Origin of the sequence: Thalassovita gelatinovora, from assembly GCF_001458355.1 — a bacterium.
Taxonomy (GTDB): Bacteria; Pseudomonadota; Alphaproteobacteria; order Rhodobacterales; family Rhodobacteraceae; genus Thalassobius; species Thalassobius gelatinovorus.
The window spans coordinates 1-54540 of sequence record NZ_CYSA01000001.1; the positions used below are offsets into that span (position 1 = coordinate 1).

Consider the following 54540-nt stretch of genomic DNA (forward strand, 5'->3'; position numbering starts at 1 on the left):
GACTTCGCGGGTGACCACGGCGGCGTCGCCATCGATGTCCAGCTCGGACGCGAAGGTTGCCTGCGACCAGCCCATGAGCGCCGACAGCATCTGGCCGGTGGCGTTCATGTCATTGTCGATCGCCTGTTTGCCGGCGATGACCAGACCGGGGGCTTCTGCGTCGATCACCCCTTTGAGGATCTTGGCAACCGCCAGCGGTTCGATGTCTTGATGCACGTCATCGGCGGCGACGACCAGAATGGCGCGGTCCGCCCCCATCGCCAGCGCCGTGCGCAGGGTTTCCTGCGCCTGTTTGACACCGATCGAAACGACGATGACTTCTTCCGCCTTGCCGGCCTCTTTCAGGCGGATCGCTTCTTCGACGGCAATTTCGTCGAACGGGTTCATCGACATTTTGACATTGGCAAGATCGACACCGCTGCCATCCGCTTTGACACGGACTTTCACGTTATAGTCGATCACACGTTTGACAGGCACGAGTACCTTCATTGCGTTGGTTTCCTTGGTTGGGGGCGGGGTCAGGACGTCAGGATCCGGGCAGCCCGGCCGAGCACCGGTTTATCGATCATCTGGCCTTCGAAGCGAAACGCGCCGTTCTGGCCCACGGCCGCGTCCAGCACCCGCCGCGCCCAATCGGTTTGGGCCGGGTCGGGGGAAAAGGCCGCATTCACGACCTCGGTTTGTTTGGGGTGGATGCACATCATCCCGGTCATGCCGCAGGCCTTTGCGTGCGCGGCGCAGGCGGCAAGCCCGGTGTCATCCCCAAGATCGGTGAAAACCCCGTCGACCGGCAGCGCCAGCCCGGCAGCAACAGAGCCGTTCACCAGCTGGTAGCGCGCCATGTCCAGCATCGTCCGGCCGCCCGGATGCGCCGCGTCCAATCCGAGATCCAACGCCAGATCGATGGTGCCCAGAAGCAGGCGGGCAACCCCCGGTATCCGGGCCAGACCGGGCATGTCTTGGATACCCTGCGCGGTTTCGACCAAGGGCCAGAGCGGGGTATCGGTATCGCCCGCAGCCCGGGTCAGGGAGGCAAGATCGGATTTGGGCAACACCACGCCGACAACGCCACGATAAGCGGCAAGCGCCCTATCGCCATCATACCACGGGCTGTCCACGGCATTGATGCGCAACAGGATGCGGGCCGATGGGGTGGCGGCAAGAAAGCCGCCCACGGCGCGGCGGGCGCGGTCCTTGGCTTCGGGGGCAACCGCGTCTTCGAGATCGACGATAACGGCACCGGCCGCGCTGGCCAGCGCCTTGGGGATGCGTTCGGCCCGATCGCCGGGGACGAAAAGAAGGCTTTGGGCCGTCGTGAATGGCATGGTCACAGCACGCCTCCTTGTTTCATGCAGGCGATTTCATCCGCGCCAAAGCCAAGCCCGTCCAGCACGGAATCGTTATGTTCCCCGAGATCCGGAACCGGGTCCATGCGCGGCGTATAGCCGTCGAAACCGCCGGGGGGCAGCAGCGCCGGGATCGGGCCGGAGGGGCTGCCGACGTCTCGCCAGCGATCGCGGGCTTGCAGTTGGGGATGGTCCCACAACCCGGCCATGTCGTTCATCCGGGCATTGGCGATGCCCGCCGCGTTCAGCCGGGCGATGACCGCTTCCCCGGTCAGACCGGCAAAAGCGGCGACGATCAGGGCGCTCAGCGCGTCCTTGTTTTCGGCCCGTCCTGCATTGCTGTCAAAGCGGGGATCGTACAGCAGTTCGGGATTGTGCAGCACCTTTTCGCAAAAGGTCTTCCATTCGCGTTCGTTCTGAAGCCCGAGGATCACCACAGTGCCGTCACCCGCCGGGAACGGTCCGTAAGGAAAAATCGTGGCGTGGCTGGCCCCGGCGCGGGCCGGAGGCGGCGCCCCGTCATAGGCGTAATACATCGGGTAGCTCATCCATTCTGCCAGCGCTTCGAGCATCGAGATGTCGATGGTGCCGCCCTGCCCGGTCTGGCCGCGCCGGATCAGCGCCGCGAGGATGTTGGTATAGGCATACATGCCCGCCGCGATATCGGCGATGGAAATACCCGATTTGCAGACTTCGTCCTGGGTGCCAGTGACCGAGAGGAACCCGGCTTCGGCCTGTACCAGCAGATCATAGGCCTTGCGGTCGCGGTCGGGCCCGTCCGGGCCGTAGCCCGAGATATTGCACACGATCAGGCCGGGATTCATTTCCGACAACGCGTCATAGGTCAGCCCCAGTCGCGCCGCTGCGCCGGGGGCAAGATTTTGCACCAGCACGTCGGCGGTGGCCAGCAACCGGCGCAGCACCTCGTCGGCATCGGGGTGTTTGAGGTTCAGCGTCAGGCTTTCCTTGGACCGGTTGGCCCAGACGAAATGCGACGCAAGCCCGTCGACGCGGCCATCATAATTACGGGCGAAATCGCCGGTGCCGGGGCGTTCGACCTTGATCACCCGCGCGCCCAGATCGGCCAGTTGCCGGGTTGCGAACGGCCCGGCCACGGCATGTTCCAGCGTGACCACCGTCACTCCCTCCAGCGGTCCCATCAGAACGACCTCGGCAGGCCAAGCACGTGCTCAGCGACATAGGACAGGATCAGGTTGGTCGAAATCGGTGCGACCTGGTAGAGCCGGGTTTCGCGGAATTTGCGTTCAACGTCGTATTCATTGGCAAAGCCGAAGCCGCCATGGAATTGCAGGCAGGCATTGGCCGCTTCCCAGCTGGCCTTGGCGGCGAGGTATTTGGCCATGTTGGCCTGTGCGCCGCAGGGCTGTTTGGCATCGAACAGGCGGCAGGCTTCGAACCGCATCAGGTTGGCGGCTTCGACTTCGATATGGGCTTCGGCGATGGGGAATTGAACGCCCTGGTTCTGACCGATGGGGCGGCCGAAAACGGTGCGTTCCTTCACATAGTCCGACACTTTGTCGATGAACCAATAGCCGTCGCCAATGCATTCGGCGGCGATCAGCGTGCGTTCGGCGTTGAGCCCGTCGAGGATGTATTTGAACCCCATTCCTTCTTCGCCGATCAGGTTTTCTTCGGGGATTTCCAGATTGTCGAAGAACAGTTCGTTGGTTTCATGATTGACCATGTTGGGGATCGGTTTGACGTCCATGCCGTTGCCGATCGCATCTTTCAGATCGACGATGAAGATCGACATGCCATGCGATTTCTTCTTGACCTCGGTCAGCGGCGTGGTGCGGGCCAGCAGGATCATCAGGTCGGAATGTTGCACCCGGCTGATCCAGACCTTCTGGCCGTTGACGACATAGCGGTCGCCCTTTTTCACCGCGGTGGTCTTGATCTTGGTGGTGTCGGTGCCGGTGGTGGGTTCGGTCACGCCCATCGATTGCAGCCGCAGTTCGCCGCTGGCGATCTTTGGCAGGTATTTCAGTTTTTGTGCCTCGGATCCGTGCCGCAGCAGGGTGCCCATGTTGTACATCTGCCCGTGGCAGGCACCGGAATTGCCGCCGGCCCGGTTGATTTCTTCCATGATCACAGAGGCTTCGGTCAGGCCCAGCCCGGAACCGCCGAATTCTTCGGGGATCAGCGCGGCGAGCCAGCCCGCTTCGGTCAGGGCGTCGACGAAGGCTTCCGGGTAGGCGCGGTCTTCGTCCACCTTGCGGTGATATTCGGGTGGAAAGGTGGCGCAGAGCGCGCGCACGGCGTCGCGGATTTCTTCATAGCTGTCGGTCATGTCCGTGATCCTTTGGCTAGCGTTGCAATTGCGTTCATGGCCAAGGCGCCATCATGGCGCCGCACCCACAGGCGGAAGGTCTGGTCTGCCTTGTCGGGTGCGCCGTGAAGCGTGAAGGGATGGGTGTCGAAGACCGGGGCGACGGCGCGGAACGAGAAGTCCGCGACCGGCACCTGCGGATATTGCCGCCGCAACAGGTCAAGCAGCAGCGTGGCCAGCAACGGACCATGCACGACGAGGCCGGGATAGCCTTCTTCGTGTTTGCAAAAGTCGCGGTCATAGTGAATGCGGTGGCCGTTGAAGGTCAGCGCCGAATAGCGCTGCAACAGCACCGGATCGGGATCGATCAGGCGCGAATACGCAGACCCTTCGGGGGCGGGTTTCGGCGTCGGTGCCGGGGCATCACGGTCCGGGGCCTGACGATAGACGATATCCTGTTCTTCTTCGACGCATGCGGTGTCACCATCAAGGATGCGGTGCTGCACGGTGACGAAAACCAAGTCCCCGCTGCGGCCGGATTTATGGGTCACGTCCTTGATCGTCGACACCCGGCGCAGCGGCATGCCGATATGCATCGGCGCCAAGGATTGCAGCCGACTGCCTGCCCACATCCGGCGCGGCAGCGGAATCGGGGGGATGAAACCGCCGCGCGCCGGATGGCCATCGGGGCCGAGTTGGCCCTGCGGACAGGGATCTTGAAAGTGCAGCCAATGCCAAAGCAGAGGCAGAACATCGCCTTCGGCATAAGGCGGGTCATCCCGATCCAGTGTCGCGGCCAGCGCGATCGAAAGAAACGGGCTGACCTGTTCTGCCACCTGTTCCGTGCTGCCGATCCATGTCTGAAGATGTGCGATATCCACGGGGTGCCTCCTGCGGCGGTGATTTGCAATGTGATGCCATGCGGTTTGCGTTTTCCAAATTCGCAATTTATCAAGGTCGCATTCGGATTTGCCGAACGCGGAGGCGATGGAATGCATATTCAGCTTCAGGATCTTCAGCTTTTCGTTCAGATCGCCGAGGCCGGTAATCTGACCCGTGGGGCGCAACGGGCGTTCCTGTCAGCCCCCGCCGCCAGTGCCCGCATGCGGGCGCTGGAGGATCAGTTGGGAGCGCAAATTCTGTATCGCAGCAACAAGGGGATCAGCCTGACCAAGGCGGGTGAAACCCTACTGCACCATGCCCGGTTGATCCTGCGGCAGGTCGATTTCCTGAAGGACGATTTCGCCGGGGACGATTTCGGCGGCCATGTCCGCATTTTCGCCAACACCACGGCTGTAACCGAATTTCTGCCCGAATTGCTTGCTGATTTCATGGCGGAGCGACCACAGCTTACGGTCGATCTACAGGAACGGCTGACCCATGACATCTTGCGCGGCATTCAGGACGGCACGGCGGATCTGGGGATCTTTTCGGGCGAGGTGGATGCCGGGGAGCTTGAAGTCATCCGGTTTTCAACCGACCGTCTGTTGCTGGCGACGCCGCGCGGCCACACGCTGACCGCGAGGCCAGAGGTGCGGCTTGCTGAAACGCTGGACTATGAACATATCGGGCTGCACGAAGGCAGCACGCTGCTGGCCTTCCTGCGCGGTCTGATGGAAAAGAACGGCTATGAACGCGCATTGCGCATTCAGGTACGCAGTTTCGAAGCCATGTGCCGGCTGGTCGAAGCCGGTGTGGGCATCGGTGTCGTTCCCGAATCTGCTGCCCGGCGGCACGCCCGCACGATGCAGCTTGAGCTTGTTCGGCTGTCGGACGACTGGGCGCTGCGCGATCGTTGTGTCGCCCTGCGCAGCCGTTCCGCCCTGCCACGCAGTGCCCGGGCGCTAGTCGAAGCGTTGATTCAGTCCGGCGTCGGCGGCGACACCGGCACCTGAAACACCCGCGCCAAATCCCCTCCTATCGCAAGTTGCTATAACCGGTTGCACCCTTTGGAATTGGAAAGGGCTCCCCCGCGCTGACATCCTGACAGCGGCATCGGCTTACGGATGCTGTGCGCCCCGTGCTGAGCAGGGGCGCTTCGGAAACCTGACGTTTCAGTCACTACGAGTTAGGAAAAAGAATGGACGATTATGCGTCATCGCCTGCGGCGCTTGCGGGCGCGATCCAGGCCAATCCACGCATTCCCTACAGCTTGGCAAACCGGCAACCGCCATTGGCCGGGCCGGACGGCAAGCGGTTGATCGTCAATATGGTGGTGAATATCGAATATTGGCCGTTTGACCGGGAAATGCCGCGCAAGCTGCTGACGGCACCGCACGGGCGCGAACAGGTGCCAGATGTTCCAAATTTCTGCTGGGCCGATTATGGCATGCGGGTGGGTATGGCGCGGCTATTGTCGTTGTTCACAGCGCGCGACTTGCCGGTGTCGGCCAGCATCAACGCGACCGTGATCGACGCCTATCCAGAATGCGCCGAAGCGATCCGCGACGCAGGCTGGGAATTTGTCGGCCACGGCATGCATCAGACCAGCCTGAGCACCGAAACCAGCGAAGCCGACGTGATCCGCGAAACGCTGAAGAAACTGCGCGCCTTTACCGGCAAACCGGTGCGCGGCTGGTTGAGTCCGGGGTTGCGCGAAACCGCGGCGACGCCGGATATCCTTGCCGCCGAGGGGATCGAGTATCTGTGCGACTGGAACGTCGATGACGTGCCGCACTGGATGCGGGCCACGCCGCGCGACCTGATCGCGATGCCTTACACATTGGAATTGAACGATTCGGTCGTTCATGCGGTCGAAAAGCACAGCTCTGCCGAAATGCTGCGGCGGCTGGAAACCACGCTGACCTGTTTTGACTGCGGCAACGAAACGGCGGGGGCCAAGGTGTTGGGCATCGGGCTGCATCCGCATCTGATCGGGGTGCCGCACCGGTTGCCCTATCTGGCCGAAATGCTGGACCTGCTTCAGGCCCGCGACGACGTGGTTTTCATGACCGGGGCGCAAATCGCTGACTGGTTCAGCAAGGAGGCGGTGGCATGACGACCAAAGAACCGCATATCCTGAGCGATTTTTCCGAACGGTTCGCGCCGGCACACACCGCGCTGCTGATCATCGACATGCAGAATGATTTCTGCCTGGACGGATTTGCCACCAGCCGCGCCGGACGACCATTGGACGCCGCCCAGGCGATCATCCCGACCCTGGAAACGCTGCTGCGCGCGGCGCGGCAGGCGGGTGTTCTGGTCTGTCATGTGGGGTTCTGGACCTTGGACCATCACCTGAGCGACACCGCGCCGTGGTTGGCGCAGCGGCGGCGCGCGACCTATGCGTCGGACCGGATCGCGATGGCAGGCAGCGAAGGGGCCGATTTCATCGAACCGTTGTCGCCGCAACCGGACGAACCGGTGATCCGCAAACACCGGTACAGCGCCTTCAAGGGCACCGATCTGGACATGGTGTTGCGGGCGCGTGGCATCAAGTCGGTGGTGCCGACCGGCGTATCGACCAATGTCTGTGTCGAAAGCACCCTGCGCGACGCGTTTGAAACCGGTCATTACACCGCCCTGCCCCGCGATGCCTGTGCGTCCTGGGACTTGGCCCTGCACGACGCCACCCTGAAAACCGCAAATGCCCGCTTCGGGCTGGTCTGCGACAGCGCCGACCTGATCCAAGTGTGGACTGGAGAGACACAATGAAAGACGCAAACGTTTCGACCCGCACCCTGACTGAGAACGCCGCCGGCTTCGCCGCGTCGTTGAGTTATGACGACATTCCCGAACACACCCGCCATATCGCCAAGCGCTGCATCATCGATGGGCTTGGCGTCATGCTGGCGGGGACCGAACAAGAGGCGCTGACGGTCGCTGAACGCTATCTTGGGGCGACCGGCGCAACCCCGGTTGCGCGGCCGGTGGGCAACAAGGCGATGAAAGTATCGCCACAGCAGGCCGCCTTCTGGAACGGGTTGGCGGGTCACGCGATGGATTGGGACGACACCCAGGTCGCCGAAGGGCCGGATCGCCCCTATGGGTTGCTGACCCATCCCACCGTGCCACCGCTGTCGGCGGTGCTGGCCCTGACCGAAGCCGAACAAGGCGTCAGCGGCAAGGATTTCCTGACCGGGTTCGTCGCCGGGGTCGAGGTTGAAAGCAAGATCGCCGAGGCGATCAACCCCGATCACTATAACCTTGGGTTCCATACCAGCGGCACTATCGGCACGTTCGGATCGGCGGCAGCAGCGGCCCGGATCCTGCAACTGGACGCGGCGCAGATGGCGCAGGCATTGGGCGGCGCGGCGTCGATGGCGGCGGGTATTCGCGCCAATTTCGGCACCATGGGCAAACCGATGCATGTCGCCCGGTCGTCCGAAAACGGCGTGACCAGCGCCCTTTTGGTACGCGAAGGCTTCACCTTCAACGATGCCGCGCTGGACGGGCAATGGGGATACCTGTCGGTGGCGGGGCGCGGGGGAGAACCCGATCTGGTGCTGGGCCGGTTCGGCAATCCGTTTTCGCTGTCCGAACCCGGGGTCAGCATCAAGCCCTATCCCTGCGGTGTGCTGACTCATCCGTCGATGGACACGATGAAGGCGTTGATGGAAGAACACGGCCTGACGCCCGGCGATATTGAAAAGGTGACGCTGTTCGCGTCCAACAACATCCTGCACCCGATCCGGTTCCGCACTGCCAACACCGAACTGGAGGGCAAGTTCTGCATGGCCTTCCTGTTGTCGGCGATCATTCTGACCGGCCGGGCGGGCAAGGCCGAATTCACCGATGCCTTCGTGCAAAGCCCCGACTGCCAGGCGATGCAACAACGGGTCGAGACCCAGTTCGATCCCGATATCGCCGCGATGGGGCACGACAAGATCCTGTCGAGGATCGAAGTGGTGACCAAGTCCGGCAAACTGTTGCAGAAGTTTTCGGACGACCGTTATCGCGGCGGGCCGGCAAATCCGCTGTCCGATGCTGAGGTCGAGGCCAAGTTCATGGACTGCGTGTCCGGCATCCTGAGCGACGCGAGCGCGCGCGCGGTTCTCGACATGATCTGGTCGATCGAGGATCAGCCCGAGGCTCGACGCCTGCTTGACCAAGTGAACGGCTGATCCCAGTCCGGCGGTTTCTTTTCACAGGCGTTGATCTGTTCTATTGTGACCCGTGTAAACGGATCAACGCCAACCGCCGGAATTCGCCCCATGGAAATGCGCCAGCTCCATTATTTCGTCGCGCTTGCTGAAGAATCGAGCGTGTCACGCGCGGCGGTCAAATTGTCGGTGGCACAACCCGCGATCAGCCGACAGATCAGGATGCTGGAAGAAGAACTGGGCGTTACCTTGTTCCACCGCACCGGGCGCGGCATGACACTGACCAGCGCGGGCAGTTTTTTCGAAGGCCGGGTGCGCCAGATTCTGAACGACCTGAGCGAATTGGAACATGATGTTCGCGGTTTGAAAGGCGTGATCGAAGGCAAGGTGACGCTGGGCCTGCCACCGACCGAAAGCCACATTCTGGTGCCGCCCCTGCTCAAGACCTTGCGCGAACACCATCCGGGCGTCGATCTGCGCATCGTCGAGGCGTTCAGCGGTGATGTCAGCGAACTTCTGACCACCGGGCATATCGATGTGGCGCTGTTTTACAAAGCCCCGCGCACGAAACATTACGTCGCCGATGAATTGCTGCATGAAAGCCTGTATCTGCTGCAATCGGGCGCTTGCCCCACGCCCGGCGGCGCCACGCTGAATGTTGCCGATCTTGCCCGCTGGCCGATGGTTCTACCCAGCCGCCGGCATGGGTTGCGCGCACTGCTGGAACAGATGTGCAACGATATGGGGGTCGATCTGAACGTGGAATACGAAGTCGATTCCCTGATGCCGCTGATCCGCATGGTCGAGGATGGTTCGGTCGCAACCGTTTTGCCCTATAACGCGGTGCAGCGGGAAATCGAACAAGGGCGCATCGTCGCGTCCCAGATCGATCCGGCGCAGTTGCGGCGGGTTCTGGTTCTGGCCACCACCACCCACCATCCCGTGCGCACCGCCATGCGTATCGTTGCCCAGCTTTGCGCCAATATCGTGCGCGACCTGTCGGCAAACGGGCAATGGCAGGGCATCATTGCCAAAGGCTGACACGCCGCGACGGGTTCAACCGGCCAGCGGGCAGGCAAGATCCATCAAGGCACGGACATCGTGCAAGGTTTCAAGGGTGTCGATCCGTCCGGCAAGGGTCGTGGCCTGATCTTGTGACAACGGCAGCGCCGCGGCCTGACAATTCGCCCGAAACTTGGCCATCCGCTGATCCGCCGTCACCGGGTTTTCGGGGTGGCCAAGCGCCTGTCCGACGGTTTCAGAGGCACTGGTGCCGTCGGCATAGTCGAGCGTGACACGGCAGGGGCCGAAAGCACTGGGTTCGGCCATGTCGAAGGTCTGGACCTCGATCCTTTCCGCCAGCATCAGCGGGTCCAGTTCGGCCAGCGCGGCCGGGGTGAAATGCCCGACGCCAACCGTGCCGTCCAGCAGGCAGCGGGCGACGCAATAGGACAGACACAGTCGGGCATAATTGGCCGGCATCCCGATCCGGGCGGGCCGACCGACCAGAGTATAGGCAACCGGCGACACCGTCACCGTGAGGTCGTGCAGCATCGCGGGATCGCTGGCGCGGCGGGCCTGAAGCCGCATCACCGCTTCGATCGCGCCATGGGTCGCGCGGCCGGTCGGGAAGGGTTTTTCCACCACCTGTTCGACCCGTCGCACCCGGGGCAGATCGGCCAGAACCGGGGCCAGATCGACGGTGTCCTCGAACAGGTTGAAATATCCGAACCGGCCGTCGAATGTGTGTTGTGTCGCCTTCAGACCTGCCCGGGCCAGATCGACCGCTTCGACCGCCGCACGGGCATTGAAACCGATTTGCAGCGCCAGCAGCATCGTGCCTTCTTCATGCGCCTGCATCGATCCGCCCGATTGGGCATATTGCGCCCCGAAGGCAGTAATCATCTGGTCCCGGTCAAGCCCGGCAATCTTGGCCGCGGCGGCAACCGCCCCGAAGCCGCCGACGACCGCGGGACGGAAAAACTTCATCGCGCTGGTCCCGGCAAGGCCGATCGCGGCGGCGATATCGACCCCTGCCACCACCGCTTCGATCAAGGTCTGGCCGGATACGCCGCCCTGGTGTTCGGCCACGGCCAGAGCGGCGGGCAGGATCGCGGTGAGCGCGTGAACGACAGCATCTTCGTGCAGGCAATCGAATTCGGAATTGTGGATGTTGTAGGCATTGTGGAAGGCCGCCAGACCGGGCGGAAACCGCCCGTTGCGGCCCAACACCCGGCAATGCGCCCCCTGCCCCCATCCGACAGCGGCACCGGACAGTTCTGCCGCCCATTGGCCCGCACTGCCCGAAAGTCCCACCCCGACGCTGTCGAGGATCAGCCGCGCGGCGGCCGACCGGGTTGTTTCGGAAAGATCCGCAAAGCGGGTCGCGATGACGTGGTCGGCAAAATGCCCGGCAGCATCCATGATCGGTCTCCTGTCTTCTACCGCGTCACCGGGACAGCCCCGGCAACCAAAGCGCGATGGCGGGAAAGGCGATGACTAGGCCGATCATCACCAGCAGCATCCCGACAAAGGGCATGGCCCCCACCATCACGTCATTCATCGATCCGCGCCCCGGGCGGATGCTTTGCACCACGAACAGGTTCAGCCCGATCGGCGGCGTCACCAGCGCGGTTTCCAGCAACAGCATCAGCACGATGCCGAACCAGACCGGATCGAAGCCCAGCGACACCACGATCGGGGTGACGATCGGCACGGTGGCGATCATCATCGACAAGGTTTCCATGAAACAGCCCAGCACGATGTAGAACAGGGCGATAACGAGGATCGTCTGATACGGGCCAAGCCCCAGCGTGGTGACGAAATGTTCCATCGCGTCGGCGAGGCCGATAGCGGCGAACACGAGGTTGAGGAAATAGGCGGCGATGATGATCAGGATGATCATCGCGGTGGTGCGCATGGTGCCTTCGAAGGCGGTCAGCAACACGCCGATGTTCAGCGCGCGAAAAGCGGCGGCGAGGATCAGCGCCGCGATCACGCCCAGCGCGGCGGCTTCGGTCGGGGTGGCAAAACCGGCATAGATCGACCCGACAACGACGGCGAAGATGGCCGCCGGTGGCAGCAGGTGCGGCAGGCTGGTCAAGCGGGCGCGCCAACTGGTGCTGAGCCGCTGCCCACCCCATTTGGGATTGAGCAGGCAGGCCACCGCGATCAGCACCATGAAAAGCCCCGCCAGCAGCAGCCCCGGCAGGATCCCGGCCAGATACAGCCGGGGCAGCGAGGTATTGGTCATCACTGCGTAGATGATCATGTTGATCGACGGCGGGATCAGGATGCCGAGCGTACCGCCAGCGGCCAGAGTACCGAGAAACAGCCGTTCGTTATAGCCATGGACCGGCACTTCGGGCAGCGCCACGGTGCCGACGGTGGCGGCGGTGGCGACCGACGACCCCGAGGTCGCCGCGAACAGCGCCGAGGTGCCGATATTGGAATGCATCAAACCGCCGGGCAACCAGCCCAGCCAATGCGACAGGGCCATGTACATCCGCGACGACACGCCGGTGCGCAACAGGATTTCGCCCAACAGCACGAACATCGGGATGGCGACCAGAAGGTTGTTGGTGCTGGTCGACCAGGCGATATCGCCCAAGGTGCGCACCAATGGCATCGGTGAATAGAGTTCGGCCAGGATCAGACCAAGCACGCCCATGACCGCGGCCACCGGCAAGCTGAGAAGGATCAGAACGATCAATGTGGTAAGGGCAGTGGCCAGCATGGTGGTTATCCTTGTGTGACGTGGTCCAGACGGGAGGGGGCGGCCTGTTCTTCGACCTCCTCCTCGACCGCCTTGATGCCGACGATCCGGGTGATTGCGGCGGCGTCGCCGCGCAGCAGATAGCCGAAAGTGCGCAGGCACAGCAGCACCAGGGTCAGAGAAAAGAAGACAAGCCCGCCCACCCACAGCGATTGCGGCAGCCAGAGCGGCACTTGCAGGGCGCTGTTCGAAGTGGACCCGAATTGCAGCGTGCTTGTCAGCAACTGGCCCGCCCAATAGGTCAGCAGCAGCATGAAGCCCGTCATCGAAACGAGGCTGATCAGGTCGAGCGCGGCGCGGGTGCGCCGGTTTGCCAGGTTATACAGCACATCGATGCGGATATGGGCCTGTTCGAGCAGGGCGAAGGCCAGTGTCCAGGTCACTGCAACCGCCAGAACATAGCCGGTGATTTCATCCATACCGCCCAGCGTCACGCCGACAAATTTGCGCAACAACACCTCGACCATGACCAAAGCGCAAACCGTGATCAGGGCAAACCCGGAAACCCATGTGGCGCCCCGGCCCAGTTTGCGGCAAAACTGCAAACCCCGGTCCAGAGGCGAGAACGCCCCCGGACCTTTATCTGTGTTGATCTCAGGGAGAGACATATCAGTTAATTTCCGTCTTGATGCCAATGACCGGGCCGATGGTTTGATTGAATTCGGCCACACAATCGGCACCGCAGCGTGCCGCCCATTTGGGCAGGATGACATCGGAGGTGATCTTGTCCAGAAGATCGCGGTCAGCTTCGGACACCGGAACAAGGGTCATATCGGCCTTGACGCCGACCGTGCAGGGATCGGCCCCCACGTTGCAGTTGATCCCGTCTTGGGTTTCTTGCCCGGCCCCGACCCAGATTTCGTCTTCCAGTGCTTTCAGTTCGGTTTGCAGGAAGGTCTGGGTTTCCGGGTTCAGCCGGTTCCAGAATTTCAGGTTGGCCGCGGTGACCATCGTGCTCCAGCCGACGGGCAGCGCATAAAGATGGGTCGAGACTTCGAACCACTTGGCGGAATTGCCCGACAGCGTGCCGGTGATCGCACAATCCACGACACCTGTTTGCAGCGCCGGAATGACATCGGCAAAGGCCATGGTGACGCCGGTGCCGCCCAGTGCCGAAACGAATTCGGAAAGCGTGCGATTCCCGGTCCGGACCTTTTTACCGGCGATGTCGGACAGATCCTTGATTTCGGTGTTGCAATAGAAAACCTGTGCCGGATAGGGCCAGGTGGCGAGGACCTTGACGCCGTATTTTTCGGTGAAATAGGAATCGAGAACCGGTTCATAGGCTTCGGCGATGGCGTGGGCCGCCTCGACGGTCGGGGCCAGCCCGGCCAGATCCGCCGCTTCGTTACGCGGATCATCCGAGGCGGTGTATCCCAGAACCGTCGTGCTGATATCGACAACGCCCTGACCGGTCAGGCGCAGAACCTCGCCGCCTTTCAGGCCCATTTGGTCGAAGCCACGCACCACGGCCTTGATCCGGCCATTCGATGCGGCGGGCAGGCGATCATTCCAGAACGCTTGTTCGTAATTTTCGTAGGAGGAAAGGAAGGACACCGAACCAAGGACGTTCAGATCCACACTTTGAATTTCGGCCGGGGCCGACGTCGCGGCGGTTGACGCAATGGCAATCGCGGCTCCGACCCTGGACATTTTGGCTTTGTTCAACATTTCGTCGTGCTCTCTGTTGGCTATCCGGCTGCTTGCGCGCCGACCAAACAGGCCTTGGCGCGGCTGCCGATTGTTTCATTTGTGATCTTGTCTGCCATTTTCAGGCGACGATCACAGCTTATAGCCAATCTCTTTTTGCCGGTAAAAAAACCAGATATGCCGATCCGCTATAGCTTGGGATCGTTGACTAAGACATTGATTTAATAATATTTATAGGCGCAGAAGGGCCTACCTTAGCGATATGTGGGCATGGCGTTTTACAACCCGCACATCCGTTTACCGCGTCCCCAGTTGCCAACAGAACGATTTGAGCCTCCACCAGCGCGGCGGACGGCACCGCGCCGGGATTCGCGCCGGGTCAGACGGCGAGAAGACCCAAAGCCAAATGCGCGGCAAATGGCCGGGGCAAGCCCTGCGTCAGCCGTAAGTGTTGGACCAGCTCGATTGCAGATCGTTTGCGGCGGCGCGGGCGTGGAACACCGCGCGGGCAATGGCGCGGGCCATGCAGGTGGCGGCGGCATGGCCAAGATAGAGCGTATCGGACGCGACATGTCCCAACGATTTTTGCCCCGTCGCGGCGGCAAAGATCAGATCCCCATCCATCGGCGTATGGGCCGGGAACAGTGCGCGGGCAAAACCATCATGGGCGGCGGTCGCCATCCGGGTGCATTGCGCCTGAGACAGCATCGCATCGGTGGCGACGATGCCGATCGTGGTATTGGCATGGGCGGCCAGCTTTGTCGGTGGCAAATGCGGTTCGGGATAGGCCGATGCAACCCCAAGCCCGCCGAATTCGTCGCCTTGTTCGAACGGGGCGGCCCAGAAATGCGGCCCCTCGCCCACCACGGCAGAGCCAAGCGCATTGACCGCGACCAAGGCCCCGACCGTATGTCCCGAAGGCAGCACCACCGAAGCTGACCCCAGACCGCCTTTGAAACTGGCCGTGGTTGCGCCGGTGCCCGCCCCAACGCTGCCCAGGCTGAAATCTGCGGTCGCGTTCGCCAGCGCCTCGGTGCCCAAGCGTTTATAGGGGTTTTCGGCCCAATTCTTGTCGCCGCCATTGATCAGGTCGAACAGGATCGCACCCGGAACGATCGGAACCAACTGATCGCCCACCGCGAAGCCGCGCCCTTGTGCCCGCAAGGCATCGGCCACGCCCGAAGCGGCATCAAGCCCGAACGCCGATCCGCCCGACAGCACCAGCGCATCGACCTGTTCCACGGTTTTATCCGGGGCCAGCAGATCGGTTTCCCGCGTTCCCGGCGCGCCACCCATTACATGAACACCCGCCGTGAACGGCGCATCCGCGATCAGGACCGTGGTGCCGGTCTTGATGGTGTCATTGCCGGCGTTGCCGACACGAAAACCGCCCACATCTGTGATCAGGTTTCGGGCACCGGGGCGGATTTGGCTGGTCATGGTCTGAAAATCCCTTTGAAATGTCGCAAATCATCTTGCCAGATCGTGCGCGATGGGCAAGGACAAGACAGGGGCAAGGCGATGGCGTCGCCACATGACGCGGAGTCATGCGCCCCGATACCGTCCTGAACGCCGGGACCTTTCTTTCTCAAGGAGGGTCGAAATGACATCCCGTCCAGAATTTTACCGTTTTCATAATGGCGACAAGGCCAAGTTGCCTTTCGCTGCGACCGAATACGCGGCGCGCCTTGCCGGGCTGCGCCGGATCATGGCCGCGGCAGGGGTCGATGCCGTGGTGCTGAGTTCGATGCATAACATCGCCTATTACAGCGGGTTTTTGTATTGTTCGTTCGGGCGGCCCTATGGGTTGGTCGTGACCGCCAGCGACGACGTGACGATCAGCGCCGGGATCGATGCCGGCCAACCTTGGCGGCGCTGTCATGGCGACAACATCACCTATACCGATTGGCAGCGCGACAATTACTGGCGCGCGATCCTGTCCGTCACCGGCGCGGGTGGCGTGATCGGGTTTGAGGCCGATCATCTGACCTTGGTGCAAAAGGACAAGCTGGAGTCGTTCCTGACCCCATCGCGGTTGGTGGATCTGTCAGCCCAGACCATGCGCCAGCGTATGCACAAAAGCCCGGCCGAAATCGCGCTGATCCGCCACGGTGCGCAGGTGGCCGATGTGGGCGGCTATGCGATCCGCGACGCGGTGCGCGAAGGTGCGCGTGAAATCGATGTGGCGATGGCCGGGCGCGACGCGATGGAAGCCGAGATTGCCAAGCGGTTTCCCGATGCGGAATACCGCGACACCTGGGTTTGGTTCCAGTCGGGGCTGAACACCGACGGGGCGCATAATCCGGTCACGGCGCGGGCATTGCAGCGCGGCGATATCCTGAGCCTGAACACTTTTCCGATGATCAGCGGCTATTACACCGCGTTGGAACGGACCCTGTTCGTGGGCGAGGTGGACGATGCCAGCCTCGCAATCTGGCAGGCCAATGTCGCCGCGCATGAATACGGGATGAGCCTGCTGAAACCGGGGGCAAGCTGCGCCGAGGTGACGCAGAAGATCAACGATTTCTTCGCCGGACGTGACCTGCTGCAATACCGGACCTTTGGCTATGGCCACAGCTTCGGCGTCTTGTCGCATTACTATGGCCGCGAAGCGGGGCTGGAGCTGCGCGAAGATGTCGATACGGTGCTGGAGCCGGGCATGGTGATTTCAATGGAACCGATGCTGACCATCGGTGCCGATCAGCCCGGCGCGGGTGGCTACCGCGAACACGACATTCTGGTGATTACCGAGGATGGCAACGAGAATATCACCGGCTATCCTTACGGGCCGGATTTCAACGTGGTGGGTTGATCCACCGTGGGAAGGGGCGTCCCTGCCCCTTCCTGTCCTCTGCGATGCCGAAATCGCGCGGTTACAGGCGGATCACGTAATCCTTGGTGGTGGTTTCGATCACTTCCCAAGTGCCGCTGAAGCCGGGCCGGATCACATGCGCATCGCCCGCTTGCAGCCGGGTTTCCTGCCCTTCGGCATTGGTCAGCACCGACACGCCGCCGAGAATGCGGAAATATTCCCATTCGTCATAGCTGATGCGCCATTTTCCGGGTGTCGATTTCCAGATCCCGCAATAGAGCCCGTCGCGGTCTTCCAGGTTCCATGTGGTGAATTCCGGATCACCCGAAATCAGCTTCCCGGCATCGGGACGTTCGGTTTCGCCGGGGCCTTCGGCCGTGACTGGAAAGTTGAGCATGACGGGTCACCCTGAATTTGATCATATTATTCAGAAGCATTTAGCGCGAAGACCCGAAGCCCGGCAAGAACGTCTTGTCACTTTCTTTTTGCGGGCGAGTTTGGCACAGTTTTCCAGAACCCGGCCATAAGGGGGTAGCATTTGTGCTTGCCCGTCCCATATAGGCGATAAGTTATTGAAAAGAAGGGAATACGATGGCGAATTTTGATGCTCAGGTAATGGAATCCCAAAAACAGGTCGCCGAGGCGCAAGCCAAGATCGCCGAATTGACTTCGCGGATCGAAACCGCACGGGATCAGATCGCATCGGGCGATGCGACGATGATCGACATCGAAAACGCCACGCTGGAAGACGTCCATGCCCATACCGATGTGATGAACGCCAATATTGCCGAACTGATCATGGGGCTGGATGACGTCACCGCCGCCTTTTCCAAGGATTTCGACGAGATGCGCACCAAGACGGGCTGGGAAAGCTTCGTCGGTGTGTTTTCCAAGGGGAAATCGGAATCGCTGCGCCAAGAACGGATGCGCACCGCCAATATCGATGACAAGTTGCAAGACCTGATCGCCAAATCCGACGTGATCACCCAATTACTGGAAACCCAGCTGGCGACGCTGAACGAACAGAAGACGAAGGTTGAAACCAACCTGTCCGAAACTTTGGACGACCGCGAATTCACCGTCAGCGAATTGGAAGACACCCGCGCGCAGATCATGGCGATGGACCCCAGGATCATCGAATTGGAAAACAAGATCAGCGTCACGCAGGACGCGGCCGAACGGACCAAGCTGGAAACCGAACTGGCCGATCTGAACAAGGCCTATAACGAATTGGTGCAGGCCGAACAGGTCAAGCTGGCCAAATCGCAGACCTTGGAACGCTATATCGAGAAGGGCAAAACTTGGGTTGATAGCCTGCAAAATCAGGCCGCAACCCAGATGGTTCTGATCAACAAGCTGCAAACGGATACCAAGCAGCGGGTGGTTTTGTATGATGCGTTATCGAAATCGCTGAAGACGGCGCAGCAACAGGACGTGGCGCATAGGATCAACGAAATCGGCGTGCAAACCGATAAGGAAGCACAGGCCGCCATGGCCGCGATCGGCACCGCCACCAATCAGCGGATGGCCGACATGATGGAAAAGCACGAGGAACACATGGTGTTCGCCCGCGAAGTGCTGGAAGCCAAGGCCAAGGCGGATGAGCGTTTCGCCCGCCGATTCCAGACGATTGTCGAAAAGCATGACAAGAACCTGTATGGGGCATGACCTGTTGGGTTGACCCTGCTTTGCCCGGCCCAAGGTCGGGCACCACGCGGCCCCACAGCAGCGGACCATCCGGCGTGGGCGCGCCGAGGTGCACGCCATGACTGCAAATCCACAACATGCCTTTGCAGGATCGGGGGCCACGCGGCAGGGATGCGATTACGATGACTGACGATAGACCTTTTCCAACGTCCGGCAGTTCACATATGACATCTGAAAAGGTGGACATCACGCGGGACCATGCGGCATTGCGCGACACTTTCGCCAGCCGCCGCTATTTTCGCAAATTCGAACGGATTACCGACCATCTGGGCAGCGTTGCGGCCCAGATGCAGGTCGAAGGCGAACTGAGCGCGCAGGAGGTAAAAATCCTGATGCGCTATCTGGTCCAGATCGGTTTCACCTTCAAGGCACTGAGCATGAAATATCTGCTGACCGGGCGCGATACCGGGCAGTTTTTCGGATCGTTGGCGATCGACACGGTCGAAAGCGGGTTCCCGGTGTTCAACGAACTTCTGGTGATGGCCAATGACGTGATGCAGGCCGAACAGCATCTGGAAAACATGCCAAGTGCAGAGGCCATCAAGCAGCAGATGGTGGCAAAGATCGTGGGCGATCATGCGATCCCGACCAAGCTGCAATTCGCACTGTCGCAGCGGCTGTATTACGAAGAACTGATCAAGGGACAGATGTTCTGGGCCCGCAACGATCCGCGCGCGGTGTGGCTGGGCGGCGACGAACGGCGACGCTACCTGCTGCATTGGGCGGTCTATGACAGCGAAGTGAACCTGCCGGTTCTGTACATGATGGAACTGGAAGATTCCGGGCGCAACGGCTTGCCCAAGGACGAACGGCGCTGGCCCGAGGTGCAGGCGCATCTGATGGGGCAATCGCTGGGCGGGTTGAAATTAGTCACCATCGCCAAGGGGTTCGACGAACAATTCAACGATCTGCACCCGAAACGGTTCCGCCGCATCCATCTGGGGCCGATGTACAGCCACGCCTATACCCGGCAATCGGGCCCGTTGCGCGAAGTTCTGGCCGAAGCGGAAAGCCCCGAAGGGCAGGATTGGGCATTGGCCTGGACGGTGGAGGAGCTGCAAAGCGAACGGGTGAGCGAAGAAAAGGTCGGGTGGTTTTCCACCGCCGAGCGCGAGGTTTTCGCGCTTGATCCGTTCGGCGGGCGCGGGGTGGAAACCGGGGCGACGCGGGTCGAGCGCAGCATCATCCTGCCCGAGCGGCCCTATCAGGTGCTGGTGGAAAAGGCGCCGCCGGGATTTGCCAATATTCGGAAATTCGTGGTCAGCCCGACAGGCCGGGTTTTGAGCTACCGCTAGGAAATGAAGGTGAGATCATGAGCCAGACAAGCGATCAGATGGAGCTGCGCGAGGAAGATATCCGGGCCCATTATGATGCTGCCGTGGCGATGCTGAACGGCATCGATCATACCCCGCGCATTGCCAAGGGCAAGGATGCGGCGGGTGCGCCGGGGCGGTCTTCGGGGGTTGTCGGGCATCGCCGGTTCCGGTCGACCACGCCGGGGATGGTGACGCGGTCCACCGCGCGGCCCGAAGGGGTGAAACTGTTGCAGCGGATCGAAACATCGGACGGGGCGGATGCGCTGATTTCTCCGTTGCAGGCGGGTGTGATGAACGGCTTGCGCCGGGCTTTGGCGATTGCTTTGGCGATGGGGGCGGCCTATGCGGCGCAAACCGGGTTGGCCGGGTTGAAACGGGCCAATCTGGACGGGGCGTTGCCGCCGGATCGCAAGAATGATTTTTCCGAACTTCTGGCCGGTGAGGCGCTAGTCAGTCTGCATGTCTTTGCCAACGCGACCGCGTTTTTACTGGCCCCGCATGCCAGCGAAGCCCCGGTCGAAGTGGGACAGGTCGAAGAAATCCTGACCGACAATGCGCAACTGGCCTTGCATGGGGCGCTGTGGGAATTGGATCAGGAACTGGCGCGGTTTGCCAAGGATGACGCGACCTTGGTGGCGACGGTGACGGCCTTTGCCGAACAATTGATGGAACAGGTTGCCTTGCGGGCGCAGAGCATGGGGCGGTTGCAGGCCTTTGGCCGGACCAGCTGGAAGGTCGAGGCGGATGATTTCGCCATTCAGGGCTTTACCCCGGCGCGCAAGGCGCGGGGCAGCACCTTGACCATGCAATTCAAGAAACCGCATCAGGTGGTGGGCAATCACATCGCCAAATATCAGGCTTTGCGGTTGTCTAAGATGCTGATGGCCTATGATTTCGACCGCCGGCTTAATCCGTTCGCGGAACTGGGCGGGTTCATTTTCACCTTCATGGGCGATGGCAAGCCGGGGACCGGCAAGACCACGCTGATTCAGATGATGGCCGGGTTGATCCATGACTATTGTCAGGCGGTGGATTATCCGTTCCGGTTTCAGAACCTGAGCACCGAAAACATCGACAGCTATCAGGGCAAATCGGGGCAGAACGCCAAGGCCTTCATCAACAACATCATCGACCCGCATGTGATCGGCTTTGGCACCATTGACGATATCGATCAATTGGCGGGCAAGCGTGGCGACCGGCAATCCAGCGCCGGGCAGTTGGAAATCACCGCCGTGCTGATGGAAAGCTTTGCCGGGGCCAACACGGTGGTGCGCGGCAATTGCACCTTCGGGATGTTTTCCAATTACCCCGAAAACGTCGACGATGCTTTGCGGCAACGGGCCGGGGCGCGGTTCCTGGTCGATGGGCCGCAAACGCGGGAGGATTACATCGACATCCTGCATCTGTTGATGGGTAAGAATCATGATATCCCATTGGGCGATCACGACCTTTATGCGGCGCAGGAAATCAGGACCGCCGTCGCGCGGTCGTTCGAAGCGCATTCCAAACCGCACGAGGCGGGGTTGTTGAACGTGTTCGACCGGGTACATGACCGGATCGGCGAATTGGACACGATCGCCAAGATGGGCAGCTATCTGAAAGCCATTCAGGAAGCGGATGAGCGGTTCACCGGCCGCGCGATCAAGAACATCACCGACGCGGTGAAGGTCCGCGCGATGGATTTCGAACTGCCGGATGAATGGATGGAAAAACCCGATCTGTTCCTGTTCCAAAGCTACGAGCGCAAAAAGGACATGATCGCGGCGCTGCGGGTGCCGATCACCCCCGACATGGTGTTGCAGGAAATCAACCGTTATGCGGATTCCGAGTTCCGCTATGCCGACAAGTCGGACGAGGTGGCCATCGAGACGATGGTGCGGGAGTTCGAGCGACAAGAGGAAGCGAAGAAAAGGTATTTGGAGGGGAAGGAATAATTATGCCCAATGCTCGGATTGATTTCCCAAGGAAAACTGATTTAGAAAGTCTGTTTAAGTTTTCAATTGAGCTTGACTACTACACGCAGCATGATCGAATTATTATTGATATGCCTGAGAAATCGTTCTGCGGTCCATTTGCCATGCTTTTAATAGCGACAAAAATATCACACCTAATTAGCCGGCACCCAAATACAAAAGTTGTTTTCAATAATTGGGAGTCGCATGGATATCTTTCCCATATGGGTTTCTTTTCTATGTGCGGATTTGATCACGGGAAGCAGGTCGGAGAGGCTTGGGGGAGCAGAAATTACGTTCCCATTAGCCAATTGACCAGGGGAAGTCTAATAGAGAGAGATGTTGATAAGTATGAGGAAATGCAGGACCTTCTGCAGCGACGTGTTGATAGAGTCGCAGAAATAATAGCGCATGACACAGAGAAGAACCGCGTCCTGCTCGATGTGCTGTCGTACTCATTGAGGGAAGTGTTTAGAAATGTTTTTGAGCATGGAGAGACGGACAGCCTGTATTACTGTGCGCAGTATTGGCCAAAGAGTGGGAAAGTCGAGTTTTCTGTCTCTGACTTTGGGGTTGGGGTGTGTAGGGGGTTAGGGACAAATCCAAATTTTCGGTTCAAGTCTGACAAAGAGGCAATTGAATACGCTTTGCTGCCTGGCGTTTCCGGCCGAACGCATCAACGGCGGGTCTCCAGCAATTGGTTCAATTCTGGGTATGGCCTGTATATGACTAGCCGCCTAGCTCGAAATGGCGGAAACTTCACCATTGCCAGCGGGCAAGACGCAATACAGCTTACCCCAAAGACAAAGACAAACTTTATCGCATCGTTTCCAGGAACGATTCTTCGGGTGAATTTGGATACCAGCAAGATTGGTGATGTCCAAAGTAGATTGTCTGAGTTTCGTGAAGAAGGGAAGAAGATAGCGCAGGAAATTAAAGGCTCTGGAAATCGCCCTCCTTCCGCTATGTCCTTGTTGCTTCGGCGTGATTACGAAAGCGAAGTTAAAAGAAAATGAAACGCCTCATCACCCGTGGCCTGATGTTCGGCAACCTGATCCATGTCAGCAGCCCCGCCTTGGTGGAGCGCTATAACCGCGCGCTGATCCATCTGACCGGCAAGCGTACGGAGCTTGCCGATTTTCATATCGACATTTCCGGATATTCCCCGGAAGTGGGCGATGAGTTGGACGACCCCCTTTACCTCAACCCCAACGGGGTCAACCGGCAGTTCATTTTGCTTTCCACGGCGCAGAAAACCGCGCCACTGCTGAATGTCAAATTTTCGATGTCGCGCAGCATCCTGCGCCAGTTCATCGAAGAAAACGAAGCGCAGCTTTTCGCGCTGACCGCCAAGGACGCGGTGGCGGGGGAATTGCTTAATTCCGTGTATGCGGTCAGCGATCCACGGGCATTGTTCAATATCCGCAAGATCAAGATCGAGGCCGACACCACCGCCGGCACCGTCCGCGATGCCGAACAGCTGGGCCAGAAGATCGACCGGTTCATGGCCGAAGATGACGCCTGGTTCGACGATGTGTTGATCGCGGACATGGTGACGCTGGCCAAGAGGACCGGCGATGTGACCCGCAACCCGGTGCGGTTGAAACAGATGGAATTCGGTCAGGACAATTTCTGGACCGCGCATTTCGGTGGGCTTTATATTTTCCGTGGTCTGGATCATCCGGCGGCGATTTCTGCCGGGGATAAAGCGCAGTTCGGCAAGCTGCCGATCAAGTACACATTCGATTTCAACGACCGCAACCAGATCGCCAAATTCTTCGAATATAACGATCTGGTCGAACCGATCGTCAAGGCGCGCGGCATCGATGCCGGGGCGATCCTGCGCCAGAAACTGGATTTCATCATCGTAGATGCGGCACAGGAAACCGGCATCGACCTGACCGGCGCCAACCGCCGCGATATCCGTGCGCTGGCCCGCGCCCATGCCGCGGATTTGCCCGAGGAATTCCACGGGCTTCAGGCGCTGTTGCGATGGGCCGAGGACGAAGGGCCGTGGCCGCGGATCACTTCGGATCACCCGGCCTATTTCTATACGTTACGCGCCGCCGACCATCCCGACCGCGATCTGGTCAACATGTTGCTGGCGGAACTTGCCCCCAAGGATGTGCGGCAATTGTTCATTTGCCACAAGGAAGCGTTCTATCGGGCCTATCAAGGCTGGAGCGAGGCCAAGAAATCCTATGTGGCGGATTTCCTTGATCGGGAATATCAGGTCGACAAGGCTGGGGCGCGGGCGGCGTTGTTCGGGCATGATGATGCGATGGCGGAACCGGTGCGGCAACCGGATCTGATAGACCGGGTGGGGCCATGGGGCGCAATTCGGCGCAAACGGGGGGGTGTCAAAGGCCCCTGGGGCGGATAGGAGACGAAAATGTTTGGACTTGCGCGGTTTCTGATTATTGGATTTGTCATTCTGACCCTTATCTATACAGGGGTGTCGCTTTGGTCCCGATCGGTCCGCAAGGCCAAGTTGAAAAAGGAATGGGAAGAAGAGATCCGCAAAGGCGACAAGGAAGACTTTGTCGACGAGGGTCTGGAAGATTATTCGCATTCCTTCCGGCGCAAACTGATATTGCTGGTCTATGTCGTGCCGGTTCTGCTGGTTCTGTTGATCATCTATCTTGTAAATATGAATTAAGGAGGCCGCTGCAATGGTCTATTTCAAATGGGCATTCTGGGGCACGATCTGGCTGATCGTGGCGGCTTTTTTCCATTACACCCTGCCACAGCACGATATCGTGCGGATCGTGAACACCTATGAAGAACGTCAGGATCTGAGCGACTGGACCCGGCGGTTCTGGTCAACACCGGACGATCAGTCACAAACACTGGAAAATCGCGATGTGCAGTTCATCCAGGCGGTCACGCCCGAAGGCAAGGCCCGGGTGTATCGCAACGAAGATACCGGTTGGCACTGGCCACCCTATTTCAAGTTCGACACCGCCAATCTTTATACCGAAGCGAATGATGCCAAATCCACCAAGGCACAACCGGAATGGTATTCGATCACCCATTACGGGTGGCGCAATGAATATCTGTCAATCTTCCCCAACGCGGTGGCGTTGAAGCCGGTTGCGGGACCGGATGCGACCATCATTCCGTGGCTGAACATCGTCATCCTGACGCTGTTCTTTGCGCTGGTCTGGGCGCTCTGGGTGCGTTGGCGGCGGTTCCGGCGCAACCGGATCGATCCGATGCTGGAAGGGTTCGAAGACAGCTATGATGCGGCGTCCGACGCCGTTGCGGATCGGCGCGGCCGGATCGGTCGTTGGCTGGGCAGTTGGAAATCGAAAAAGTAAGGCAGAAACTGCGGTGGCCGGTCAGCGCAACGCTTCGGCAATGCGTCTGATCCCTTCGGGAATCCGGTCAGCCGGGATCGAAGAATAGGCCAACCGGAAGAAGTTCTTCGGGGCGTCGGGACCGTTGAAAAACCGTTCCCCCGCTTCGAACAAAACCCCCGTTTGCATCAGCTCTTTGGCGACCCGTCCCATATCGGTGCCTTCCGGCGCACGCATCCACAAGGACGACCCGCCAAAGGACCGCGCCCCAGCGATGTCCAGCCCGTAATCGCGCACCGCCTGTTCCATCACCGCCCGGCGTTCGGCCAGAACCTTGCTCATCCGCCGGATCTGCGCATCGTAATGGCCAAGGCTGAGGAAATAGGCGGCGGTGCGTTGGATATGCCCCGGAGGATGGCGCAGCACGCTGGCGCGCAATGCCCGAGCTTCGCGGATAAAGGGTTCGGACCCGACCAGATACCCCAGCCGCAGCCCCGGAAACAGCGATTTGGAAAAACTGCCGACATAGATCACCCGGCCATCCGCATCGAGCGATTTCAAGGCGGGCGACGCGGGCGACAGAAACGACATTTCGAATTCGTAATCATCTTCGACGATCAACGCCCCCATGTCGCGGGCGCGTTGCAGCAACCGGCGCCGGCGCGCCACCGGCATGGTGGCCGAGGTTGGGCATTGATGCGACGGGGTGGTAAAGATCACGTCGCTGTCATCGGGGATCGCATCCGGCAGCAATCCGTCCTGATCCACATCGACCGGGGCCAGACGGCAATGCGATTGGGTCAGGATATCGCGCAACGCCGGATAGCACGGGTTTTCAATCGCGGCCAAACGCTGCGGGGTCAGCAGAACCTGCACCGTCAGCCATAGTGCATTCTGCGCCCCAAGTGTCAGCAGCACCTCGGACGGGCGCGCGTGGATGCCCCGGCGCGGCAGGCTGTGGCGCAAGATGAATTCGATCAGCTGCGGATCATCCTGATCGTAATAATCCGCCGTCATCGCGCCGAAATCTTTCTGTCCCAGCGCCCGCAAGGCACAAAGCCGCCAATGGGCATGATCGAACAGGGTTGGATCGGTTTGCCCATAGATGAAGGGATAGCGGTATTTCGACCAATCCAGCGGCCGTTCGATCGCGAAATTGCTGATGAAACGCTGACCGATCGCATGCGACCAGTCGACCGGATCGCCGTCGGGCATTTCTGGCCGGTCGGGCATCGGTTCGGGGGCGGTTTCAGATACGAAATAGCCCGACCGCCCGCGCGAACTGAGATAATCATTGGCCACCAGTTCGGTATAGGCCAGCGTGACGGTGATCCGGCTGACGCCCAGATGCTGCGCCAGCTTGCGGGTCGAGGGCAGCTTTTCCCCACGCCGGAATCGACCCGACAGGATGCCCGCCGCGATCATCTGCTGGATCTGCGCCTGCAACGTGCCCTGCGCCTTTGGATCAAGGAAAAAGGTTTCAACCGGGATCGACATTTGCCCTTCATATCTGGTCTTATTGAGCGGGTAAATTGGTCTTATCGGAACGCCAGACTGCAGCGCGACCTGTCAGCACGGTTGTCTGCGCGGATAGAAAAGGAATGGTCATGAAAATCGCAGTGATGGGGGCCGGGGCGGTCGGATGCTATTATGGGGCCATGCTGGCGCGGGCCGGGCATCAGGTCACGCTGATCGGGCGACCCGCTTTGGTTCAAGCGGTGCAGGCCGATGGGTTGGTCTTGGAAATGCAGGGCGACCGGCATGTTATCGCTGCAGAGGCAACCGACGACCCCGCCGCAGTGGCCGGGGCAAACATGGTGCTTTTCTGCGTCAAATCCAGCGACACCGAGGTGGCAGGCGAGCAGATTTCGCCGCATCTGCGTGCCGATACCCTGCTTTTGAGCCTGCAAAACGGGGTCAGTAATGCTGACCGGTTGGCGCAGGTGACCGGACATCCGGTGATCCCGGCCGTGGTCTATGTCGCCGCGGCAATGGCGGGCGCGGGGATCGTGCGCCACGAAGGGCGCGGCGACCTGGCAATCGGCGGCCCCGGCAGCGAAACCGCCGCTGAGATTTTGAATGCCGCCGGGGTGGAAACCCGGTTATCGCCCGATATTGCAGCGGCGATGTGGACCAAGTTGGTGGTAAACTGCGCCTATAACGCGCTTTCGGCGGTGTCCGACCTGCCCTATGGCGCGCTGGTGGCCCAACAAGGCGTGCCCGGATTGCTGGAAGATATCGTCGCCGAATGCCGCGCTGTTGCTGCGGCCTGCGGCGTTGATCTGGGCGATGACCTGATTGACAACATGCACGCGATTGGCCGCGCGATGCCGGGGCAGTATTCTTCGACCGCGCAGGATTTGCGGCGCGGACGGCGCAGCGAAATCGATTTCCTGAACGGCGAAATCGTTCGGTCAGGTGACGCAACAGGCATTGCCACCCCGATCAACAAGACGCTGACATTGTTGGTGAAGCTGGCTGAATCGAAGTTGCAATCGGCCTGATTCGAGTGGCGCAATCAGGTTCCGGGTTGTACCTGGAAACAACTGAGCTGCGATCTGCAAATACCTTGGGCGGTCCCCGCCGATCCACCTCTGGATCAGCTGAAGGCGATCATCAGCCCGGCCAGGGCGGTGCCGCCGCCCAGGATGCGCAGTGCCATTTGCTGGCCCTTCAGCAACACCCCGACCGCCGCGCCAACCCCGTGCAGCGTCGCTGTCGCGACGGCAAAGCCCAGCCCGAAAGTCGCCGCTTCGGCATGGCCCAGTTCGGCCCCATGGGCATGGCCGTGGAACAGCGCGAACAGGCCCACAAGCGCCACCGCGATCCGCGGATCAGGCCGCACCGCCATGGTAACCAGCAGCCCAAGCGCCACCGAAGAGGCCAGGATCATCGGTTCCACCAACGGCAATGGCAGGCCGATCAGCGACAGAGCGAAGCCGAACAGCATCGCCGAAACGAAGCTTGCCGGAACCGCCCAAATGGCGCGACCGCCGATCTGCGCCGCCCACAGGCCGACGACGATCATGGCCAGGATATGGTCCAGCCCAAACAACGGATGCGACAGACCAGCAGCCACCGATCCATGTTCAGATGGGTCGAGATGCGCCAGCGCAGGCGTCGCAATCAGGATGGCAGGAACAAAGAACAAGCGTTTCATGGAGGTCCTCATGTGGTCAACCGGCATCCCTGAATGGGTCATGCCCGCGCAGATCCAACCATGGGGCGCGATCCGCTACAAACAAAAAGCCTGCAAATTTAAAGCTTTTCTGTGGAACCGAACAAAGCAAGGGCGGACCACCAGACACCGGCCCGCCCTTCTTCTGTTTCAAAATATCCCGGGGTGAATACGTTGAAAATCCGCAGGGTTTTCAACGGAGAGGGGCAGCGCCCCTCCCTTTCTTCAGCCGAATACCTTGGTCAGCGCCTTGTCCACCGCGTCGGTGATCGCGTCCACTTCTTGCGCCGTCACGATCAGCGCCGGCGAGAAGCACAGCACGTTGTTGCGTTCCGGGATCGACCGGTTCGAAGCCCCGATAATCACGCCCAGGTTGCCGCATTCGGCAACAACCGCCCCGACATCCGCTTCGGTGACCGGTTCCTTGGTGGAGCGGTCCTTGACCAGTTCGGCCCCGAGGAACAGCCCCTTGCCACGCACGTCGCCGATGACATCATGCTTGTCCATCAGCGCCTGCAGGTTGGCCATGAACCGTTCGCCCATCTTGGCGCAGTTTTCCAACAGGCCCTCATCCTCGACGATGCGCATGTTTTCCAGCGCTGCCGCCGGACCGGCGGTGCAGCCGCCGAAGGTGGAAATATCGCGGAAATGATCCATCTTGTCGGAGGGGTCGGATTTGAACAGGTCGAACACCGCTTCGGAGGTCACGCAGCAGGCGATCGCGGCGTAACCCGATGCCACGCCCTTGGCCATGGTCACGAAGTCGGGTTTGATCCCGTAATGCTGATAGCCGAACCATTCGGTTCCGGTGCGGCCGATGCCGCAGACGACTTCGTCGATATGCAGCAAGATATCGTATTTGCGGCAAATTTCCTGCACCCGGTCCCAGTAGCCTTCTGGCGGGGTAATCACGCCGCCGCCCGCTGTCACCGGTTCCAGACACAACCCGCCGACGGTTTCGGGGCCTTCGCGCAGGATGACGTCCTCGATCAGGTTGGCGGCTGCAATGCCGAAGTCGCGTCCCGACAGGTGGCCAAGACCCAGTTCTTCCTTGCGGTATTCCATGCAATGGGGAACGCGCACGAAACCCGGCGCGAAGGGGCCGTATTGCATGTTGCGTTCGTCCTGCCCGCCCGCCGACATCGCCGCCAGCGTGCCGCCGTGATAATCACGGTCGCGGTAGAGGATCTTGTGCTTTTCGCCACCGTATTTCTTATGCGCGATCTGACGGATCATCTTGAAGGCTTTCTCGTTCGCTTCAGATCCCGAATTGCAGTAGTAGACCCGCGACATGCCCGGCATCTTTTCGATCAGCTTTTCGGAAAACAGCGCCCCAGGAACGGAGCCAGCAGAGCCCGCGAAGTAGTTCATCTTGACCAGCTGGTCGCGCACCGCATCGGCGATGCTTTCGCGGCCATAGCCGACATTCACCGTCCAGACCGCGCCGGACACGGCATCGAGGTATTCTTTGCCCTTCTGGTCCCAGACCTTCATGCCCTTGCCTTCGACGATGACCCGGGGTTCGCCGGTTTCGAAAGGTTTGTGCTGAATCAGGTGATGCCAGACATGGGCGCGGTCGGCATCCACGACCGCCTGAATGTCATTGTCGAATTTACCGTCCATCATCGGGAAAGCTCCATTTGCCAGGGGTGAAGCGCAAGCGAATATGCTGTGTCGCGTTGGCCCTATTTCGCACGTGAAGGGGGGGGATTGGATAGGTCCAGTTGCCCCTCTCCTTTAAGTCCAAACTTCGACACGTTTGCAATTCTGTGCTCCGGCGGGCGTATTTTGCGAACGAAGAAAACCTTGGGCTTCTATTTCATCTTGGCCCAAACACTCAACTCCCCCGTTGCCGCCGCAGCTTGGCGAAGTAATCGAGGCGCTTTTTCAATTCCCGCTCGAAGCCACGCTCGACCGGCAGGTAGAAGTTTTCCCGTTGCATCGTTTCGGGGAAATAGTTCTGCCCGGAAAACCCGTCTTCGGCGTCATGGTCATAGGCATAACCGGCCCCAAAGCCCTGGTCCTTCATCATCTTCGTCGGGGCGTTCAGGATATGTTTGGGCGGTGGTTCGCTGCCGGATTTGCGGGCGCTGGCGCGGGCGGCCTTGTAGGCGACATAGACCGCGTTGCTTTTCGGGGCCAGCGCCAGATAGGCGACCGCCTGTGCCAGCGCCAATTCGCCTTCGGGGCTGCCCAGCCGTTCATAGGTTTCCCAGGCTTGCAGACAAAGACTCTGCGCTTGTGGGTCGGCCAGGCCAATATCTTCGACCGCCATCCGGGTGATCCGCCGGGCCAGAAAGCGCGGGTCTTCGCCGCCTTCCAGCATCCGCGCGAACCAGTAAAGTGCCGCATCCGGGTCCGAACCGCGCACCGATTTGTGCAGCGCCGAAATCAGGTTGTAATGTTCTTCACCCGATTTGTCGTATTTCGCCGCCCGCTTCATCAGCCGCTGCGACAGTGCTTCGACCGTCAGCTTGCCCTCGACGCGCCAAGCCGCCACCTGTTCGATCAGGTTCAACAACGCGCGCCCGTCGCCATCGGCCATTTCCAGCAAGGCTTCGCGCGCCGGTCCGTCCAGCGGCAAGGCCCGGTCCAGATCTTTTTCGGCCCGCTGTGCCAGCCGTTCCAGATCGGCCAGCGCCAGCCGTTCCAGCACCAGAACCTGAGACCGGCTGAGTAAAGCGGCGTTCAGTTCGAAACTGGGGTTTTCCGTGGTGGCGCCCACCAGAAGGATGGTGCCGTCTTCCATATGGGGCAGGAAACTGTCCTGCTGTGCCTTGTTGAAACGGTGAATTTCATCGACGAACAGCAGCGTCCCCTGCCCGGTTTGACGCCGGAGCCTGGCCGCCTCGAACACTTTTTTCAGATCCGGCACACCGGTGAAAATCGCGCTGATCTGCACGAAATGCAGATCGGTTTCATCCGCCAGAAGCCGCGCGATAGTGGTTTTACCAACGCCGGGTGGCCCCCAGAAGATCAACGATGACAGGCTGCCCGATCCCAGCATCACGCCCAGCGGTGCCTCTGGCCCCAGCACCTGATCCTGACCGATCACCTGCGCCAGCGATTGCGGCCGCAGCCGGTCGGCCAGCGGCCGATGTGCGCTGCTGTGGGGGTCCGGATTACCGGAGGCGGGTTCGAACAGGTCGGCCATGGATCACAACCTGAACCGGATCACCAGCCGCTGCAAGCCGCGCTGCACATCAAAGGCCAGCCGCTGCACCCGGCCTGACAGGGCCTGTTCAACATCCTTGGTGGTTTCGACCGTCTTACCGTTGATCACATGCAGGATATCGCCGGGTTTCAACCCGACCTGCGCGCCGTAAGGGCCGGGAGTTTCCACCATCACGCCGCTGCTGCCCAAGGGAAGCCCGTATTCGGCCAGAATGGCGGGATTGATATTGGACACGGTCAGCCCCGGCAGCGCCGTCTTCTTGCCCAGTTCACGAGTGTCGCGCTTCGGGCTGTCAGGGGCCGCGATAAGTTTGACGCGCAGATCACTGCTTGCGCCATCCCGGAATCGGGTGACCGGCACTTCTTGACCGAGCCCGACCACCGACATGCGGAAAATCATTTCAGCAGGCGTATTCACCGGCTGGTCGTCCACCGCAAGGATGACATCGCCGGGGGCAAATCCCGCCGACAGGAACGGGCTGACTTCGTGCAGCCCCGAAATCAGGATGCCGCCGGGACGATCCAGCCCGAGGCTGGCTGCGATATCGGCATCCACCTGTTGACCGTTCATCCCCGCCCAAGGGCGCAAAAACCGGTCATGGCCCTGCCGGGCCTGCGCCACGAATTGCGCGACAAGGTTGGATGGAATCGCAAAACCGATCCCGTTTGATCCGCCCGAGCGGGTCAGGATCGAAGTATTGACCCCGATCAGATGGCCATTCACGTCGATCAGCGCCCCGCCGGAATTGCCCGGATTGATCGGCGCATCGGTTTGCAGGAAATAGCCACGCCCGCTTCCGGTCGCGGTGCCCGACCGCGCCAGCCCCGACACGATGCCGCTGCTGACGGTCTGGCCGACCCCGAACGGGTTGCCGATGGCCAGCACCAATTCACCGACTTCGACCCCGTCGCTGTCGCGCAGATCCAGAAACGGCATGTCGCGGGCGCCTTCCAAAGCCAGGATCGCCAGATCGCTGTCTTCGTCAGCCAGAACCACCTTTGCATCGAATTCGCGCCGGTCATTCAACACCACGCGGATTTCCGCCGCATCGCCCACCACGTGGTAATTCGACACCACGTAGCCGTCTTCGGACAGGATCACACCCGATCCCAGTGAATTTTGCACCTGCGGCCTGACTTCGCCGAAATCGCGGAACAGGCCGCGAAAGAACGGGTCGTTCTGAAACGGGCTTTGCCGCGCCTGCACGATCCGTTTGGCATAGATATTCACCACGGCCGGGGCTGCTTGTTGGACCAGCGGCGCAAAGCCCAGCTGAATTTCCATCTGGTTTTGCGGCACCTTGGTTTGCGCCGCCAGTGGCGCGGCAAGGATCAGCAGAATGGGGATGATGATACGCAGCATTTCGGCCCGCCTTTCATTGACTTGCCCCTGATATGCGAAGCGACGGGCCGGATTGCAAGCACCGAAGCCCCCGCCGCATGGCGGGGGCCGGCCCAGTCGGTCTAGCCCGCCAGACGTGCCGGTTGCGACCGGCGTTTTTCCACCGCCTGCGCCAGCTGTTTCAACGCAATCACCGTGTCGTCCCAACCAAGGCAACCGTCGGTGATCGATTGGCCGTAGACAAGCGGCGCAGCGCCCAGATCCTGCCGCCCGGCCACAAGGTTGCTTTCCACCATTACTCCGGTGATGCGCCCGTCACCTGCCGCGATTTGCGCGGCGATATCGGCCAGAACCAACGGCTGTTTTTCCGGGGCCTTACCGCTATTGGCGTGACTGGCATCTATCATCACCTGCGGGCGCAGACCGTCCTGTTGGGCCTTGCGGCAGGTGGTTTCAACCGAGGTCGCGTCGTAATTGGTTCCGCCGCCACCGCGCAGAATGACATGGCAATCGGGATTACCACGGGTGGCGGCGATGGCGGCACGACCGTTTTTCCCCAATGCCATGAAGTGATGCGGCCGCGCGGCCGAGCGCACCGCGTCGATCGCGATCTGCACATTGCCGCGAGTGCCGTTCTTGAACCCGACCGGGCAGGACAGGCCCGAGGCCATTTCGCGGTGAATCTGGCTTTCGGTGGTGCGCGCACCGATCGCGGCCCAGGCCATCAGGTCAGAAATATATTGCGGTACCGCAGTGTCGAGGAATTCGGTCCCCACCGGCAGGCCCAGCCCGTTGATATCCAGCAGCAACCGGCGCGCCATGTCCAACCCTTCGTTGATCCGGAACGATCCATCCAGACCAGGATCATTGATCAGCCCTTTCCAGCCGCTGATGGTGCGGGGTTTTTCGAAATAGACCCGCATGACGATTTCCAGCGTATCGGAAAGATCATCGCGCAGCGTCTTCAATCGCCGGGCGTAATCCATCGCGGCAACGGGATCGTGGATCGAACAGGGGCCGACGACAGCGATCAAACGATCATCCGCCCCCCTGAGCACGTTTTGAATGGCCGCACGCCCGTCCAGCACGGTCTGGGCGGTACCGGCGGCAACGGGCAGCCGCGCGGCCAGGTCTTCGGGCGAAACCAGCTCTTGCATGCTGGCGATACGCAGATTTTCGGTTTCCATTTTTGGGCTTCCTTATCGGGGCCCCGGGCGGACATAAAAAAACCGCCCAGCGGGGCGGTTGGTGTGATGTCTGCTGTCTGATCCTAGTTCAGAATGCGTTGACCCCTCCGACCGCCATTTGGCGCGGATAAAAATAAAACCAAACTGCGGCGAAGGTATGGGTCATGCGCCGGACGCTAGCGGGGATTCGCGGCCTTGTCATCCCGAAAAATGATCAAGCTGGCGCTGCCGGACAAAAGGCGGGCAAAGAAAAACCCCCGCCATTGGCGGGGGTTCGACCGGTCCGAAACCGGAAATCTTATTCTGCGTCGGCAGCTTCTTGAGCTTCCAGGCGGGCTTTGTCGCCGGCACCTTTGGCCGCAGGATCGCGGTCGACGAATTCGATGATCGCCATCGGTGCCATGTCGCCATAACGGAAACCGGCCTTCAGGACGCGGATGTAGCCACCCTGACGGTCCTTGTAGCGCGGGCCAAGAATGTCGAACAGTTTCGCAACATACTGATCCTGCTTGAGCTGCGATGCGGCCTGACGGCGGGCGTGCAGATCACCACGTTTGGCCAGCGTGATCAGTTTTTCAACGATCGGACGCAGTTCCTTGGCTTTCGGCAGGGTGGTTTTGATCTGTTCATGTTCGATCAGCGAACCGGCCATGTTGGCCCACAGGGCCTTACGGTGTTCATGGGTTCGGTTCAGGCGGCGGTAACCACGAGCGTGACGCATTTTCTATCTCCTAAATTCGCGTTTTGCTTTGTCTGACCGGCGATGCGTGTCACCGGCTCTCCTTGGGGCATCGGCCCTGATAGTCCCCGGCAGTCCGGGCATTTTGGGGCATGCCGGGCTGAAGCCCGGCCTACACCGATTTCTTGGGCCGGGCGTCGCCCGGCATTGCGATCAGAACGCGTCTTCGAATTTCTTGGCCAGATCTTCGATATTGTCCGGCGGCCAATCTTCGACATCCATACCCAGATGCAGCCCCATGCCCGAGAGCACTTCTTTGATCTCGTTCAGCGACTTGCGGCCGAAGTTCGGGGTGCGCAGCATCTCGGCTTCGGTTTTCTGGATCAGATCGCCAATATACACGATATTGTCGTTCTTCAGGCAGTTTGCAGACCGAACCGACAATTCCAACTCGTCTACTTTCTTCAGCAGCAGCGGGTTGAATTCCAGACCATCGTCTTCGTCCTGACGACCGGCCGCTTCGGGCTCGTCGAAATTCACGAAAATGGTCAGCTGGTCTTGCAGAATGCGCGCCGCATAAGCGATGGCATCTTCCGGCGTGACCGACCCGTCGGTTTCGATCTTCATGGTCAGCTTGTCATAGTCCAGAACCTGACCTTCACGGGTCGGCTGCACGTCATAGCTGACTTTCTTGACCGGCGAATAGATCGCGTCAATCGGCATCAGGCCGATCGGTGCGTCATCCGGTTTGTTGCGGTCGGACGGTACATAGCCCTTGCCGGTATTCACGGTCAGTTCCATGTACAGATCGGCCCCATCATCGAGATGGCAGATCACGTGTTCCTTGTTCAGGATTTCGATCCCTGCGCTGTCGCTGATGTCGCCTGCGGTCACGACGGACGGACCTTTGGCATTGATCGACAGGCGCTTGGGCCCTTCGACTTCCATCCGCAGCGAAACGCCCTTGAGGTTCAAAACGATGTCGGTGACGTCTTCACGCACACCGGCGACGCTGGAAAACTCGTGCAGAACGTTATCGATCTGCACGCTGGTGATGGCGGCCCCCTGAAGCGAGCTCATCAGCACGCGACGCAGCGCGTTGCCCAAGGTCAGACCAAAGCCGCGCTCCAGCGGTTCAGCAACCAATGTGGCCTGACGAGTCGGGTCATTGCCCGGCTTCACGTCAAGCTGTGTCGGCTTGATCAATTCTGCCCAATTTTTGTGGATCATGCGTCCCTCCATTCCTGTCCTGTCCTCATGTCCGAAGGCCAAGACGCCCGAGGTTTCAAAATGACGTACTGGGGCCATGCGGATGCATGACCCCAGTTGATAAAGATGCTCTTAGACCCGGCGACGTTTCGGCGGGCGGCAGCCGTTATGCGCAATCGGGGTCACATCACGGATCGAGGTGATGTTGAAACCGACAGCTGCCAGCGCACGCAGCGCCGATTCACGGCCCGAACCGGGGCCCTGAACTTCGACTTCCAGAGTTTTAACACCGTGTTCCTGGGCTTTCTTGCCAGCGTCTTCCGCAGCCATCTGAGCGGCATAGGGGGTCGACTTGCGCGAGCCTTTGAAACCCATGGTACCGGCAGACGACCACGAGATGGCGTTGCCCTGCACGTCAGAGATCAGGATCTTGGTGTTGTTGAAGCTGGAGTTCACATGTGCGACGCCAGTTGCGATGTTCTTGGAGACCTTTTTCTTGGCCCCACGACGGGTATCACGTGCCATTGGTAGCTACCTCCCTTACTTCTTCTTACCGGCAATGGCCTTTGCGGGGCCTTTGCGAGTACGAGCGTTGGTGTGGGTACGCTGACCGCGCACGGGAAGGTTGCGACGATGGCGCAGACCGCGATAGCAGCCCAAGTCCATCAAACGCTTGATGTTCATCTGAGTTTCACGACGCAGGTCACCTTCAACGGTGTAGTTGGCGTCGATATGTTCACGGATGGCCAGAACTTCGGCATCAGACAATTCGTTGACCCGACGGGCCGCATCGATGCTGACAGCCTCGCAGATGGCTTTCGCCGAGGAGGGGCCGATTCCGGTGATATATGTGAGGGCGATGGGAACCCGTTTGGCGGTCGGGATGTTTACGCCGGCGATACGTGCCACGTGTCACTTTCCTTTTCGTTGCGGTTCCGTAGCTCCAGAACCTTTTTTCACAACGTAAGCCCGACGTTGTTCATCGCCGGGCCGCAGCTGATCAGGTGATCTGCAAGACGGGCGTATCCCGCGATGCAAAAATGATTCTCTTTTCAGAGATGTCGGTAGGTATGAGGATTTTTTGGCAAGGTCAAGGGCGGATATCAGCCCCGTTTCGCGGCGGCCAGAATCCGACGGCAAGGAAAACAACAAGACGGCCTTCTGCTATGATAGCCTATACTTGCGCCGGGGTCGACACTGGGCCGAATTTTTTCAAAGCTATTTGCTGCACAACAAGGAGGCCAGCGATGACAATACGCCTGCTCTATACGAGCCGCGCCCCCCATCCGATGGGCGGGCAGACCGACCTGGATATTCTGACTCAGTCGCTGGAAAACAATTCGAAACTACATATTACGGGGTATCTGGTGCGGGTGCCAAAAGCCTTTTTTCAGGTGCTGGAAGGCCCCGAAGACAAAGTTCTGGATCTGTTTGAAAAAATCAAAACGGATCACCGGCACTCTGACGTGACGATATTGTCGTGCGAGCCAATAGAAACGACACTGTTTGATCAATGGGCGATGGGGTATCGCATGCTGTCTGAAGAACGGGCCGCCTTGTTCGACAAAGAGCCACCGATGTCGGAAACAGAAACGGTCGCGATCGTGCATGCCATGCACAAGATCGCGACCGCTGATCTGAGAACCTACAAGATCCGTTGAAACCTAGTCCAGAACCGCAGCGATCGCTGCGCGCACCGCATTGATTTCGCCCAGACCATCCACCCGGCTCAGCTGCCCCTTGGCATAGTAGTAGCCGATCAGCGGCGAGGTTTTCTTGTAATATTCCATCAGGCGCTGCTTGAGGCTTTCCTCATTGTCATCCGCCCGGCGTTTCTGGCTGCCGCCGCCGCAATTGGAACACTTGTTATCGGCAGGCCAAGGTTTGGTTTCGTCGTGATAGACTTCGCCGCAATTGCTACAGGTCGACCGACCGGTGATGCGCGACACCAAGGCGTCGTCATCCACCTGCATTTCGATCACAGCATCCAAGCTTTCACCCTTTTCAGCCAACAATTCGGCCAAGGCATCCGCCTGCCCCAAGGTGCGCGGGAACCCATCAAAGATGAAGCCGCCGGCTTTGTCGCCTTCCAGTTTTTCGCGGATCAGGCCGATCACGATTTCGTCGGTGACCAATTCGCCGCGTGCCATCACATCGGCAACGATCTTGCCCATCTCGGTGCCGCTATCCTTGGCTTCGCGCAGCATGTCGCCGGTCGAAAGCTGAATCATGTTGCGGGTGTCCACCAGATGGCGGGCTTGCGTTCCTTTGCCCGCTCCGGGCGGTCCAAGCAGAATAATATTCATCGACGTGCGGGTCCCTTTCTTGCGCGTTTCTTCCCTTTACCGCGCAGTTGTGATTTTTCAATCAGCCCTTCGTACTGATGGGCCAGCAGGTGGCTTTGCACCTGTTGGATCGTATCCATGGTCACGGACACGACGATCAGAACAGACGTACCGCCAAAATAGAATGGGATCGACAGCTGGCTGCGCAAAATTTCAGGAAGGAGACAAACTGCCGCAAGATAGGCCGCGCCCAGTACCAGGATCCGATTGGTGACATATTCCAGATATTCGGCTGTCTTCTTGCCCGGACGGATGCCGGGAACGAAGCCATTCTGGTTCTTCAGGTTGTCCGCCACCTCGTCGGGTTTGAACGACACGTTGAAGGTATAGAAATAAGCGAAGAACACGATCATGCCGACGAAGAACAGCAGGTAAAGCGGCTGACCGGGACCGAAATAGGCCAGCAAGGTCGACATCACCGGCCCGGTCTGTTGCCCCGAAAAGGTGCTGATCGTGGTCGGCAGCAGCAACAGCGAGCTGGCAAAGATCGCCGGGATCACGCCGGCCGGGTTGACCTTGATCGGCAGGTGGCTGGAGCCGCCATCATAGACTTTCATGCCGACCTGACGGCGGGGATATTGGATATGGATCTTGCGCAGGGCGCGTTCCATGAACACCACGAAGGCAATCACCGCAACGATCATCACCAACACGCCGACGATCACCGCCGGGCTGATCGCGCCAGAGCGACCTTGGCTGAGGAACTGCGCCAAGGCGGCGGGAACTTCGGCGATGATGCCGACGAAAATGATCAAGGAGATACCGTTGCCAATGCCGCGGTTGGTGATCTGTTCCCCCAGCCACATCAGGAACATGGTGCCGCCAACCAGAGTAATCACGCAGGAGGCGCGGAAAAACATCCCCGGATCGGTGACCAGATCGCCCGCTTCCAGCGATGCTGCCAACCCGTAAGCCTGCAACGTGGCCAAGGCCACGGTGCCGTAACGGGTATATTGGTTGATCTTCTTGCGGCCCTGGTCGCCTTCTTTTTTCAACTGCTCCATCGATGGCACCATCGAGGTCAGCAACTGAACGATGATCGACGCCGAGATGTAGGGCATGATGCCGAGGGCCAGAATGCCCATCCGGCCAAGCGCGCCGCCGGTAAACATCGACAGGATACCGCCCAGACCAGCGGCTGCGCCTTCCATAAAGTCGCGCAGCGCCACACCGTCAATCCCGGGAACCGGAATGAAAGTGCCCAGACGATAGACGATCAGAAGGCCCAGGGTGAACAGGATGCGGCTGCGAAGCTCGGTCGCCTTTCCAAGGGCGGCCCAGCTTGTGTTCGCGGCCATTTGTTCGACTGCAGATACCATGCGTGGTCTCTCTCATATGACAACGCCGCCTAGAGCGTTTTCCAGCTCAGGCGGCGTTCTTAGGAAAACTTGGGTCTATGTAAGCGGCTCAGCCGCCGCTCACAACCCGTTAAGCTGTCGCTTACGCTTTGACCTTCAGCGAACCGCCCGCTTTTTCGACTGCTTCGATGGCCGACTTCGAGGCGCCGGTCACGTCCAGATCGACCTTGGCGGTGAATTCGCCCTTGGCCAGAATCCGCACGCCGTCCCATTTCCGACGGACCAGACCGCTTTCGATCAGCACGTCTTCGGTGATCGGCGCCGATGCGTCAATTTTGCCAGCCTCAATGAATTTCGCCAGCAGGCCGAGGTTCACAACCGCATATTTCTTGGGGTTCGGCACGTTGAAGCCGCGCTTAGGCAGGCGTTGGTAAAGCGGCATCTGGCCGCCTTCGTAGCCATTGATGGCCACGCCCGAGCGGGATTTCTGACCCTTGATACCACGGCCACCCATTTTACCTTTGCCGGAACCCGGGCCACGGGCCACACGGGTGCGTTTCGGGGTAGCGCCGGGATTGTCGCGCAGTTCGTTCAGTTTCATTTCGCTTCTCCTTGCCGGATATGATCCCCGAAGCGTGATAGGATCAAACGCGGCTTTTCTTGATTGTTGATTCTGTGGCGTATGTGGCCACCGGGCGCGTATAAACGCAAGCCCTGCGCATTGCAAGAGAACTGACAGGCAGGGCGCGACAGACAGGACGCGACGGGCCGGGCGCGGAATCAGACCACCGGCAATTCGATCCAGACCCGCACCCCGCCCGCCGGTGATTGTTCGATCCCGATCCGGCCGCCCATCGCATCCACATAGGTCCGCGCCAATGTCAGCCCAAGCCCAACGCCCGATATGTCACTGTGTTTGTAGATCAGCCGCTCAAACGGTTCGAACACCCGGTGAACATCTGCCGGATCAAGCCCCGGCCCGTTGTCATCGATCCGAATATGGCACATTCCGCCACGAACTTCGGCGGACACCCCCACCTGACAATCCTTGTCGCTGTATTTAGCGGAATTTTCAAACAGCAATGCCAGCGCCCGAACCAACAGATCGGTGTTTCCGCGCAGTTTCAGGCCTTCGGGAATCTGGAACCGATAGTCGATCAGGTGGTCTGTCTTGAGCCGCTCATTGCGCTGACGGGCCATATCCAGCACTTCCAGCAAATCGATTTGTTCGATCGCCGACGCGACCTTGCCGGTGGACACCATCGTCATGTTGGTGGCTTTCTGGGTCAGGCCAATCAGGTTCACCCCCGCGTCGAGAATGAACTTGGCGTAATCCCTGAGCATCCGGCCCGATTCCGGCGTTCCGTCCGCATGCAGCAGATCCAGCAGTTCGGCATAGCCGATGATCGTGTTCAGCGGGGTGCGGATTTCATGGCTGAGCGTCGACATAACGTCATTGAGCAATTTCACATTGGATTGCGTCGAGCTGAGCGCCAGCCTCAGATCCTCGGTCCGTTCACGGACCAGGTCTTCGAGATTGCGGTGCTGAATTTCCAGTTCTTTCAGATTGCGGCGATGTCGTTGCAATTCGTCGCTTTGGGAAAGCCGTTCGGTGATATCGGTCACGTAAGCCGCACTGAAGACCTTGTCATCGTGCAGGATCCCGGTCAGACCGATTTCAATCGGCACATCATGGCCATCCCGATGACGCCCGAACAAGACCTGATTCCCCCCCATCCCCCGGGACTTGGGGGCCGCCGTGAACCCTTTGCGCAATTTTTCGTGGGTAGCGCGCAAATGTTCCGGCAGCAGGTTTTCCAACGGTTTGCCATGCAGTTCCCCGCGCTGATACCCGAATATGTTGCACAAAGACTGGTTGGCCCAAACCACACTGCCGTCATCATCGACGACGATCACACCGTTGGGGGACTGTTCGGCGACCGCTTTCAAAAGAAAATCGAGATTCGGCGCGTCGAATCCGTCTTTCAAAGACTGCTGGCCCGGTGAATTTGTCGGGTCATCCGAGGGTCTTGGCATATTGGCTTCCGGCTCCGCGCAGTTCCATCAGGGTTGGAACGTCGGATGTTAACAATATCTTAGCTACATAAAGAAGCTGTAAGTGAAATAGAGCTTTAGCAGGGCCAAAGCGCCGGTCGCTGTCGTCATCCCGTGGGGCGGCGAAACCGCGTTTCCCCGTGATCGATCCATTCAGGCAAGCGGTAATTCCAGCCAGACCCGCAACCCGCCCAACGGTGAATGGTCCATCCCGATCTTTCCGCCCATCGCCGTCATATAAGCATGGGCCAATGTCAGCCCCAGACCGACACCCGACACGCTGCCATGTTTCTGATTCAACCGTTCGAAAGGTTCGAACGCCTTTTGATAATCTGCTTCGTTCAACCCGTCGCCATTGTCATCCAATCGCAGCCGGCACCACCCTTCCCTGTTCTCCGCCGAAATGAGCAGCTTGCTTTCGGGGCCGGCATATTTCGCCGTGTTTTCGATCAAAAATTCCAAGGTACGGATCAGCAGCTCTTCGTCGCCTTTCACCTTCGGCACATCCGCCAGATCGGTCTGGATTTCCCTCACCTTTCCACGCATCGACTTGGCGCTGCGTCTGCGCGCCCGATCTATGATATCTTCCCATGTCAAAGGTATGGTTTGCGCGCTCGCCCCACCCGACGACACCACCGTCATTTCCGATGCCTTTTCGACCAGATCGACCAACTTGTTACCAGCATCCAAAATGAGGTCCGGGAAATCTTCCAAGTCTCCGGCAAACCCGACAATGTTTCCATCCACCATGGATTTCATCATCTCTGCATAGCCGACAATGACGCTCAACGGGGTCCGAAATTCATGACTGAAGGACTGCAACACATCTTGTAGAAGTTTCACATTCGTTTCAGTCGATCGCAACGCAATCCGCAATTCCTCGGTCCGTTCCTCAACCTTCTGTTCCAGATTGTGGCGATAGATTTCCAATTCCTTTTCGTGGGCATACCGTGGCGTGACATCAATGACAAAAGCGATCGAATAGGCCTGTTTGTCCGTTTCCAATCTGCCGAGACCGACTTCTATGGGGATATTTCTGCCGTCCCGATGCCGCCCGAACAGAACGATTTCCCCCCCCATTGACCGACGGGAAGAATGGCGGGCAAATGAATCCCGCAAACCCACGTGACGGGCTTTCACGTCATCGGGCACAAGGGTTTCAATCGGTTTTCCGATCAGGTCCGCCCCGGAGTAGCCAAAGATCTTCTCCAACGCGGCATTGATCCAAACAATCGTCCCTGACGTTTCGGTAATGACAATCCCGCTAGGCGAAGCGTCGCCTAATTGCCCAGCAAATTGTTCAACTGAAGTGAGGTCGAGTCCAGAATGAGACAACGTTGCCGTCCTCCATAAAATGGATGCGTCTTAAATATGTTTTTATGATGCATTTTTATTAACGACGGCCAAGCGCTTTTTCTTATGAAATTACTCATATAAATTAGGAAGATACGCGCCTAAGAGAAGCTCATGAGCCGCCCCACCCGCCATGCGGGCAAACACCCTGAGCACATCTTTTAACCTGTGTTCTGGTGCCTCATGTTTGAGCGCTCCTTAAAATTGTACTCCAAATATCACGGATCGGCCCGATATTTGCTTCATTCCTCAGCATTATTGCCGTTACCCCACCTATGAAACGTATCAGAACCCGTGTCAGATCCATGATCCGAACTTTGGCTTGTATTCTAGGACTCCTTGTCCTCGCCCAATCAGCAATCGCTCAAAAGGCGGGGGTTGGTGCTTGGGAAAACCCTGGCAAAACCACGCTGGAATGGATCGAAAAACGCCCCGGGCTGGAATGGTATTACAACTGGCGTCCGGATCAGATTTGGCATCGAGGCGGGGTATCGCGCACCGTGGAATTCGTGCCGATGATCCACAATGCCCGCGACGTGAATAAACGGATCGTATCATCGCGCCGTGCCAAGGCATTGCTGGGGTTCAACGAACCCGACCGCAACAATGGCAAGCATCAGGCGGGGCTTTCGGTCAAGAAAGCCGCGGCACTTTGGCCCAAGCTTGAATCGCGCGGTCTGCGGCTTGGATCGCCGGCCACCACGCAAGGGGAAACGCTTGGCAAGGGATCGTGGCAGCACCGTTTCATGACCGAAGTCGACCGCCGCGGTTTGCGGGTCGATTTCATGGCGGTGCATTATTATTCGAAAAATGGCGATGTGGCCGCATTCCGCAACTGGCTGCAAGCGGTGCATCGCAGTTATGGCCGCCCGATCTGGGTAACCGAATTTGCCATGATCGATTGGAACCGCCCCGGTGCCGTCACTTATCAGCAAAACGCCCGTTTCGCCCAACAGGCCATTGCGATGATGGAAAACCTGGCTTTTGTAGAACGTCACGCCTGGTTCGCGGCCAACCCTTACCCGTGGAAGGGTAAATCCCCCCAGATCAACCTGGTGGATCGCAATATGAAACCGACCCCGGTGGGGCTTGCCTTTGACAAGGTGCTGACCCGCGTCGGATCGCGCAAGGTTGCCGGGTTAAACGATTAAGGCGGAAACAGCGTTTAAGAACCTACAGCCGCCCCCCGAACAGAAAAACCCCCGGCCATGTCTGACCGGGGGTTCATCATTTCTCAGGCCGGGCTTCAGCCCGGTTCGTCGCGTTAGTCGCGCTCTTCGATGATTTCGACCAGGTGCGGGATCTTGTTGACCATGCCACGGATCGAGGGCGTGTCTTCAAGTTCGCGGGTCTTGTGCATCTTGTTCAGACCCAGACCGATCAGGGTCTGGCGCTGAATGGCGGGGCGACGGATCGGAGACCCGATCTGTTTGACAACGATAGTAGCCATATCGAATTCTCCTTACGCTTCAGCTTGCGCGGTTTCTGCCGCAGCAGGAGCTTCATCCTTGCGCAGGATGTCGGCCACTTTTTTGCCACGACGGGCCGCAACCGAACGCGGGCTGGCTTCTTTGGTCAAGCCGTCCAGCGTAGCGCGGATCATGTTATAGGGGTTCTGCGACCCGATCGATTTCGACACCACGTCCTTGATGCCCAGCATTTCGAACACGGCACGCATCGGACCACCGGCGATGATCCCGGTCCCTTCCGGCGCGGTGCGCATGACGACTTTACCGGCGCCATGACGGCCCGACATGTCGTGATGCAGCGTGCGGCCTTCTTTCAGCGGCACACGGATCATTTGACGCTTGGCTTGTTCGGTGGCTTTGCGGATGGCCTCGGGGACCTCTTTCGCTTTACCTTTACCAAAGCCGACACGGCCTTTCTGATCGCCAACAACCACCAGAGCGGCAAAGCCGAAGCGCTTACCACCTTTTACGGTTTTCGACACCCGGTTGATTGCGACCAGACGATCGGCGAATTCCGGAGTTTCATCACGATCGCGGCGGTTACCACGACGGTTATCACGTTCTGCCATTCGGCATTCCTTTCATGATGGCGCGGCGAGGCGCCTTTGTGCTCAATCCTGGTGGCGGCCCCATACGGGGGCGCGTCCCGGATCATCGGGGGGACGCGAACGTCCCCCGCAAGTCTTAGAACTTCAGACCACCTTCACGCGCAGCGTCGGCCAGAGCCTTCACCTTGCCATGAAACAGGAAGCCGCCGCGGTCGAAATAGCATTCCTCGACGCCGGCTTTCTTGGCGCGCTCGGCGATTGCCGTGCCCACCTTGGCTGCTGCTTCGACATTGTTCTTGCCAACCACACCGAGGTCCTTCTCCAGAGAGGAGGCCGCGGCCAAGGTGACACCTTGAACGTCGTCGATCAGCTGCACGCTGATGTTCTTGTTGGAGCGATGAACCGACAGGCGCATTTTGCCACGATTCACTTTCCGCTGCTTGTTCCGAACGCGCAAGCGGCGCTTCAGAAACAGGGTACGTTTGCTGTTTGCCATTTTGCTCGTCCTTACTTCTTCTTGCCTTCCTTACGGAAGATATACTCGTCTTTGTACTTGATGCCCTTGCCCTTATAGGGTTCCGGCGCACGCCATTCGCGGATATTTGCCGCGACCTGGCCGACGAGTTGCACATCGTCACCTTCGATAACGATTTCGGTCTGCTTCGGGCACGTCACGGTCACACCGTTGGGTACTTCGAAGTTGACTTCATGCGAATAACCAAGGTTCAGCTTCAGGACATTGCCTGCCATCTGTGCCCGGTAACCCACGCCGTTGATCTCAAGCTCTTTCTTGAAGCCTTCGCTCACACCTTTGACCATGTTGGCCACAACGGTGCGCGACATACCCCACTGCTGACGGGCGCGCTTGGATTTGCCACGCGGCGTCACGGTTACGACATTGTCGTCGACCGTCAGGGTCACATCGTCAGTTGCGGTAAAGCTCTGGGTCGCTTTCGGACCCTTCACTTCGATAGTCTGACCCGAGACAGTGGCGGAAACGCCGCTGGGAAGATCGACCGGTTTTTTACCAATACGAGACATTGCAACCTCCTTAGAAGACGGTGCAGAGCACTTCGCCGCCAACATTGTTGGAGCGTGCAGCTGCGTCCGACATCACACCTTTCGGAGTGCTGACAATCGACACGCCCAGGCCCTGACGGACCGACGGGATGTCCTTGACGCCCATGTAGACGCGACGACCGGGTTTGGAAACCCGTTTCACTTCGCGAATGACCGGGGTGCCTTCGTAGTATTTCAGGCTGATTTCCAAGGTCGGATGACCATCGGAATCGGTGCCTGCTTCGTAGCCGCGGATGTAGCCTTCGTCAGCCAACACATCCAGAACCCAACCACGCAGTTTCGACGCGGGGGTCGACACGGTCGACTTGCCACGCATCTGGGCGTTACGGATACGGGTGAGCATATCGCCGATAGGATCGTTCATATCACTCTCTCCCTTACCAGCTGGATTTCACCAAACCGGGGATCTGGCCAAACGAGCCAAGTTCCCGCAGCATGATACGGCTGACCTTGAGCTTACGGTAGTAAGCGTGGGGACGACCGGTCAGCTGACAACGGTTGTGAAGACGGGTAGCCGAGCTGTTGCGCGGCAGTTCAGCAAGCTTCAGAGAAGCGCGAAAACGCTCTTCCATCGGCTTTTCTTTGTCATTGATGATCTCTTTGAGAGCAGCGCGCTTAGTGGCATAACGGGCCACCAGCTTTTGACGCTTCTTCTCGCGTTCGACCATGGATTTCTTAGCCATTACTCTATCTCCCCGCGTCAGCTATTGAAGGGCATGTTGAAGGCTTTCAACAGGCTCTTGGCTTCCGCGTCGGTATCCGCGGTGGTGGCAATCACAATGTCCATGCCCCAGACTTCATCGACCTTGTCGAAGTCAATCTCGGGGAAGACGATGTGTTCTTTCAGACCAGTGGCGTAGTTGCCGCGACCATCAAACGATTTGCCCGACACGCCGCGGAAGTCGCGGATACGGGGCATTGCGATGGTGATCAGACGATCCAGGAATTCGTACATCCGGTCGCCGCGCAGGGTCACTTTCGCGCCCATCGGCATACCTTCACGAACACGGAACCCAGCGATCGAGTTCTTGGCAATCGTGGTCAGGGCCTTCTGACCGGCGATCAGCGACAGGTCTTCCTGCGCCGACTTGGCTTTCTTGCTGTCTTTGACAGCTTCTGCACCACAGCCGATGTTCAGAACGATCTTGTCCAGACGCGGGATCTGCATGTCGTTTTTATACCCGAACTCTTCTTTCAGAGCGGCCCGGATCGTTTCGACATAAAGCGCCTTCAGACGCGGGGTATAAGTCGCGGTATCAAGCATCGATCACGTCCCCCGTGGTCTTGGCAAAACGGACTTTCTTGTCGCCTTCCATACGGAAGCCAACGCGGGTCGCTTTGCCATTTGCGTCGAGATAGGCCAGGTTCGACAGCTGGATCGGCATTGCCTTGGGCAGGCGGCCACCTTGGCTGGTCTGGGTCTGGCGGGTGTGACGGATGGCCATGTTCAGACCTTCAACCACGGCTTTGCCGGCTTTCGGATCGATCGAGGCGATGACGCCTTCTTGACCCTTGTCCTTGCCGGTCAGGACGACGACCTTGTCGCCTTTTTTCAGTTTGGCAGCCATCTTACAGCACCTCCGGGGCGAGCGAGATGATCTTCATGAAGTTCTTCGCGCGAAGTTCGCGAACAACCGGCCCGAAGATACGGGTGCCGACCGGTTCGCCTGCGTTATTCAGAATAACGGCGGCGTTGCGGTCAAAACGGATCGAAGTGCCATCTTCACGACGGACTTCTTTGGCGGTGCGTACGACGACGGCCTTACGGACGTCCCCTTTTTTTACGCGACCGCGTGGGATGGCTTCTTTCACCGACACCACGATGATGTCGCCGACCGACGCATAGCGACGGTGCGAGCCACCCAGAACCTTGATGCACTGAACTCGGCGAGCGCCGGAGTTATCAGCAACATCCAGATTGGTCTGCATCTGGATCATTTGGTTTCTCCCGACCTGTGGGGGGGCTTGCAGTCGCCCGTGTCCCCAGGGTTTCGATTAAAGCTTTGCAAAGGGATCGCTTACGCGACGACCACTTCCCAACGCTTGGTTTTCGACTTCGGCGCGCATTCCTGAATGCGGACGGCGTCGCCGACGTTGAATTGGTTGTTTTCGTCGTGAGCCCGATATTTTTTGGACTTACGAATGGTTTTCTTCAGAACCGGATGGGTGAAGCGGCGCTCGACCAGAACGGTCACGGTCTGTGCGTTGGCGTTCGAGGTAACGGTGCCAGAGAGAATACGTTTGGGCATCAGACAGGTCCTTATTCAGCAGCCGCTTGGGCTTTTTGGTTCAGCACGGTTTTGACACGGGCCGCATTACGGCGGACCTGGCGCATACGCGCGGTGTTTTCCAGCTGACCGGTGGCCTGTTGAAAGCGCAGGTTAAACGCTTCTTTCTTCAGCGAAGCCAGTTCCTCGCGGAGCTGGTCCGGAGACTTTTCACTCAGTTCATTGGCGTTCATCGCCTTTTCCTTTTCTACTGCACCAGAAGGCCCCAAAGGTCACCTTGTGCCTGGTGGTTTCAAAACAAACACGCGAATCCCAGTCACCCGGAATCCGCGAGATGTTGCTCTATAAGGGGGGGATATCCGGGTGGCAAGGGAAAGTTCTTATTTTTCGCGCCGCCCCACATTGATATGCTCCCTGCTCACAGTCCTCGCTGAGACCTGCCGGGGGCTTGGCCTGCGGCGCAACGGCCTCTCGCCCTTTGTTCCGGGCTGCGCTATGACGGTGCCATGTCACAGATTGAATCGCTCTTCGTTACCCGCCTTTACCGCGCCCGGCTTAGTGAATTCGACCCTGCGGTCGATACTGACGAGTTGGAAGCATCCTGCTATTCGATCGCCGAGGATGACGAGGCGGGTCAGGAATGGTGCGAAGAAAACGGGTATCCCGGCTACACCTCCTATGCGTCTCTGACCGATCTTGGCTGGCGTTTTCCGATCTTTGCCGACGTGATCAAGGCGCTGGACCAGCACGTGGCAAATTTCGCCAAAGATCTTGAATTCGATCTGGGTGACAAGGAACTGGTGCTTGAAGATCTGTGGATCAACATCTTGCCCGAAGGCGGCACGCACAGTTCGCACCTGCACCCGCATTCGGTGATTTCCGGCACGACCTATGTGTCGATGCCCGACGGCGCGTCGGCCCTGAAGCTGGAAGACCCCCGCTCGGCCCGGATGATGGCCGCCCCGGCCCGCAAGAAAGACGCGCGGCGCGAACTGCAGACCTTCATCTATGTGAAGCCCGAGGTGGGCGACGTGTTGCTGTGGGAAAGCTGGCTGCGCCACGAGGTGCCGATGAACATGGCCGAGGATGAACGGATTTCGGTCAGTTTCAATTACAAATGGGGCGAGTGAGCCGCTAACACCCGCGCCCCGGACTATTTCCGGGCGGGACGCTTGGTGCCAGATATGGGGTGGTGCCCCCCCCATCGGTTAACGCGATCTTTCTACCGACAGCTTGGTGGGGTGAAACCCCACCCTACGGCTTGCTGAGGGCCGCGCCCGACCTGGAGGGCGCATGCACTCCACTTGATCGATGCGTGTGCTTCAAAGCATAGATGCCGCGCAAGGTATGAGCGACATCGCCAAACGCGCCCTCCGGGGGGGAGGTCGGGCGCGGCCCGGCCTTGGGCCGGGCGAGACATTTCAAAAACGCCTTGCAAAACAAAACCCCCGTGCGATCGCTCGCACGGGGGGTTCGATTTTTCCGTAGGCCGGGCTTTAGCCCGGCACCACCTTACCAGTCTTCGCGAACCACGACGCGGGTCTTGATCGGCAGCTTCATCGCGGCCAGACGCAGCGCTTCGCGCGCAACATCTTCGTCGACGCCATCGATTTCGAACATCACGCGGCCCGGCTTGACCTTGGCGGTCCAGCGATCCACCGACCCTTTACCTTTACCCATCCGAACCTCGATCGGTTTGGCGGTGACCGGCAGGTCGGGGAAGATGCGGATCCAGACACGGCCCTGACGCTTCATATGACGGGTCATGGCACGACGTGCGGCTTCGATCTGACGGGCAGTGATCCGTTCCGGTTCGATGGCTTTCAGGCCGAACGAACCGAAGTTCAGGTCGCTGCCGCCTTTTGCCAGACCGTGAATCCGGCCTTTGTGCATCTTGCGGAATTTTGTACGCTTTGGTTGAAGCATATCTCAGGACTCCTTAACGACGGCCGCGCGGTGCAGCACCACGAGGGGACGGGCCATCCTGAAGTTCAGCGGCGCGACGGTCACGAGCCTGCGGGTCGTGTTCCATGATTTCGCCTTTGAAGATCCAGGTTTTAATGCCGATGATGCCATAGGGCGTCGCGGCTTCTGCATGGGCGTAATCAATGTCGGCCCGCAGGGTGTGCAAAGGCACGCGGCCTTCACGATACCATTCGGTCCGCGCGATTTCCGCGCCACCCAGACGACCAGCAACATTCACACGAATGCCCAAGGCGCCCATACGCATTGCGTTCTGAACCGAGCGCTTCATCGCGCGACGGAACGAAACCCGGCGTTCCAGCTGCTGGGCGATCGATTCCGCCACCAGCTGTGCGTCCAGTTCCGGCTTGCGCACTTCGACGATGTTCAAGTGCAGTTCGCTGTCGGTCATGTTCGCCAGCTTCTTGCGCAGAACTTCGATATCGGCACCTTTTTTGCCGATGATCACGCCGGGACGTGCGGTGTGAATGGTCACACGGCACTTTTTGTGCGGGCGTTCGATGATCACACGGGCGACACCGGCTTGCTTGCACTCTTCCTTGATGAACTCACGGATTTTCAGATCTTCCAGCAGAAGATCGCCATAATCCTTGGTATCGGCGTACCAGCGGCTGTCCCAGGTGCGGTTGACCTGAAGACGCATGCCGATCGGATTGACTTTCTGACCCATTAGGCTTGCTCCTCAACTTGACGCACCTTGATGGTGAGTTCCGAGAACGGCTTGATGATCTTGCCGAAACGACCACGGGCCCGCGGGCGACCGCGTTTCATGGTCAGGTTCTTGCCGACATAAGCTTCGGCGACGACCAGTTCATCAACGTCCAGGTTATGGTTGTTCTCGGCGTTGGCGATGGCCGACTGCAAGCACTTCTTGACGTCCTGCGCGATCCGCTTCTTCGAGAAGGTCAGGTCGTTCAGAGCCTTGTCGACCTTCTTACCGCGGATCATGCCGGCAACCAGATTGAGTTTCTGCGGGCTGGTACGAAGCATGCGGGTTTTCGCCATTGCTTCGTTTTCGGCCACGCGGCGGGGATTCTTTGCCTTGCCCATGGCTTACTTCCTCTTCGCTTTTTTGTCGGCCGCATGCCCGTAGTAAGTACGGGTCGGCGAATATTCACCGAACTTCTGGCCAATCATATCTTCGGACACGTTGACCGGGATATGTTTGTGACCGTTGTAAACGCCAAACGTCAGGCCCACGAATTGGGGCAGGATCGTCGAACGACGCGACCAGATTTTGATGACTTCATTGCGACCCGATTCACGCGATGCTTCGGCTTTCTTAAGCACGTAAGCATCCACAAAGGGGCCTTTCCAAACAGAGCGAGACATATATTAGCGCCCTTTCTTCTTAGCGTGACGCGAGCGAACGATGAGCTTCTGCGACGCCTTGTTGGTGTTACGGGTGCGTTTACCCTTGGTCGGCTTACCCCAGGGGCTAACCGGGTGACGGCCACCGGAGGTACGGCCTTCACCACCACCATGGGGGTGGTCGATCGGGTTCATAACGACACCGCGGACGCTCGGGCGGATGCCCTTGTGGCGCATACGGCCGGCTTTACCGAAGTTCTGGTTGCTGTTGTCGGGGTTCGACACGGCACCCACGGTGGCCAGGCATTCCTGACGCACCAGGCGCAGTTCGCCCGAACTCAGACGGATCTGAGCGTAACCGCCATCACGACCGACGAACTGGGCATAGGTGCCTGCCGCGCGGGCGATCTGGCCGCCTTTGCCGGGTTTCAGCTCGATGTTGTGAATGATGGTACCGATCGGCATGCCCGAAAACGGCATCGCGTTGCCCGGCTTGATGTCGGCCTTGGCCGATGCGATCACCTTGTCACCAATCGCCAGACGCTGCGGGGCCAGAATATAGGCCTGCTCGCCGTCTTCGTATTTGATCAGCGCGATGAACGCGGTCCGGTTGGGGTCATATTCGATCCGCTCAACGGTGGCGGCGACATCGAATTTGTTACGTTTGAAATCGACGATACGATAGAGGCGCTTTGCCCCACCGCCTTTGCGGCGCATCGTGATCCGTCCGGTGTTGTTGCGGCCGCCGTTCTTGGTCAGACCCTCAGTGAGGGATTTGACCGGACGACCTTTCCACAGCTCCGAACGGTCGATCAGTACCAGCCCACGCTGGCCTGGCGTCGTCGGCTTATACGACTTGAGTGCCATGCTTTCTGTCTTCCGAATTGTAAGATGGGCCCCTGCCCATCCGGGTTATAGCCCCCTCGAGAGGTGACCAACTTGATAGGGCCCCGAAGGTCCCCGGCTAAAAATCATGGGCCCCGGAACGAATCCGAGGCCACAAGATTGAGGCGATGTAGCAGAGAGGTCGGGGGGTGTCTATAGGAATAGGACGGCCTGCCAATACGAGGAAACCTGGCGCTTCGGTAATCCCCCCATTTTTAACGGGGTCCAGCCGTAGAATTCACGCGGCTGTTTTCAATTTCATTGCGGGTGTTATGCCGCCGATGCCCATGTTGGGTCTCTCGTTTTTATAAGTCCAGAGCGAAGCGCCCTCTGCATTGCGGTTTCGAACCAAAGGTCGTCCGGGGGAACCTTGCCGCGGACAATGCCTACACGGTGTTGTCTGGGGAACCAGTAACAAGTGGTTTTGACATTGCGCGATGATGCGATAACATCCCAACAAGTTTAGATTTTTGGCGGCCCCGGAAGGACTTGAACCCTCAACCTCGGACTTAGAAGGTCCTTGCTCTATCCAGTTGAGCTACGGAGCCGCTGAAAGCAGTCTGTAAAACAGTCCGCGATATTCTACTACTTGCTAATCACCTTTAATTCAAAGCGATATTTGGACTTGACCAACCGATTAAAAGTCAGGTGCTCTATCCAGCTGAGCTACCGGGCCACACGTTTCTATTACATCCATGATATGGGTGTTAAAAGCCCAAACCGGACGTCAAACTCAAGATCTAGGCGGGGTCAGGGCTCATCCAGGATGTCAGATGAACTTGCGCGGTTCGACCGATTCATACCTGTTGGGGACCCTCCTATAGAGGGAGAGCTTCTTCCTCGGGGTTTGATCGCCATTGCCACCTCACGACCGCGCAGTCGAAGTAAAGCAAACTGTATAGCGATTTATATAGAAGAATCGATCCAAGTGAACGAAATTGGCCGTAAATAGCGCCAAAATTCACTTCAAAAACAGTGACATACAAAATGTTCGCAATGATTTCGAAATGATGGTGGGTGGCGGAGGGAACGGGACCGAGGTCGAACCTTCTCTGATCACTAAGAAATTGTAACTATGATACTTTCTATAGATTACCCGAATTTCTCAGTCGGCTCAGCGTCACGGGCGTCATTCCAAGAAACGACGAAATCTGAGTGTGAGTGAACAGGGTTTCATGATCAGGATAGTGGCTACGAAACCACTCCAGCCGCTCCTTGGCCTTGAGTGCGGCGAGGCTCCATTCCCGGCTTGTCTTGCGCTCAAGTTCGGCGCGGAGCACGGCATTGGCCCACTCCTCGATCGCTGAGGAACCTCGCATCAGTTTCAGAAGGGTCGCCGCCGATACCGAAGCGACCTGCCCGTCCGACTCCAGTCTCAGGTTGACAAGGGATTTGCCGTCGGCGGCGCGCGCCAGATTAGGCGCGATCACACATGGCCCGACGTAGAAGCCCACGCAAACTTCGCGCCCATCGGCGTCGCCGATCAGACTGACCACCTTCCCTGACAACAGAATGTATTCCATCACGTCTGGCTCACCCTGCCGGGCGAGGAAGTCGGTTTTCGGAAGTACTTTCGCCACGAACGCCCCGGCCAAAGCGCGTGCATCGGCGGCGGTCAGATCACCGAAAATCCGTCGGTCCCGTTCAAAGCTGCTTGCGATCTGCATTTCTGACGCCCCGTTAACAAAAGACAATGCCCAGCAAGCAAGGCGCCCCTACCAACGACACATACCTCAAACGCGATAGGAGTTCTTCACATGAAAATCGAACACAGCGGCAAGGCGGCATTCCTGTTCGGGATTGGCGCCATGATCATCTACCTCGTTATGGTGCTGGGAACGCTTGGACATCTGACCGATCTCGCAGGGGTGCTGCCGTTCGATCTTCGTCCCACAGGGTATTCTCAGGTCGATGCCGAGGGTCTGCTGCAAGCCCTCGGTGAGTCCGGGCGCCACTATTATCTCACGCGGCAAATCCCTTTGGATACGCTCTACCCCGCATTGCTGGCGCTGACCCTGATTTTGGCT

General features: G+C 59.2%; 61 protein-coding genes and 1 tRNA gene (1 of these 62 only partly in view). 18 read left to right on the forward strand and 44 right to left on the reverse strand.

Features of this window, described 5'->3' with window-relative positions:
• The 5 genes from TG4357_RS00005 to TG4357_RS00025 form a co-directional block, all read right to left on the reverse strand.
• Positions 1 to 489 (reverse strand): electron transfer flavoprotein subunit beta/FixA family protein (locus TG4357_RS00005; protein ID WP_144433909.1); only part of this gene is annotated, 489 nt, incomplete at its 3' end.
• Positions 490 to 518: 29 nt separating this feature from the next.
• Positions 519 to 1325 carry an HpcH/HpaI aldolase/citrate lyase family protein gene (locus TG4357_RS00010; protein ID WP_058260825.1) on the reverse strand — a complete coding sequence of 269 codons (807 nt, stop codon included), beginning with the start codon at positions 1323 to 1325 and terminating at the stop codon, positions 519 to 521.
• A 2-nt stretch (positions 1326 to 1327) separates the two neighbouring features.
• Positions 1328 to 2506 carry a CaiB/BaiF CoA transferase family protein gene (locus TG4357_RS00015; RefSeq protein WP_058260826.1) on the reverse strand — a complete coding sequence of 393 codons (1179 nt, stop codon included), beginning with the start codon at positions 2504 to 2506 and terminating at the stop codon, positions 1328 to 1330.
• The gene (locus TG4357_RS00020; RefSeq protein ID WP_058260827.1) at positions 2506 to 3657 is read right to left on the reverse strand and encodes an acyl-CoA dehydrogenase family protein; all 1152 of its coding nucleotides are present in this window, start codon (positions 3655 to 3657) and stop codon (positions 2506 to 2508) included. Before TG4357_RS00020 ends, TG4357_RS00015 begins: the two co-directional genes overlap by 1 nt.
• Complete coding sequence (locus tag TG4357_RS00025) at positions 3654 to 4517, reverse strand: HTD2 family dehydratase (protein WP_058260828.1); 864 nt, start codon at positions 4515 to 4517, stop codon at positions 3654 to 3656. The genes TG4357_RS00020 and TG4357_RS00025 overlap by 4 nt, the downstream gene beginning before the upstream one ends.
• 111 nt (positions 4518 to 4628) lie before the next feature.
• Here TG4357_RS00025 and TG4357_RS00030 point away from each other — a divergent pair, with 111 nt between their 5' ends.
• The 5 genes from TG4357_RS00030 (at position 4629) to TG4357_RS00050 (ending at position 9719) form a co-directional block, all read left to right on the forward strand.
• Entirely contained in the window at positions 4629 to 5531 is a 903-nt protein-coding gene (locus tag TG4357_RS00030) for a LysR family transcriptional regulator (RefSeq protein WP_058260887.1), read from the forward strand.
• A 185-nt stretch (positions 5532 to 5716) separates the two neighbouring features.
• On the forward strand, positions 5717 to 6634 hold the full coding sequence (locus TG4357_RS00035; protein ID WP_058260829.1) for a polysaccharide deacetylase family protein: 918 nt from the start codon (positions 5717 to 5719) through the stop codon (positions 6632 to 6634).
• Positions 6631 to 7290, forward strand: a complete 660-nt coding sequence (locus TG4357_RS00040; protein ID WP_058260830.1) for a cysteine hydrolase family protein — start codon at positions 6631 to 6633, stop codon at positions 7288 to 7290. Before TG4357_RS00035 ends, TG4357_RS00040 begins: the two co-directional genes overlap by 4 nt.
• Positions 7287 to 8699: an MmgE/PrpD family protein gene (locus TG4357_RS00045; RefSeq protein ID WP_058260831.1), complete on the forward strand. Its 1413-nt coding sequence runs from the start codon at positions 7287 to 7289 to the stop codon at positions 8697 to 8699. Before TG4357_RS00040 ends, TG4357_RS00045 begins: the two co-directional genes overlap by 4 nt.
• 90 nt (positions 8700 to 8789) lie before the next feature.
• Positions 8790 to 9719: a LysR family transcriptional regulator gene (locus tag TG4357_RS00050; protein WP_058260832.1), complete on the forward strand. Its 930-nt coding sequence runs from the start codon at positions 8790 to 8792 to the stop codon at positions 9717 to 9719.
• A 15-nt stretch (positions 9720 to 9734) separates the two neighbouring features.
• Here TG4357_RS00050 and TG4357_RS00055 read toward each other — a convergent pair whose 3' ends face one another.
• From TG4357_RS00055 to TG4357_RS00075, 5 genes are all read right to left on the reverse strand, one after another.
• Positions 9735 to 11102, reverse strand: coding sequence for an MmgE/PrpD family protein (locus TG4357_RS00055; RefSeq protein WP_058260833.1), 1368 nt, complete (start codon positions 11100 to 11102; stop codon positions 9735 to 9737).
• Positions 11103 to 11127: 25 nt separating this feature from the next.
• Entirely contained in the window at positions 11128 to 12414 is a 1287-nt protein-coding gene (locus tag TG4357_RS00060) for a TRAP transporter large permease (protein ID WP_058260834.1), read from the reverse strand.
• Between the two features lie 5 nt (positions 12415 to 12419).
• Positions 12420 to 13061 (reverse strand): TRAP transporter small permease subunit, encoded by a 642-nt coding sequence (locus TG4357_RS00065; protein WP_058260835.1) that lies wholly within the window; start codon positions 13059 to 13061, stop codon positions 12420 to 12422.
• A gap of 1 nt (position 13062) precedes the next feature.
• A complete protein-coding gene (locus TG4357_RS00070) occupies positions 13063 to 14106 on the reverse strand; it encodes a TRAP transporter substrate-binding protein (protein ID WP_058260888.1) in 1044 nt (347 codons plus the stop codon).
• A 435-nt stretch (positions 14107 to 14541) separates the two neighbouring features.
• Positions 14542 to 15543, reverse strand: coding sequence for a P1 family peptidase (locus TG4357_RS00075; RefSeq protein WP_058260836.1), 1002 nt, complete (start codon positions 15541 to 15543; stop codon positions 14542 to 14544).
• Positions 15544 to 15706: 163 nt separating this feature from the next.
• Here TG4357_RS00075 and TG4357_RS00080 point away from each other — a divergent pair, with 163 nt between their 5' ends.
• Complete coding sequence (locus TG4357_RS00080; RefSeq protein ID WP_058260837.1) at positions 15707 to 16915, forward strand: aminopeptidase P family protein; 1209 nt, start codon at positions 15707 to 15709, stop codon at positions 16913 to 16915.
• Between the two features lie 61 nt (positions 16916 to 16976).
• Here TG4357_RS00080 and TG4357_RS00085 read toward each other — a convergent pair whose 3' ends face one another.
• Entirely contained in the window at positions 16977 to 17312 is a 336-nt protein-coding gene (locus TG4357_RS00085) for a cupin domain-containing protein (protein ID WP_058260838.1), read from the reverse strand.
• 194 nt (positions 17313 to 17506) lie between these two features.
• Between TG4357_RS00085 and TG4357_RS00090 the strand changes: the two genes are divergently transcribed.
• From TG4357_RS00090 to TG4357_RS00120, 7 genes are all read left to right on the forward strand, one after another.
• On the forward strand, positions 17507 to 18583 hold the full coding sequence (locus TG4357_RS00090) for a coiled-coil domain-containing protein (protein WP_058260839.1): 1077 nt from the start codon (positions 17507 to 17509) through the stop codon (positions 18581 to 18583).
• A 203-nt stretch (positions 18584 to 18786) separates the two neighbouring features.
• Positions 18787 to 19917 (forward strand): hypothetical protein, encoded by a 1131-nt coding sequence (locus tag TG4357_RS00095; protein WP_058260840.1) that lies wholly within the window; start codon positions 18787 to 18789, stop codon positions 19915 to 19917.
• A gap of 17 nt (positions 19918 to 19934) precedes the next feature.
• Positions 19935 to 21872 (forward strand): AAA family ATPase, encoded by a 1938-nt coding sequence (locus TG4357_RS00100; protein WP_058260841.1) that lies wholly within the window; start codon positions 19935 to 19937, stop codon positions 21870 to 21872.
• A 2-nt stretch (positions 21873 to 21874) separates the two neighbouring features.
• Positions 21875 to 22906, forward strand: coding sequence for a hypothetical protein (locus tag TG4357_RS00105; protein ID WP_058260842.1), 1032 nt, complete (start codon positions 21875 to 21877; stop codon positions 22904 to 22906).
• Complete coding sequence (locus tag TG4357_RS00110; protein WP_058260843.1) at positions 22903 to 24273, forward strand: DUF6638 family protein; 1371 nt, start codon at positions 22903 to 22905, stop codon at positions 24271 to 24273. Before TG4357_RS00105 ends, TG4357_RS00110 begins: the two co-directional genes overlap by 4 nt.
• 9 nt (positions 24274 to 24282) lie before the next feature.
• On the forward strand, positions 24283 to 24549 hold the full coding sequence (locus tag TG4357_RS00115; protein ID WP_058260844.1) for a hypothetical protein: 267 nt from the start codon (positions 24283 to 24285) through the stop codon (positions 24547 to 24549).
• A gap of 13 nt (positions 24550 to 24562) precedes the next feature.
• The gene (locus TG4357_RS00120; protein ID WP_058260845.1) at positions 24563 to 25210 is read left to right on the forward strand and encodes a DUF1523 family protein; all 648 of its coding nucleotides are present in this window, start codon (positions 24563 to 24565) and stop codon (positions 25208 to 25210) included.
• A gap of 21 nt (positions 25211 to 25231) precedes the next feature.
• Here the strand turns inward: TG4357_RS00120 and pdxR are convergent, their stop codons facing one another.
• On the reverse strand, positions 25232 to 26686 hold the full coding sequence (gene pdxR / locus TG4357_RS00125; protein ID WP_058260846.1) for a MocR-like pyridoxine biosynthesis transcription factor PdxR: 1455 nt from the start codon (positions 26684 to 26686) through the stop codon (positions 25232 to 25234).
• A gap of 110 nt (positions 26687 to 26796) precedes the next feature.
• Between pdxR and TG4357_RS00130 the strand changes: the two genes are divergently transcribed.
• On the forward strand, positions 26797 to 27693 hold the full coding sequence (locus TG4357_RS00130) for a ketopantoate reductase family protein (RefSeq protein ID WP_058260847.1): 897 nt from the start codon (positions 26797 to 26799) through the stop codon (positions 27691 to 27693).
• A gap of 95 nt (positions 27694 to 27788) precedes the next feature.
• Here TG4357_RS00130 and TG4357_RS00135 read toward each other — a convergent pair whose 3' ends face one another.
• From TG4357_RS00135 to rpsM, 9 genes are all read right to left on the reverse strand, one after another.
• Positions 27789 to 28349 (reverse strand): HupE/UreJ family protein, encoded by a 561-nt coding sequence (locus TG4357_RS00135; protein ID WP_058260848.1) that lies wholly within the window; start codon positions 28347 to 28349, stop codon positions 27789 to 27791.
• Between the two features lie 243 nt (positions 28350 to 28592).
• Positions 28593 to 29990 carry an aminotransferase family protein gene (locus tag TG4357_RS00140; RefSeq protein ID WP_058260889.1) on the reverse strand — a complete coding sequence of 466 codons (1398 nt, stop codon included), beginning with the start codon at positions 29988 to 29990 and terminating at the stop codon, positions 28593 to 28595.
• 214 nt (positions 29991 to 30204) lie between these two features.
• Positions 30205 to 31521, reverse strand: a complete 1317-nt coding sequence (locus TG4357_RS00145) for a replication-associated recombination protein A (protein ID WP_058260849.1) — start codon at positions 31519 to 31521, stop codon at positions 30205 to 30207.
• 3 nt (positions 31522 to 31524) lie between these two features.
• On the reverse strand, positions 31525 to 32904 hold the full coding sequence (locus tag TG4357_RS00150; RefSeq protein WP_175473948.1) for a trypsin-like peptidase domain-containing protein: 1380 nt from the start codon (positions 32902 to 32904) through the stop codon (positions 31525 to 31527).
• Between the two features lie 101 nt (positions 32905 to 33005).
• Complete coding sequence (locus tag TG4357_RS00155; protein ID WP_058260850.1) at positions 33006 to 34070, reverse strand: 3-deoxy-7-phosphoheptulonate synthase; 1065 nt, start codon at positions 34068 to 34070, stop codon at positions 33006 to 33008.
• A 298-nt stretch (positions 34071 to 34368) separates the two neighbouring features.
• Positions 34369 to 34791, reverse strand: a complete 423-nt coding sequence (gene rplQ, locus TG4357_RS00160; protein ID WP_058260851.1) for a 50S ribosomal protein L17 — start codon at positions 34789 to 34791, stop codon at positions 34369 to 34371.
• A 171-nt stretch (positions 34792 to 34962) separates the two neighbouring features.
• Positions 34963 to 35979, reverse strand: a complete 1017-nt coding sequence (locus TG4357_RS00165) for a DNA-directed RNA polymerase subunit alpha (protein WP_058260852.1) — start codon at positions 35977 to 35979, stop codon at positions 34963 to 34965.
• A 111-nt stretch (positions 35980 to 36090) separates the two neighbouring features.
• Positions 36091 to 36483: a 30S ribosomal protein S11 gene (gene rpsK / locus TG4357_RS00170; RefSeq protein WP_058260853.1), complete on the reverse strand. Its 393-nt coding sequence runs from the start codon at positions 36481 to 36483 to the stop codon at positions 36091 to 36093.
• 15 nt (positions 36484 to 36498) lie between these two features.
• Positions 36499 to 36867, reverse strand: a complete 369-nt coding sequence (rpsM, locus tag TG4357_RS00175) for a 30S ribosomal protein S13 (protein ID WP_058260854.1) — start codon at positions 36865 to 36867, stop codon at positions 36499 to 36501.
• A 338-nt stretch (positions 36868 to 37205) separates the two neighbouring features.
• On the opposite strand from rpsM, the gene TG4357_RS19425 reads away from it, so the two are divergent.
• The gene (locus TG4357_RS19425) at positions 37206 to 37619 is read left to right on the forward strand and encodes a BLUF domain-containing protein (protein ID WP_058260855.1); all 414 of its coding nucleotides are present in this window, start codon (positions 37206 to 37208) and stop codon (positions 37617 to 37619) included.
• Positions 37620 to 37622: 3 nt separating this feature from the next.
• On the opposite strand, the gene TG4357_RS00185 is transcribed toward TG4357_RS19425, so the two are convergent.
• From TG4357_RS00185 to TG4357_RS00205, 5 genes are all read right to left on the reverse strand, one after another.
• Positions 37623 to 38264: an adenylate kinase gene (locus tag TG4357_RS00185; protein ID WP_058260856.1), complete on the reverse strand. Its 642-nt coding sequence runs from the start codon at positions 38262 to 38264 to the stop codon at positions 37623 to 37625.
• Complete coding sequence (gene secY / locus TG4357_RS00190; RefSeq protein WP_058260857.1) at positions 38261 to 39622, reverse strand: preprotein translocase subunit SecY; 1362 nt, start codon at positions 39620 to 39622, stop codon at positions 38261 to 38263. The genes TG4357_RS00185 and secY overlap by 4 nt, the downstream gene beginning before the upstream one ends.
• Positions 39623 to 39743: 121 nt before the next feature.
• Positions 39744 to 40202, reverse strand: coding sequence for a 50S ribosomal protein L15 (rplO, locus tag TG4357_RS00195; protein WP_058260858.1), 459 nt, complete (start codon positions 40200 to 40202; stop codon positions 39744 to 39746).
• 179 nt (positions 40203 to 40381) lie between these two features.
• The gene (locus TG4357_RS00200) at positions 40382 to 41638 is read right to left on the reverse strand and encodes a PAS domain-containing sensor histidine kinase (RefSeq protein WP_058260859.1); all 1257 of its coding nucleotides are present in this window, start codon (positions 41636 to 41638) and stop codon (positions 40382 to 40384) included.
• A gap of 171 nt (positions 41639 to 41809) precedes the next feature.
• The gene (locus tag TG4357_RS00205; RefSeq protein WP_074647224.1) at positions 41810 to 42991 is read right to left on the reverse strand and encodes a PAS domain-containing sensor histidine kinase; all 1182 of its coding nucleotides are present in this window, start codon (positions 42989 to 42991) and stop codon (positions 41810 to 41812) included.
• Between the two features lie 335 nt (positions 42992 to 43326).
• Here TG4357_RS00205 and TG4357_RS00210 point away from each other — a divergent pair, with 335 nt between their 5' ends.
• Complete coding sequence (locus TG4357_RS00210) at positions 43327 to 44160, forward strand: glycosyl hydrolase (protein WP_233487400.1); 834 nt, start codon at positions 43327 to 43329, stop codon at positions 44158 to 44160.
• 113 nt (positions 44161 to 44273) lie between these two features.
• On the opposite strand, the gene rpmD is transcribed toward TG4357_RS00210, so the two are convergent.
• The 11 genes from rpmD to rpmC form a co-directional block, all read right to left on the reverse strand.
• The gene (gene rpmD, locus TG4357_RS00215) at positions 44274 to 44459 is read right to left on the reverse strand and encodes a 50S ribosomal protein L30 (protein ID WP_058260862.1); all 186 of its coding nucleotides are present in this window, start codon (positions 44457 to 44459) and stop codon (positions 44274 to 44276) included.
• Positions 44460 to 44471: 12 nt separating this feature from the next.
• Positions 44472 to 45047, reverse strand: coding sequence for a 30S ribosomal protein S5 (gene rpsE, locus TG4357_RS00220; protein ID WP_058260863.1), 576 nt, complete (start codon positions 45045 to 45047; stop codon positions 44472 to 44474).
• A gap of 115 nt (positions 45048 to 45162) precedes the next feature.
• Entirely contained in the window at positions 45163 to 45522 is a 360-nt protein-coding gene (rplR, locus tag TG4357_RS00225; protein ID WP_058260864.1) for a 50S ribosomal protein L18, read from the reverse strand.
• Between the two features lie 11 nt (positions 45523 to 45533).
• Positions 45534 to 46067, reverse strand: coding sequence for a 50S ribosomal protein L6 (gene rplF, locus TG4357_RS00230; protein ID WP_058260865.1), 534 nt, complete (start codon positions 46065 to 46067; stop codon positions 45534 to 45536).
• A gap of 10 nt (positions 46068 to 46077) precedes the next feature.
• Positions 46078 to 46470 carry a 30S ribosomal protein S8 gene (rpsH, locus tag TG4357_RS00235; protein WP_058260866.1) on the reverse strand — a complete coding sequence of 131 codons (393 nt, stop codon included), beginning with the start codon at positions 46468 to 46470 and terminating at the stop codon, positions 46078 to 46080.
• A 13-nt stretch (positions 46471 to 46483) separates the two neighbouring features.
• Complete coding sequence (gene rpsN / locus TG4357_RS00240) at positions 46484 to 46789, reverse strand: 30S ribosomal protein S14 (protein ID WP_058260867.1); 306 nt, start codon at positions 46787 to 46789, stop codon at positions 46484 to 46486.
• A 17-nt stretch (positions 46790 to 46806) separates the two neighbouring features.
• On the reverse strand, positions 46807 to 47370 hold the full coding sequence (gene rplE / locus TG4357_RS00245; protein ID WP_058260868.1) for a 50S ribosomal protein L5: 564 nt from the start codon (positions 47368 to 47370) through the stop codon (positions 46807 to 46809).
• Positions 47363 to 47674, reverse strand: a complete 312-nt coding sequence (gene rplX, locus TG4357_RS00250; RefSeq protein WP_058260869.1) for a 50S ribosomal protein L24 — start codon at positions 47672 to 47674, stop codon at positions 47363 to 47365. The genes rplE and rplX overlap by 8 nt, the downstream gene beginning before the upstream one ends.
• A gap of 1 nt (position 47675) precedes the next feature.
• A complete protein-coding gene (gene rplN / locus TG4357_RS00255; RefSeq protein ID WP_009805806.1) occupies positions 47676 to 48044 on the reverse strand; it encodes a 50S ribosomal protein L14 in 369 nt (122 codons plus the stop codon).
• Positions 48045 to 48124: 80 nt separating this feature from the next.
• Positions 48125 to 48355: a 30S ribosomal protein S17 gene (gene rpsQ, locus TG4357_RS00260; RefSeq protein ID WP_058260870.1), complete on the reverse strand. Its 231-nt coding sequence runs from the start codon at positions 48353 to 48355 to the stop codon at positions 48125 to 48127.
• An 11-nt stretch (positions 48356 to 48366) separates the two neighbouring features.
• Positions 48367 to 48567: a 50S ribosomal protein L29 gene (gene rpmC, locus TG4357_RS00265; protein ID WP_058260871.1), complete on the reverse strand. Its 201-nt coding sequence runs from the start codon at positions 48565 to 48567 to the stop codon at positions 48367 to 48369.
• A gap of 273 nt (positions 48568 to 48840) precedes the next feature.
• Between rpmC and TG4357_RS00270 the strand changes: the two genes are divergently transcribed.
• On the forward strand, positions 48841 to 49464 hold the full coding sequence (locus tag TG4357_RS00270) for a 2OG-Fe(II) oxygenase family protein (RefSeq protein ID WP_058260872.1): 624 nt from the start codon (positions 48841 to 48843) through the stop codon (positions 49462 to 49464).
• Between the two features lie 382 nt (positions 49465 to 49846).
• Here the strand turns inward: TG4357_RS00270 and rplP are convergent, their stop codons facing one another.
• The 7 genes from rplP to TG4357_RS00305 form a co-directional block, all read right to left on the reverse strand.
• Positions 49847 to 50260, reverse strand: a complete 414-nt coding sequence (rplP, locus tag TG4357_RS00275) for a 50S ribosomal protein L16 (RefSeq protein ID WP_058260873.1) — start codon at positions 50258 to 50260, stop codon at positions 49847 to 49849.
• A 13-nt stretch (positions 50261 to 50273) separates the two neighbouring features.
• Entirely contained in the window at positions 50274 to 50987 is a 714-nt protein-coding gene (gene rpsC / locus TG4357_RS00280) for a 30S ribosomal protein S3 (RefSeq protein ID WP_058260874.1), read from the reverse strand.
• Positions 50987 to 51367: a 50S ribosomal protein L22 gene (gene rplV / locus TG4357_RS00285; RefSeq protein WP_058260875.1), complete on the reverse strand. Its 381-nt coding sequence runs from the start codon at positions 51365 to 51367 to the stop codon at positions 50987 to 50989. The genes rpsC and rplV overlap by 1 nt, the downstream gene beginning before the upstream one ends.
• 3 nt (positions 51368 to 51370) lie before the next feature.
• Positions 51371 to 51649, reverse strand: coding sequence for a 30S ribosomal protein S19 (gene rpsS, locus TG4357_RS00290; RefSeq protein ID WP_058260876.1), 279 nt, complete (start codon positions 51647 to 51649; stop codon positions 51371 to 51373).
• 3 nt (positions 51650 to 51652) lie between these two features.
• Positions 51653 to 52495 carry a 50S ribosomal protein L2 gene (gene rplB, locus TG4357_RS00295; RefSeq protein WP_058260877.1) on the reverse strand — a complete coding sequence of 281 codons (843 nt, stop codon included), beginning with the start codon at positions 52493 to 52495 and terminating at the stop codon, positions 51653 to 51655.
• 489 nt (positions 52496 to 52984) lie between these two features.
• Positions 52985 to 53061 (reverse strand) — tRNA-Arg (locus TG4357_RS00300).
• A 537-nt stretch (positions 53062 to 53598) separates the two neighbouring features.
• Positions 53599 to 54180 (reverse strand): Crp/Fnr family transcriptional regulator, encoded by a 582-nt coding sequence (locus tag TG4357_RS00305; RefSeq protein WP_058260878.1) that lies wholly within the window; start codon positions 54178 to 54180, stop codon positions 53599 to 53601.
• Positions 54181 to 54270: 90 nt separating this feature from the next.
• On the opposite strand from TG4357_RS00305, the gene TG4357_RS00310 reads away from it, so the two are divergent.
• Positions 54271 to 54540, forward strand: the 5' end (the start) of a protein-coding gene (locus TG4357_RS00310) for a hypothetical protein (protein ID WP_058260879.1). The gene runs 300 nt beyond the window's last position; 270 of the gene's 570 nt are visible here — the first part of the coding sequence; its start codon is at positions 54271 to 54273; its stop codon lies off the right edge, out of view.

What these genes read in the sequence shown, in the direction of transcription:
- TG4357_RS00010 (WP_058260825.1), bottom strand. Translation starts at nt 1,325, where the DNA reads ATGCCATTCACGACGGCCCAAAGCCTTCTTTTCGTCCCCGGCGATCGG.
- TG4357_RS00015 (WP_058260826.1), bottom strand. Translation starts at nt 2,506, where the DNA reads ATGGGACCGCTGGAGGGAGTGACGGTGGTCACGCTGGAACATGCCGTG.
- TG4357_RS00020 (WP_058260827.1), bottom strand. Translation starts at nt 3,657, where the DNA reads ATGACCGACAGCTATGAAGAAATCCGCGACGCCGTGCGCGCGCTCTGC.
- TG4357_RS00030 (WP_058260887.1), top strand. Translation starts at nt 4,629, where the DNA reads ATGCATATTCAGCTTCAGGATCTTCAGCTTTTCGTTCAGATCGCCGAG.
- TG4357_RS00035 (WP_058260829.1), top strand. Translation starts at nt 5,717, where the DNA reads ATGGACGATTATGCGTCATCGCCTGCGGCGCTTGCGGGCGCGATCCAG.
- TG4357_RS00040 (WP_058260830.1), top strand. Translation starts at nt 6,631, where the DNA reads ATGACGACCAAAGAACCGCATATCCTGAGCGATTTTTCCGAACGGTTC.
- TG4357_RS00045 (WP_058260831.1), top strand. Translation starts at nt 7,287, where the DNA reads ATGAAAGACGCAAACGTTTCGACCCGCACCCTGACTGAGAACGCCGCC.
- TG4357_RS00050 (WP_058260832.1), top strand. Translation starts at nt 8,790, where the DNA reads ATGGAAATGCGCCAGCTCCATTATTTCGTCGCGCTTGCTGAAGAATCG.
- TG4357_RS00055 (WP_058260833.1), bottom strand. Translation starts at nt 11,102, where the DNA reads ATGGATGCTGCCGGGCATTTTGCCGACCACGTCATCGCGACCCGCTTT.
- TG4357_RS00060 (WP_058260834.1), bottom strand. Translation starts at nt 12,414, where the DNA reads ATGCTGGCCACTGCCCTTACCACATTGATCGTTCTGATCCTTCTCAGC.
- TG4357_RS00065 (WP_058260835.1), bottom strand. Translation starts at nt 13,061, where the DNA reads ATGTCTCTCCCTGAGATCAACACAGATAAAGGTCCGGGGGCGTTCTCG.
- TG4357_RS00070 (WP_058260888.1), bottom strand. Translation starts at nt 14,106, where the DNA reads ATGTCCAGGGTCGGAGCCGCGATTGCCATTGCGTCAACCGCCGCGACG.
- TG4357_RS00075 (WP_058260836.1), bottom strand. Translation starts at nt 15,543, where the DNA reads ATGACCAGCCAAATCCGCCCCGGTGCCCGAAACCTGATCACAGATGTG.
- TG4357_RS00080 (WP_058260837.1), top strand. Translation starts at nt 15,707, where the DNA reads ATGACATCCCGTCCAGAATTTTACCGTTTTCATAATGGCGACAAGGCC.
- TG4357_RS00085 (WP_058260838.1), bottom strand. Translation starts at nt 17,312, where the DNA reads ATGCTCAACTTTCCAGTCACGGCCGAAGGCCCCGGCGAAACCGAACGT.
- TG4357_RS00090 (WP_058260839.1), top strand. Translation starts at nt 17,507, where the DNA reads ATGGCGAATTTTGATGCTCAGGTAATGGAATCCCAAAAACAGGTCGCC.
- TG4357_RS00095 (WP_058260840.1), top strand. Translation starts at nt 18,787, where the DNA reads ATGACATCTGAAAAGGTGGACATCACGCGGGACCATGCGGCATTGCGC.
- TG4357_RS00100 (WP_058260841.1), top strand. Translation starts at nt 19,935, where the DNA reads ATGAGCCAGACAAGCGATCAGATGGAGCTGCGCGAGGAAGATATCCGG.
- TG4357_RS00105 (WP_058260842.1), top strand. Translation starts at nt 21,875, where the DNA reads ATGCCCAATGCTCGGATTGATTTCCCAAGGAAAACTGATTTAGAAAGT.
- TG4357_RS00110 (WP_058260843.1), top strand. Translation starts at nt 22,903, where the DNA reads ATGAAACGCCTCATCACCCGTGGCCTGATGTTCGGCAACCTGATCCAT.
- TG4357_RS00115 (WP_058260844.1), top strand. Translation starts at nt 24,283, where the DNA reads ATGTTTGGACTTGCGCGGTTTCTGATTATTGGATTTGTCATTCTGACC.
- TG4357_RS00120 (WP_058260845.1), top strand. Translation starts at nt 24,563, where the DNA reads ATGGTCTATTTCAAATGGGCATTCTGGGGCACGATCTGGCTGATCGTG.
- pdxR (WP_058260846.1), bottom strand. Translation starts at nt 26,686, where the DNA reads ATGTCGATCCCGGTTGAAACCTTTTTCCTTGATCCAAAGGCGCAGGGC.
- TG4357_RS00130 (WP_058260847.1), top strand. Translation starts at nt 26,797, where the DNA reads ATGAAAATCGCAGTGATGGGGGCCGGGGCGGTCGGATGCTATTATGGG.
- TG4357_RS00135 (WP_058260848.1), bottom strand. Translation starts at nt 28,349, where the DNA reads ATGAAACGCTTGTTCTTTGTTCCTGCCATCCTGATTGCGACGCCTGCG.
- TG4357_RS00140 (WP_058260889.1), bottom strand. Translation starts at nt 29,990, where the DNA reads ATGGACGGTAAATTCGACAATGACATTCAGGCGGTCGTGGATGCCGAC.
- TG4357_RS00145 (WP_058260849.1), bottom strand. Translation starts at nt 31,521, where the DNA reads ATGGCCGACCTGTTCGAACCCGCCTCCGGTAATCCGGACCCCCACAGC.
- TG4357_RS00150 (WP_175473948.1), bottom strand. Translation starts at nt 32,904, where the DNA reads ATGCTGCGTATCATCATCCCCATTCTGCTGATCCTTGCCGCGCCACTG.
- TG4357_RS00155 (WP_058260850.1), bottom strand. Translation starts at nt 34,070, where the DNA reads ATGGAAACCGAAAATCTGCGTATCGCCAGCATGCAAGAGCTGGTTTCG.
- rplQ (WP_058260851.1), bottom strand. Translation starts at nt 34,791, where the DNA reads ATGCGTCACGCTCGTGGTTACCGCCGCCTGAACCGAACCCATGAACAC.
- TG4357_RS00165 (WP_058260852.1), bottom strand. Translation starts at nt 35,979, where the DNA reads ATGATCCACAAAAATTGGGCAGAATTGATCAAGCCGACACAGCTTGAC.
- rpsK (WP_058260853.1), bottom strand. Translation starts at nt 36,483, where the DNA reads ATGGCACGTGATACCCGTCGTGGGGCCAAGAAAAAGGTCTCCAAGAAC.
- TG4357_RS19425 (WP_058260855.1), top strand. Translation starts at nt 37,206, where the DNA reads ATGACAATACGCCTGCTCTATACGAGCCGCGCCCCCCATCCGATGGGC.
- TG4357_RS00185 (WP_058260856.1), bottom strand. Translation starts at nt 38,264, where the DNA reads ATGAATATTATTCTGCTTGGACCGCCCGGAGCGGGCAAAGGAACGCAA.
- secY (WP_058260857.1), bottom strand. Translation starts at nt 39,622, where the DNA reads ATGGTATCTGCAGTCGAACAAATGGCCGCGAACACAAGCTGGGCCGCC.
- rplO (WP_058260858.1), bottom strand. Translation starts at nt 40,202, where the DNA reads ATGAAACTGAACGAACTGCGCGACAATCCCGGCGCTACCCCGAAACGC.
- TG4357_RS00200 (WP_058260859.1), bottom strand. Translation starts at nt 41,638, where the DNA reads ATGCCAAGACCCTCGGATGACCCGACAAATTCACCGGGCCAGCAGTCT.
- rpmD (WP_058260862.1), bottom strand. Translation starts at nt 44,459, where the DNA reads ATGGCTACTATCGTTGTCAAACAGATCGGGTCTCCGATCCGTCGCCCC.
- rpsE (WP_058260863.1), bottom strand. Translation starts at nt 45,047, where the DNA reads ATGGCAGAACGTGATAACCGTCGTGGTAACCGCCGCGATCGTGATGAA.
- rplR (WP_058260864.1), bottom strand. Translation starts at nt 45,522, where the DNA reads ATGGCAAACAGCAAACGTACCCTGTTTCTGAAGCGCCGCTTGCGCGTT.
- rplF (WP_058260865.1), bottom strand. Translation starts at nt 46,067, where the DNA reads ATGTCTCGTATTGGTAAAAAACCGGTCGATCTTCCCAGCGGCGTTTCC.
- rpsH (WP_058260866.1), bottom strand. Translation starts at nt 46,470, where the DNA reads ATGAACGATCCTATCGGCGATATGCTCACCCGTATCCGTAACGCCCAG.
- rpsN (WP_058260867.1), bottom strand. Translation starts at nt 46,789, where the DNA reads ATGGCTAAGAAATCCATGGTCGAACGCGAGAAGAAGCGTCAAAAGCTG.
- rplE (WP_058260868.1), bottom strand. Translation starts at nt 47,370, where the DNA reads ATGCTTGATACCGCGACTTATACCCCGCGTCTGAAGGCGCTTTATGTC.
- rplX (WP_058260869.1), bottom strand. Translation starts at nt 47,674, where the DNA reads ATGGCTGCCAAACTGAAAAAAGGCGACAAGGTCGTCGTCCTGACCGGC.
- rplN (WP_009805806.1), bottom strand. Translation starts at nt 48,044, where the DNA reads ATGATCCAGATGCAGACCAATCTGGATGTTGCTGATAACTCCGGCGCT.
- rpsQ (WP_058260870.1), bottom strand. Translation starts at nt 48,355, where the DNA reads ATGCCCAAACGTATTCTCTCTGGCACCGTTACCTCGAACGCCAACGCA.
- rpmC (WP_058260871.1), bottom strand. Translation starts at nt 48,567, where the DNA reads ATGAACGCCAATGAACTGAGTGAAAAGTCTCCGGACCAGCTCCGCGAG.
- TG4357_RS00270 (WP_058260872.1), top strand. Translation starts at nt 48,841, where the DNA reads ATGTCACAGATTGAATCGCTCTTCGTTACCCGCCTTTACCGCGCCCGG.
- rplP (WP_058260873.1), bottom strand. Translation starts at nt 50,260, where the DNA reads ATGCTTCAACCAAAGCGTACAAAATTCCGCAAGATGCACAAAGGCCGG.
- rpsC (WP_058260874.1), bottom strand. Translation starts at nt 50,987, where the DNA reads ATGGGTCAGAAAGTCAATCCGATCGGCATGCGTCTTCAGGTCAACCGC.
- rplV (WP_058260875.1), bottom strand. Translation starts at nt 51,367, where the DNA reads ATGGGCAAGGCAAAGAATCCCCGCCGCGTGGCCGAAAACGAAGCAATG.
- rpsS (WP_058260876.1), bottom strand. Translation starts at nt 51,649, where the DNA reads ATGTCTCGCTCTGTTTGGAAAGGCCCCTTTGTGGATGCTTACGTGCTT.
- rplB (WP_058260877.1), bottom strand. Translation starts at nt 52,495, where the DNA reads ATGGCACTCAAGTCGTATAAGCCGACGACGCCAGGCCAGCGTGGGCTG.
- TG4357_RS00305 (WP_058260878.1), bottom strand. Translation starts at nt 54,180, where the DNA reads ATGCAGATCGCAAGCAGCTTTGAACGGGACCGACGGATTTTCGGTGAT.